Origin of the sequence: Salegentibacter salarius, assembly GCF_900168265.1 — a bacterium.
Classification (GTDB): domain Bacteria; phylum Bacteroidota; class Bacteroidia; order Flavobacteriales; family Flavobacteriaceae; genus Salegentibacter; species Salegentibacter salarius.
Window position 1 is genome coordinate 1 of the sequence record NZ_FVZF01000019.1, and the last position, 57671, is coordinate 57671.

Consider the following 57671-nt stretch of genomic DNA (forward strand, 5'->3'; position numbering starts at 1 on the left):
GTCGAAAACTCGAAGTGACAGAGGAATTCAAACAAAAGATCGCCGCGCTCGTTCCTCACTCGTGATGACGGTTGAAAGGTGGGTTTGTTGTTTGGGATTTATTGTTTCAGATTGCGGGTTTAAAAATTCCCTGATTTCTGCTTCTTATTTCTTTTCTCTCTTCTCTTACCTCTTCCCTATTCACTAAAAAACTACCATTAAACTGAAACGCCACGAATACACGAATATTTAGTTTCATCATTGCGGGGAGGCGAAAGCCGAGGTGGCAATCTGTTCTGGACCAGTTGTGGGACGTGGGTTGTCGGTTTGTTGTTTGGGATTTGTTGTTTCAGGTTGCGGGTTTAAAAATTCCCTGACTACTGACTCTTTATTCTTTTCTCTCTTCTCTTACCTCTTCACTATTAACTCTTCACTCTTCACTCTTCACTCTTCACTAAAAAACTACCGAATAAAAACCGGCTCGTTTTCCTTCTCAGTATGTTCTTCACTGAAACGGTAATCCATATAGTCGAAACCTTTGATATCTTCCAGCGTATTTACGTCTTTGTCTATAATATAACGAACCATAGCGCCACGGGCTTTTTTCGCGTAAAAACTGATGATCTTTAATTTGCCGTTTTTAAAATCTTTAAAAACCGGAGAGATCACCTCAGCTTTTAGTTTTTTGGTGTCTATAGCTTTAAAATATTCGTTGCTGGCCAGGTTGATAAAAAGTTCACCTTCTTCCATTTCCTCATTCAGGAGTTCGGTGACTTTTGGCTGCCAAACTTCATATAGATTATCCTTGCGTTCTATACCTACAGAAGTTCCCATTTCTAATCGATAAGGCTGCATAAGATCCAGCGGTTTTAGCACGCCGTAAAGTCCGGAGAGGATTCGCAAACTATTCTGTAGGCGATCCAGTTTTTCGGTGGGAACGGTATAGGCATCCAGGCCGGTGTAAACATCACCGGCAAAAGCATACATCGCGGGGCGGGAATTCTTTTTGTTGTGTTCTTCCTCAAAATCCTGGTAGCGGGTATAATTAAGATCGGCGAGCTTATCGCTGATGCTCATCAATTCAGAAATCTCATTCTTGGTCATTCTCGCCATCTTGCGATTGAGTTTGGCAGTAGTTTCCAAAAAAGCGGGCTGGGTGCCGCGGGTGGTAGGTAATTTAGATTCGTAATCCAGACTTTTGGCCGGAGAAACAACAATTTTCATAATCGGTGGTTTTTATTCCAAATATAAGTGAAAGCATAGAAAACAGGAAAGCCGTGTTTTATTAGTTTTTTATGGAAGAATAGTTAGGAGTTATTGCGGTTGATAAAATTTTGTTGCTTTACGGAAAACCCTTTTTGATTTCTGAATTAAATGTTAAATTGAGCCTTATAATTTTCAAGCCTAAAAAATAATCTTCTTTATTGAATTAATTTCTAGTAAAATCCCTTTCATGATAAAAGTTGCTTGTGCTATTATAGAACATGAAGGTAAAGTATTGTGCGCGCAAAGAAGCAGTAAAATGCATTTACCAAACAAATGGGAGTTTCCCGGTGGAAAAGTAAAAGAAGAAACTCTTGAAGAGTGTCTCACACGAGAAATTAAAGAAGAACTAGGAGTAGAAATTATAATTTTGGAACAATTACCCTCTAACGAACATAGCTATCCTGAAACAAAGAAAATTCAATTAATACCTTTTCGATGTTCTTTGCAGACCTTCAAAATTATGCTTTTAGAACATTCGCAAGCAGAATGGTTTCCTATTGAAAAATTAAAATCTTTAGATTGGGCTGAAGCAGATATTCCAATTGTTAATTATTATATCAAAAAGTATAAATGAGTTTTGAAACAGGTCTTTACGAGCAGCTAATAACTAAATTAGTTTCCAACAAACTCGAAAATGTAGATTTACAGAAGTTCCACGTTAGCGAAACACCTTTAGATAAGGAAGAAGCTTCTCAATATTTGAGTTCTTATTTGAGTGAAACCATCAAATTTGCGTTGGAGGAAATCAAAGATAAAGACCGTCCGTTAAAACAAATTGAATTATCGAATAAAATTATAAAGCTTTTAGTAGAAGAACTCAAGAGTACAGAATTGTCTGAAAATTTAATTGAAAGCGAAGGAAAGATTTTGCAAGCCGTTTTTTCAAAACTAGATTTTCCATATTCAAACTTAAAAGCCAGGCTGAAGGAAATTACTCCTTACACTCGATTAAGTCAAAGCGAACTATTTACCGGAAACAATGTTGGAATTTCCTTGGAGAGTGAAATTAAAAAAGAAATTCTTTCTGCAGATGAAATATGCTGGCTAGTTTCTTTTATTAAATTTTCTGGAATTCGAATATTTAAAAAGGAACTAGAAGAATTTACCAAAAGCGGTAAAAAATTAAAGATTATTACCACTTCTTATATGGGTGCCACAGATGTAAAAGCTGTCGAATACCTCTCATCGCTTCCAAATACTGAAATAAAAGTTTCCTATAATTCAGAACACGAAAGGCTGCACGCAAAAGCTTATCTATTCTTACGAAATTCAGGTTTTCATACCGGCTATATTGGTTCTTCTAATCTTTCTCGTTCAGCTTTAACTAATGGCCTGGAATGGAACCTTAAAGTTACCACCCAAGAAATAGGTCATATTATAGATAAGTTTCAAAAAACTTTTGAAACTTATTGGGAAGATCCTGAATTCGAATTTTATAAAAAAGGTACAGATAGAGAAAAGCTTAGCACTGCTCTTAAAAGACAGAGTTCATATAATACAAGTCAAATTACCACTTTCTTCGAACTAAAACCATATTCTTACCAAGAAGAAATTTTATCTAAATTACGGGCAGAAAGAGAAATTCACAATCGTAATAAAAATTTATTAGTTGCAGCTACGGGAACAGGAAAGACCGTTATTTCTGCTTTTGATTTTAAGAAATTTAAGAACAAGAATCCAAATTCAAAATTTTTATTCGTTGCGCATCGTAAAGAAATTTTGGTACAAGCTCGTGCTACTTTTCAGCACGTTCTACGCGATGCTAATTTCGGAGAACTTTGGGTAGATGGGAATGAACCAGAAAAGTATGATGAGCTATTCGCATCTGTTCAAACCCTTTACAGTAGGCTGAAAAACTTAGCCTTAGCCGAAGATTTTTTTGACTACATAATTGTCGATGAAGTTCATTACATCAAAGCTGACAGCTATCGTCCAATTTTAAAAAGATTTAATCCAAAAATTTTATTAGGTCTCACCGCAACTCCAGAAAGAATGGATGGTGGTGACATAGCAGAAGATTTTCACAATAGAATTGCCGCGGAAATAAGACTACCTGAAGCCTTAAACAGGAAACTTCTTAGTCCTTTCCAGTATTTTGCACTTTCCGATTCTGTTGATCTTTCTAGCGTTCAATGGCGAGGTAAATACGAAGTAAAGGAGCTTACTAAACTTTATACTGAAAACGATCGGCGTTTAGCGGACATTATAAAGAATTGTGAAGAATATTTAACTGACATTAATGATGTTCAAGCTCTTGGGTTTTGTGTAAGTCAGGAACACGCCAAATATATGGCTGAGAAATTTGTTCTTTCTGGTTTAAAAGCAGATTATCTAGTTAGCGGAAACAGCGGCTCAAGAGATTTGGTTAGAAACAAACTCATCAAAAAAGAAATTAATTATCTATTTGTGGTCGATATATTCAACGAAGGTGTTGATATCCCAAATATTGATACAGTTCTTTTCTTGAGGCCAACTGAGAGTTTGACAATTTTCTTACAACAGCTAGGGCGTGGATTACGCTTAGCTGAAGATAAGGATTGCTTAACGGTACTTGATTTTGTAGGAAATGCTAGGCCAGAGTATGATTTCGAACATAAATTTAGAGCGCTTGTTGGTAAAACTCATACTTCAATAATCACGGAGATCGAGGATGAATTTCCACATCTACCATTAGGATGTTCAATTGTACTAGAGAAAAAAGCTAAAGAAGTAATTCTGCGAAATATTAGGGAAGCTACAGAATTTAGAAGACCTCAACTTCTTCAGAAAATACAGAGTTTCAAACATCACTCCACACTTAGCCTGACACTACACAATTTTTTAGAATTTCACCATTTAGATATTCGTCAAGTTTATAAGAAAGGAAGTTGGAAAAGGTTATGTGCAGATGCTAAAGTAATTCCAGATTTTAATGAGCCTCAAGAGAAAGAATTAACTGCTTGCCTGCAAAGAAAACTTATTCACGCCAATTCTCTCACTTACCTGAAATTCATTAAAAAATTGATTTCTGAAAATATAAATCTTGATTTGTTAAAGAAAGAGGAAGAGGTTATGCTTCTAATGTTTCATTACGACGTTTGGAAAGAAACTGGAACTAATTTAGGCTTCTCAAATGTTAGAGAAAGTATTCGTTCTCTTCTGAAAAATAAGATTATGCTTCAGGAAATGCAGGAGTTCATAGAACATCAAATTGAAAAAATTGAGTTTATAGAAAAAGATATAGATTTGAAATTCGATTTCCCTTTAAAACTTCATAGTAGATATAATAGAGAAGAAATTTTAGTAGCATTAGGTTTGAGTAGCTTTAAGAAGAAATCGTCAAACCGTGAAGGAGTAGCTCAAAATAAAGATTTGAATATAGAAGCGCTCTTTGTAACACTTAAGAAAACTGAAAAAGAATATTCTCCTACCACAATGTATGAAGATTATGCATTGAATAAGAGATTATTTCACTGGCAATCCCAAAACAGTACTGCACCAGACTCTCCAAAAGGCGAATCCTATATTAAGCACCGGAATAAAGGAAAAAAAATACTCTTATTTGTTAGAGAACAAAACGTGGATGAATATGGATTTACCATGTCTTATACCTTTTTAGGTGAAGCAGATTTCGTGAAATCAAAAGGTGCTAAACCAATGAACGTTGAATGGAAACTTCATGAAGAAATGCCTTCTTATATTTTAAAAGAAAGTCAGAAATTGGCAGTAGGATAATATGTCAGAAGAAATTATTTATAAATATTCGAATTATATTAAAAAACTCAACCGTGGTTTTAGCAAAAATCTAGGTAGAGCTCCTCATAAACCAATCCTTCTTCTCTCCATAATTCAGTTAATTGCTAAAGGAGTGATTAAATCAAATAGAATATTTATTACCTCCGAAATTATTCTAGCTTTTAAGCAAAATTGGGAAGAACTTGTACACACTGGTCATTCACGAAATTTCTCTTTACCATTTTTTCATATGAGGTCAGAGCCCTTCTGGTATCTAGTTCCTAAACCGGGAAAAGATATCGTAACCACAAGTTCTAAAAGTATCAAAAGCTTTAATAGTTTAAATGAAACAATTGCCTTTGCTGAAATAGATAAGGATTTATTTTTCTTACTTCAACTTCCAGAAAACCAATTGTGGTTCGAGCAGCTTTTAATTAAATCTTTTTTCCCTGATTTCAGAAGTAATTATTCAAGACCAGATAATTATTATGAAGAAGATAAAATTAAAAACGAGATACTAAATGAGCCCAAAGAATACTATCAGAGCCATATTGGCCAATTAAAGGAAACTTTGGAAAAGAGCGATTTTGAAGAAGAAATTTTCGTGCGAGGTGGAATGTTTAAAAAAACTATCCCCAAAATTTACGATTATACCTGTTGTATTTCGGGTTTAAAGATAAATTCTTCTCAAAATGTTCAAATGGTAGATGCATGCCATATTTATCCTTTCAGTATTTCAAATGATGACACAGTAACGAATGGTATTGCATTATCACCAACACTTCATCGGGCCTTCGATCGTGGTCTAGTAACAATTAATTCAGATTTCTTAGTCAGAATTTCACCAACAATAGAGGAAGAAAACTCTAGCTTTCCTCTCTCAGCTTTTGAAGGAAAACAAATTTTATTACCAGAAAATGAAAATTGGTTTCCATCACTGGAAGCTTTAAAATGGCATAATATGGAAGTTTTTATGCTGTAATTTTAAAACTTTTATAAACCAATTTCCGTAAAAGCGTTCCTAAACCATCTATTGCTTTAAAATTCCTCGGTTTTTCAACAAAAACAACAAAGTTACAATACGTGAATGCACCTATAATTCACTTAATATCCTCTCTGAAAGTTTTTTAAATTATCTTTTCTTGTCTTTTATTTATTAGAACATCTATAAAGCATTTCGATTTGGATATGATGAAGCATATTTTGAAAACTAAATATCTAGAGAGTCCTAGTAGTACTTTTCTGATCGATTTAATAAAGCACCCTAGCGGCAAAGAATATCTAGAAATAACTCAAACAATTCAGAAACCAAATTTTCAGACACAACATATTAAAATTAATCCCGATATACTTCCAGAGTTAATAAATATACTTCAAGAATTAAGTAATAATTCCAGAGTAAAACCTAAAAAAATAAAACGATGGATATGGAAAGAAGAAATCCAACAAAAAATTGCAAAATCATACTTAATTGGGGTTTCTTCAAAAGATTTAGCAATGCAATATGGCACGAAGCCCGATACGATTGAAAAAATTTTAATTAATAAAAATATAACGCTAGCTTCTAATAAACCGCCTAAAAGATTTTGGCGTCTCAAAGGAAAAAAATAATTAATTATAATGATATTACGCAAGCTATAACTTCCTACCCTTTAAAAAATTAAGCAATCCGAAATTAGAATAATAACGAACAAACCTTCCTGCGTTAGGGATTGCAGTGGAAATCCTTTTTGCGAGGTACGAGCAAAAAGATTGCAACGTAAAGCCCGACCCGTTAGGGGAACGCCCAAATAATTATTATCCCTTTTTCTGCTATTCATTTTTATAAAACCACTTTTTTTTTACAAAAACCTTCACCAATGTTCAACCCATCAAAAGCTTCTGTTTTCTTAAATTTCGGCTAAAAATGAGCATCGCTGAAAAGTTTGAATTAGATGAGCGGCAGCAAGACCGCGTAATTGCCATGGCCTGGGAAGACCGCACGCCTTTTGAAGCTATTGAATACCAGTTTGGGCTGGCTGAAAAAGATGTGATAAAATTTATGCAGGAGCAAATGCACCCGCGTAACTGGAGAAAATGGCGCGCCAGGGTGCAGGGAAGAAAAACCAAGCACGCAAAACTACGGGATAACGAGATCTCGAGGTTTAAATCTACTGCGCAACGCCAAATTACCGGCAATAGAATTTCGAAGAAAAAATATTGAAATGCGTTAATTTCAACTGGTTTTTCCTTTTGCAGTTTCTTTTTCCGTATCTTATTGCTTCCTAAACTTTAAGCATATGGCAGGTTCTTCTAAATATCCAAAATTGGTAAAAGCCTTTAGCGGTAGTTTTCTATGGAGAAATTCCGGCGGAATTATCATAGACTATAACGGGCAGTTGCTTAATTCGGCGCATTATCAGTTTAAAAGTTCGGGTGGGAAATTCATTAAAATCAGGTTTAAACGCAAACTCTCTTCGGCTAAAAAATTACCACAATTTATGTGCTCCTGGAAAATGATGACCCAGGTGAATTGTTCGTTGAATTAAGTGTCTTTTCTATAATCCAATACGTTATTATGAACTTGATTCAAAATCTAACAAAATTCAATTCTAGTCAACTTAGACCCTGAAATAAATTCAGGGTGACGGTAGGGACGTAATCCTGAACTGGTTTCAGAGACTGCCTCGATTTGAATTCGGTTCACGTAAGCTACGTCATGCTGAACTTGTTTCAGCATCTAACACGATCTAAATTCTTACCAACCTATACTCTCGATTTCAAAACAACTTAGACCCCGAAATGAATTCGGGGTGACGACAGGAATGTCATGCTAAACTTGTTTCAGAAGCTAATATGATAAAACAAATTCCAAATTAGCAACTAAAATGTATTTTTGAACGATTTTGGCTGAACATATTTTTTAGCTACAAGTCTTCGTAAAGATCCTTCAAGTCTGGATTCATCGATTTTACCAGATTCCATTTCCATTCTTTATGCCAGTTTTTCAATTGTTTCTCCCTGGCGATGGCTTGATGAATTTCTGAAAACTCTTCGAAATAAATTAAAAATTTAAGATGATATTTTCTGGCAAACAATGACCCCATACCGCTTTTATGTTCAGTGATTCGTTTTTTCAAATCTGAAGTCACACCTATATAAATCATTGTTCTGGTAGAATTAGAGAGTATGTAGATGTAGCTATTCTGCATTTATAAATATAAAAAAAGTTTAATTCCTGTTAGACCCCGAAACAAGTTCGGGGTGACGGTAAGATCGTGATTGTGCCCCCAGAGAAAACAGCTGACCCGTTAAAATCCTGTTATTTCAAATTTTCTTAACGCCTTAAGCTTTTAATTACTCCCAACTTGCAATTCAACCAACAAAATAGAACTATGAATTTGAATGATAAAGTAGCCGTGATAACCGGCGCGAGTAGCGGAATTGGAAAATCTATTGCCGAAGAACTTTCGAAAAAAGGCTGTAAAGTGGCACTTGCCAGCCGAAGTGTAGATAAATTAAAAGAAATTGGAAAAGGACTTAGTCAGAGTTTTGAAGTAGAATTAGATGTTACCAGCGACAAAAGTGTTCATGAAGCTTTTGAGAAAATTTACGATCATTTTGGCCGCATAGATATTCTAGTGAATTCGGCCGGAGTAATGCCTCTCACCTATCTTAAAAATGAAAAGCTTGAAGACTGGCTGCAAACCATAGAGGTAAATGTAAAGGGAACGCTGCGCTGTATTCACGCCGTACTACCTGAAATGAAAAAACAAAACAGCGGCCATATTATTAATATTGCCTCTGTAGACGGAAAAGAGATCTTTGAAGGTGGTGCTGTTTACGGTGCTTCTAAAGCCGCAGTGATAGAACTTTCTAAAGCGATGCGTATGGAACTTTCTCCCGACTTTAATATTCGGGTAACTTCTATAGAACCCGGAACAGTAGAAACCAGCCTTAGAGAAGATATCTCTGACGAAGAATTATTAGAAGATAAAGATTACGGTGGTGATGAGCCTAAATTATCGCCTAAAAATATTGCAGATGCCGTGCTTTACGCTACCACACAACCAGATAGTGTGAATGTGAATGAGTTGTTTATAAAACCTTCGGGGAAGAGTTAAAGACCCCTCCGGCCTGCGGCCACCTCCCCTTGTAAATTAAGAAAGGAGCTTTGGATAATTTGGATCAGGGTAATGTTTCCAAACGTCTTCCTGACTAGATGCTTGGTGACGTAAACTTCATGACATGATCCCACGTCATCCTGAATTTATTTCAGGATCTAAGATGAGCTTAATTACACAGTATGGGAGACTTCTTAGCATGTTATACCCCCGACCAAAAGTCGGGGCAGGCTCTGAAACCAGTTCAGGCTGACGTAAACATCTAACTCACTACAACTCCTCATAAAGATCTTTCAGGTCTGGATTTATAGATTTTGCCAGGTCCCATTTCCATTCTTTATGCCAGTTTTTTAGTTGTTTCTCTCTGGCTATGGCTTGATGAATTTCTGAAAACTCCTCAAAATAAATTAAAAATTCAAGGTGATATTTTCTGGTAAATGATGAACCTGTTTCGGTTTTATGCTCTGTGATTCGTTTTTTTAAATCAGAAGTTACACCTATATAAATCATTGTTCTGGTAGAATTGGAAAGTAGGTATATATAGCTCTTCTGCATTCTTAAATATAAAGAAACTTGAGATAAACTTATACCCTGAAACAAGTTAGAGTGACGAATTCAACGTCATCCTGAATTCATTTCAGGATCTAGGATGATTTTGAGTTCTCCACGACTTAGACCCCGAAATAAATTCGGGGTGACGAAAAATATGTCGTCCTGAACCTGCCCGTCCGTTCAGGTGGATTATTTCAGGATCTAGGATGAGTTTAAATACGTTTGATTATGGAACTTCCTAACATGTTATACCCCCTACCAAAAGTCGGGGCAGGCTCTGAACTAAGTTCAGGGTGACGAATTCAACGTCATCCTGAATTCATTTCAGGATCTATGGTGATTGAAGTTCTGAACAAGTTAGACCCTGAAACAAGTTCAGGGTGACGAACACTTCATGAATTGAACCCTCGTCATCCTGAATTTATTTCAGGATCAATCATGATTTTGATTTCTCCATAACTTAGACCCCCGATGATAAATCGGGGCAGGCTCCGAAATAAATTCGGGGTGACGTTAAAAAAGTAAAGGAGATGGTTTACAAAACCTCTTTCTGGTTTTTGGCGTAGTTGCGCCATTTCTCGATACAAGCCTGAATATCTTCAGGTATTTCGGTATTGAAACTCATTGCCTCGCCGGTTTTTGGATGAATAAACCCAAGGGTTTTAGCGTGTAATGCCTGGCGTGGTAAAATTTTAAAACAATTATCTACAAATTGTTTGTATTTAGTAAAAGTAGTTCCTTTAAGAATCTTTTCTCCTCCATAGCGTTCGTCGTTAAACAACGTATGCCCAATATGTTTCATATGCACCCTAATCTGATGCGTTCTTCCGGTTTCCAATTTACAGGAAACCAGGGTTACATAACCAAAACGTTCTAAAACTTTGAAATGGGTAACCGCAGGTTTTCCTTTTTCGGCGTCGTCGTCTTCATAAACCGTGTTTTGTAAACGGTTTTTTGGATGGCGGCCAATATTACCTTCTACTGTGCCTTCATCTTCTTCTACATTTCCCCAAACCAATGCTACATATTCACGCTCGCTGGTTTTATCAAAAAACTGTTTGGAGAGATGCGCCATAGCTTCTTCGGTCTTGGCGATCACTAAAAGTCCGCTGGTGTCTTTATCTATTCTGTGCACAAGCCCGGGGCGATCACTGGAGTTATTTGGGAGATTTTCAAAATGATAAACCAGCGCATTTATAAGCGTTCCGCTATAATTACCGTGGCCAGGATGCACTACCATTCCTGCAGGTTTATTCACCACCAACAAAGTATCGTCTTCGTAAACTATATCTAACGGAATATTCTCTGGTGTAAGTAAAAACTCATAAGGCGGATGCTCAAACATTACCTGCACCACATCGCCGGCCTTTACTTTGTAATTTTGTTTTACCTGCTCTTCGTTAACGTAGATATTACCGGTTTTCGCGGCTTTCTGGATTTTATTTCGGGTTGCGTTTTCAATAAAATTCATCAAGAATTTATCTACCCGCAAAGGTTTTTGACCGGGACCGGCCTCAAATTTATGATGTTCGTATAAAGTCTCGTCCTGTTGCTCTACTTCGTTTTGTTCTTCTTCTTTCATTAAAGTTCAATTTCTTCCTCTTCAGGAGTTGTGGTATCCTGCTCTTCTTCATCCATTTGATACCTACCGGAACCGTCTCCCAATACCAAATCTATGGTAGATGTTTTCATGAGTTCGTCTCCGGGTTCCAGTTTTTTACCTTTGTGTCTTAACTCTAAAACAGCATCTTCAGCAATATCGGGTTTATAACTTACGTCTCCAATTTCAAAGCCTAAAGACCGTAAAGTAGGTTCGGCCTGTCTTCGGGTTCTTCTAATAAGATCAGGGATCATTACTTTTCTATAACCTGAGGGATTTAAAGTGAGGTAGATCTTACGGTTCTCTTTTACGAATTGTCCCGGCTCCGGTACCTGTTCAATTACCGAATAACGAGGAAAGTCGGGATTAAAATTTGCTGAATCCAGAATCTCAAATCTTAAATCTAAGGCTGCAAGTTTATCGTCCACTTCATCCAAAGATTGCTTAGACAGGTCTGGAACAGCGATACGCTGATCTTGATTTGTAGAGTAATCCAGCCATCTTAATGCTAAGAAAGCAATTACTACCACTAAAATGGCAGCAATGATAAGCTGAATTAAAAATGTTTTACTGAAAATAAATTTAAAGAATCCCATACATTTGTTTCTAAGCAGCAAAGATATAAAACCCCTGCTTTTGGTGGCAGATTGTTTGTAGATTTGTTGTGTCGGCTTTGCCGGTTTATTGTTTATTGTTTAAAGTCTATGGTTTACGCGTTATCCGGAGATAATAAAAAACTCTTTGCAAAACCCGTAAATCTTCATTTTTTCATTGAATGTTGATTTATCCCAGGATAATTTAGCATATAGGTTTTAACGCATATTTCTGTTAAAATATTTTTATTAGACAATAAGCTTTATAATTATGTCGATATTATTGAAACAATAAACTAAAAACGCCAAACTCCCCAGATGAAAAAAAAAATTGCCATCGCCATGGGCGGATATTCCAGTGAATATAGAATCTCTATCAACAGTGGAAATATGGTTTACAAACATTTAAACAGGGATTTATACGAACCTTACCGGGTTCATATTTTACAGAAAGAATGGTTTGTAGTGACTGATGATGATACGCCTTACCCGATTAATAAAAATGATTTTACCGTAAAAATAGACGGAAAAACAATTTCTTTCGATTGTGTTTTTAATACTATTCACGGTACGCCGGGAGAAAACGGATTGCTACAGGCATACCTGGAATTAGTGGGAATTCCGCAGACTACCTGTGGTTACTACCAGGCGGCATTAACTTTTAATAAGCGAGATCTTATAAGCGTTCTAAAGCCTTACGGAATAAAAACCGCGGTGAATTATTTTCTGAATAAAGAGGATAAAGTAAATGCTGAAGAAATAGTTGCCAAAGTTGGTTTGCCGTGTTTTGTAAAGGCTAATCGCGCCGGGAGCAGTTTTGGGATCACCAAAGTCAAGACGGAAGAAGAACTTATTCCTGCCACAAAAACCGCCTTTAAGGAAGACGACGAAGTGATTATTGAATCTTTTCTTGATGGCACCGAAGTTTCTGTTGGCGTGATCACTTATAAAGGAAAGGTAAAAGCGCTCCCGGTTACCGAGATTATTTCTGAAAATGAATTCTTTGATTACGAGGCCAAATATTTGGGAAAATCACAGGAGATCACACCGGCGAATATTTCTACGGAAAAAACCAGGCAGGTACAGGAGATCGCTAAACTGATCTATAAGAAACTAAAAATGCGAGGTTTTACCCGCTCTGAATTTATCTTTCATAACGGCGAACCCCATTTTATTGAAATGAATACCACCCCGGGATTAAGCCAGGCAAGTATTTTACCTCAACAGGCTGAAGCAGCCGGTATCACTTTAACCGAACTTTATGGCAGCGCGATTGAGACGGCATTGAAAGTCCCCTAGCCCCCGAAGGGGGAATTCGAAAGGTTCTATAATTGAAAATTATAGGAATTTAATTCGGTGATTTTAAGCCATAGGTTTTCTGATTATACGTAAACGTCATCCTGTCCCGAAGCTTCAGGATTATTTCAGAGCCTGCCCCGATTTTTATCGGGGATCTAAGCATCAAAACAAGTTAGAAGCTGAAACAAGTTCAGCTTGACGCAAAACATATTTTCAGTAAACATCATAGAGATTACTTCACTCCATTCATAATGACGTTCCCAGCTGAGACCTTCTTATTGTATCCCTTGACTAATAGGCTATTTTGATTTTCACCCACATTTATTATTACTATATTTCTTTCAAATTTTGAAATGACTAAATTTAATTTCCCGCCGGAGTTTATACTGAGGAATCGAAGTGCGGGAAAGACAAAAAAGTTTATGGTTTCCCGTCTTAACGGGAAAGACTAAGATATTTATTATGAGAAAAGCAGTATTTCCGGGATCTTTTGATCCTATTACTTTAGGCCATACCGATATTATTAAAAGAGCGCTTCCGCTTTTTGACGAAATTATCCTGGCTATTGGCACCAATTCTAATAAAAACTATATGTTTTCATTGGAGGAACGACTGCGATTTTTAAAGGAAAGTTTTAAAGAGGAGCCTAAAATAACAGTAACCACCTACAAAGGTCTAACGGTAGATTTTTGCAAAGAACAAAATGCCGGATTTTTATTACGCGGATTGCGAAATGCGCAAGATTTGGAGTTTGAAAAAGCTATTGGCCAGACCAATTATAAAATGAGCGGGATAGACACCTTGTTTTTTATCACTTCTTCCGGGAAAAGTCATATTTCTTCTACGGTGGTTCGGGATGTGATTCGAAATAACGGGAATTATGAGTTTATGGTTCCAGATGTGGTAAGGAAAAATTAACGCACTGAGCTTCAATTATCAAACTTTATTTTCAGTAAATTTGCTTTTAGACTTATATAAAAATGGATATTCAAACCACTAAGCTTAAATTACTTAAGACCATTTTGGAAAATGAAAATTCAGAATTCATCCAAAAAGTTGCCGATTTTGTCCAAAAGGAGAAGCCGGATTTTTGGGAGGAATTAAACGAAAAGGAACAGGTAGAAATTAAGCAGGGAATTGAAGAGTTAGAAAAAGGAAAAAGAGTTTCCTATGAATCTTTCCTAAAGAAAATTTCCTGATGAAAGTTTATCTTTCTGAGCTTGCTGAATCAAAGTTATTAGGTTTATCTGAATACTTAATAGAGAAATAGAATAGGCGAACCAGGGATAAATTCTTCGTAAAATTAACTAACAAAATAAATCAAATTTCATCCCAACCTTATAGTTGCCCAAAGTCAGAAAAGTTTAATGGACTATACAAATGCGTAGTCACAAATCAAACTACTCTTTATTATCGAATTCAATCAGATGAGATTGAAATCATAACTGTTTTTGACACCAGACAGGATCCAGGGAAATTAAAAAAGGATTTATAAGGACAAGAGAACTCTCTTCCTTGCTAGAAAATGTTATCCGGCGTATCGAGAACAAATGACAGATGTAACTTTAAAGCACTTCTCGATACATCCCGATACATCGGAACACTCGAAGTGACTACAGCACATTTTTAAGAAAAGATCGCCGCGCTCATTTAGTCAGTTACGACGTCGAATCTATTCTTCTAAAAAATATAATTCAGCTGAAGACCTCCATAGTAATTTCTAGGATTTCCGGGGTAATAATAACGTGGCGCAGCGCCTCCAAATCCAACGGCATTGGTTACTATACTTGCGGCATAATTTTCATCTAAGGCATTGTTTACTCCGCCGTATAAATTCAAGTTTATATCCTGAAATACATTAAAAGTATAACCTGCTTTAAAATTCAACAAACTGTATTGATCGGTATAACCCGAGTTAGCATCATCAAGCGGAATTTCCCCCACATTTCTAAAGTTTCCGAAGAATTCAATACCTGACTCGCTTTGGATATCTAAGCCCAGGTTTACCGTGTATTTAGGAACTCCTGGAAGCTCATTTCCGGAAAAATCTTCATCATTATTTACAAACTCATCAAATTCAAAAAAGTTTAAGGCGCCGTTTACATAAGGTTTAATTGAAATACCGGGTCCTACTAAAAAACGGTAGTTGGTAAGAAACTCAATGCCGTTATGATTGGTTTTCCCGGCGTTGATTCCCACATATTGATCTTCTGCCACACGTTGCGCAACCAATAAATTCTCTATTTGAATTGAATACACCGAAATTTCGGTATATAATTTATTCTGCAACCAGTTTCCTTTAAATCCTGCTTCATAATTAACACCGGTTTCCGGCTCAAGATTGGTGTTTATTTGCCCTTCAGGGGTTAAAGTTTCAGCAACCGTGGGTGTTGAAAATCCGTGGCTTATGGAAGCAAAAATATTCTTTCCGGCACCAATTTCATAACTCGTTCCAATTCGAGGCGAAAACACCGTATCAAAACTATAATCTCCGGTCTGGTCTACTTCGTCTTGAGTATAAAGATCGGTTAAACTGTAATTTGTGGTGTTTATATTAAAGCCTGCCTCCAGGTTCCATTTTTCGGTAAAATCAAGATTAACCTGAGCAAAGAAATTAGCATAATTCCTATCCTGCTCATTATTGCTTAACCGCTCACCCAAGACACTTCCTTCACCCGGAAAATCTTCATATAGATTCTGAAAAGTTCCGGTTTCATACCATTCGTTATAGTATTCGGCTCCAAAACTAATTTCAGAAGGCAATTCGAAGATCTGAGTGTTTAAGTTAAACTTTGTACGAACTCCGGCAGAAACTCGTTCTTCCTTTAAAATATCAAAAGGTCTCGGCTCGTAAGCATCTCTAAAACTTAAAAAGATACTCGTGACGTTGCTGAAATTCTCAAAAAGAGAATGCGTGTAAGAACCACCTAACATACCTTTATCATAAGATTCATAACTCTGGGCTTGCCCCCAGGTAAATGCTGCCTTTTCAGGATTATTTCTAAGGTCCTCTTCATTTAAAGAACTTGGAATAAAGGCTTTTAATCGCGTGAAGTTGGCTAAATAAGACAAACTACCATTTTCGCTGGTTTTAAGACTCCCGTTTACCAAAGCCGATTTTCTGTCATAATTTCCGTTGTCACGGTAACCATCGCTAGTTAGGTTTGTAAAGGTGGCAAAAAGCGAAGAATTCTTAGTGGTATTAGAAGCTTGATAAATCTGTTTTTTAGTATTAAAACTTCCGAACTGAGTTTTTGCAGATAGTCGGGCTTCTTCCCTTTCGGGTTGTTTAGAATATAAATTGATAGAACCGCCTAAACCGGCTCCGTAGACACTGGAAGTGGGACCTTTTATTACTTCAATTCTATCCAGGCTTTCCTGATCAAAATCGTCTAAAGTTAATTCCCCTTCGGCGGTAGTTAATGGAATTCCGTCAAAATAAGCCTGAATTCTATTGGTGCTGTATTGTGAACGCGCACCGATACCGCGAATATTGATCTTATTGGTGTTTAAAGCGCCCTGGTTTACATACATCCCCGGAACATTATTAAAAGTTTCCAGCACATTCGTAGCATCGGTTCTTTTAAAATCGGTTTCTGTAACCAGGTTTACCGAAGCCGGCACTTTTCTAAGTGTCTTGGGAATTACGGTACTGCGCACCACTACTTCTGAAAGATTTTCTGAAGTTGGACTTAAATAAATCTCCTGGAGTGACTCAGAAGCACGCAGATTAACTTCCAAAGTTTCGTAACCTAATGCCGAAATTTGAAAGCTACCCGGCAAGTCTTCGGCCTCTAAACTAAAAATGCCATTTTCATTTGAAACCGCAACTATGTCTGAAGCCCCGGAGATGCTTGCACCTGCAACTTCTTCAGTAGAATTTACTTTTAATATTTTAAATTGATTTTCCTGTGAAAACAGGTTTCCTGCAAGGAATAAGCACAAAAGTGCCAGTATTTTTTTTTCCAATATTTTATAATTTTATTCGGCTGAAACTTTCCAAATTATATTCGCATCGTCATCATTTACCAGTAATGCTCCATCTGGCGTTACGCTTACCCCTACCGGTCTACCATGTACTTTACTTTCGGCTTCATCGGCAATAAAATCGGTAAGAAAATCTTCGGGTTGTCCCGGTTTTCCGTTTTCATCAAAAGGCACAAAAAGAATTTTATACCCAGAAAAGTTCGCTCTATTCCAGGAACCGTGCTGCCCTACAAAAGCGCCATTTTTATACTTTTCGGGAAATTTATTTTTAGTGTAAAATGCCAGTCCTAAAGAAGCGGTATGCGGGCCCACCGGCACATCTGGCACAATAGCTTTTTCTACCAATTCTGTATGCGGATCTTCGGCCCAACGAGGATCCTGAATTTGACCATAATAAGAATATGGCCAGCCATACCAACCGCCTTCCTGTACGCTGGTAATATAATCTGGCACTAAATTATTTCCAATTTTATCACGTTCGTTTACGGCTGTCCATAACTCGCCCGTGATGGGATTCCAGTCCATTCCCACTGGATTTCTTAACCCGGCAGCGTATAATTTCTCTCCGCTTCCATCAGGATTAATTTCCAGGATTGCAGCTCGTCTTTCTTCTTTCTCCATTCCATATTCTCCAACATTACTGGCAGAACCTACAGAAACATAAATTTTACTTCCATCTTTATTTGCGAGTAAATTACGGGTCCAGTGATTATTATATCCACCGGCAGGTAAACTAAGAATTTTCTCTCCTTCAGCTTCTATTTTTGTACCACCTTCCTTATACGGATATCGGTAAAGTCCGTCAGTATTGGCAACATAAAAATAATTATCTAACACTAACATTCCGTAAGGTTGATTTAAATCTTCCATAAATACCTCTTGATAATCTGGCGTACCGTCTCCATCCTTATCCCGAATTAAAGTAATTCTATCTGCACTATTTTTTGTATTAGATTCTACCACAAAAATATCATCGTTAGGCGCAATATAAGTGCGTCGCGGATGCTGTAAATTTTCTGCGAACTTGGTCACCTTAAAACCGGCAGGAGCATTCGGCTTCTTATCTCCCCAGCCAATAACCTCACTTTCTTTAGTAACAGATTCAGAGGAAAAAGGCGGCACCAGTTTAAGTTTACCAATCTCAGTCTCTACAATGTCTGCAGGACGTTTAGAGAGTTCATCTTTTTTTTCTTCGCTTAAATTTGTATTTACTTGAGCTTCCGCTTCAACAGCCAGTGTTAAACAAAAACCGAGACTCAGAATAGTGGTTAGCTTTTTCATAATCTATATTTTAGCCTAAAATTACTTTTAAATATTTCGGCTAAAAAGTTTTTAAAGCGGATTAGGTTTACTTTAACAAGCGCTATTTAAGTCAGGTTGTTTGGTGGCTAGGCGGGTTTTGGTTAAGTTTATACTTTCAATTGCTTAGGATACTATGAAAAAATATCTCGTACTGAGTTTGGGGCTACTTTCGCTGATTTCCTGCGATTTAGAGAAATATCAACTGGTCACCGAATATGATTTGGAGACCCGTTTTGAGAAAAGTGGTGGTAAAGAAACCGGCACTTATGAAGAAGTTATAGACTTTTATACCCAATTAGCCGAAAGTTCCAGTAAAGTAAGCCTGGAAGAATTTGGAAAAACCGATAGTGGCAAACCTCTTCATCTTGCCATTTACAGTCCTTCAGAAGAATTTAATTTTGAAGATTTAAGACAGAAAAATAGTATTATTCTCATCAATAATGGTATTCATCCCGGGGAAAGTGATGGCATAGATGCCACCATGATGCTTTTTAGAGACCTGGCCGGCGATTCTATTACAGCGCCAAAAAATACAGTTTTAGCCACCATTCCTGTTTATAACGTTGGTGGTGCTTTAAACCGAAATTCCACCAGCCGAACTAATCAAAACGGTCCAGCCGAATACGGGTTTAGAGGAAATGCGAGGAACTATGATCTTAATCGGGATTTTATAAAAGCAGATACGCGAAACACCAGAAGCTTTTACGAAATTTTTCATCATGTGAAACCAGATATATTTATAGATAATCATGTAAGTAATGGCGCTGATTATCAATATACGCTCACCCATCTGTTTACCCAGCACAATAAATTGGGCGGCGAGCTCGGTAATTATTTAGATGAGCAAATTATGCCGGCGCTGGAAGATTCGCTCGCTAAAAAAGATTGGGACATCACGCCTTATGTGAATGTTTTTAATGAAGTGCCCGAAGAGGGGTTTTCCCAATTTAACGACTTGCCCAGGTATTCTACCGGGTACACCACGCTATGGAACACCATAGGAATGATGGTTGAAACCCATATGCTAAAACCTTACCCGAAGCGTGTAAAAGGCACCTATGAGTTGATGCGCAGTATGATTGGTATTGCTGAAAAAGACAGGGAACGAATGAAAGATATTCGCAACAGGGCTTCAAGAAAATACCTGACAGATCGCTGGTACCCTATTAATTACAAACCCGATATGGAAAACCCAAGTCAGCGAAATTTTAAAGGTTACGAAGGTGAAATGATTGCCAGTGAGGTTACCGGGGGCGAACGCTTAAAATATGATAGCAGCAAACCATTTAATAAAGAAATAGACTACTATAATAATTTTGTAGCCGAAGATACTATTGAAATTCCACGTGCGTACATTGTACCCCAGGGCTGGTGGCAGGTCACAAATCTTTTAAAGCTAAACAAGATAAAATTAGAACCCTTAGCCCGCGATACAACATTATATGTTGAAACTTACAGAATAGAAGATTTTAATACCGGCGAGCAGGCTTACGAAGGTCATTACAAGCACAGCGAAACCAGGGTTTCCAAAACAATGGATTCAGTTGAGTTTAGAAAAGGAGATTTTGTAGTAAAAACTTTTCAGGAAGGTGCGCGCTATTTAATTGAAACTTTAGAACCTGAAGCACCAGATTCTTTCTTCAACTGGAATTTCTTTGACACTGTTCTTCAGCAGAAAGAAGGCTTTTCCCCTTATGTTTTCGAAGATATCGCTAAAAAAATGCTTGATGAAAATCCCGAGCTAAAAGAGCGCTTTGAAGAAAAGAAAAATAGTGATACTGAATTTTCTAATAACTGGTATGCTCAATTAGACTGGCTGCACAAGCAATCTAAACATTACGAAGCGGCACATTTACGCTACCCTATCTTTAGAATGCCCCGCTAAATATTTTTCTGAAAAAAGAAGTTTAATATTCGCATAAGATTTTTGAAGCGCCTTCTGGCTTTTCTTTAAATCTTTCCATTTGGCTTTTTCAATACCCTCTTTGGTTTCCGGGCGCAATTCACCTTCATAGGAAGTACGCATCTCGTACCAATGAGTTACCTTAAGTCGGTAACGCCCTTTTCGTTTAAAAATATGATAAGTTTTTTGTAAGAATTTAGTCACTTTTAAACCTTCAACCCCTGTTTCTTCTTCTACTTCTCTTATTGCAGAAGCTTCAATAGTTTCGTTCTTTTCGGTTTTACCTTTGGGAAGATCCCAGCGCTTTTTTCGGTAAATAAAAAGAATTTCATCTTTATCATTTAAAACCATTCCGCCCGCTGCAGTTACTACCCGCAACTTCTTAAAAAGATGTTTCAGCAGCTTTTCTTCTTTTTCGTGATAAAGATTCACATAGAGCAGTTCACCTTTACTAATTTTTTTAATTATTCGCTTAATTCTAACTTTTTTAATAGGTAGCGATACATAATTTTCACCTAAATCTTTCTTAGTAGAGAGAATTAAGGGAACATCATTTACAAAAACTTTATACATTTGCAGTATGATTTTAAATAAAGAAACAGCCAGAACAACCGCTGAACTGCTATTGCAAATTAAAGCAATAAAATTAGATGCACAAGAACCTTTTACCTGGGCCAGTGGTTGGAAATCGCCAATCTATTGCGATAACCGAATAGTTCTCTCCTATCCTCCAATTAGGAACCATATACGAGAACAGTTTGCAAGACAAGTTGAAGAACTTTATGGAAAACCCGATGTTATTGCAGCGGTAGCCACCGGTGCCATTGGAATTGGGATGCTGGTAGCCGAAATTTTGAGCCTTCCGTTTATCTATGTGAGACCGGAAGCCAAGAGCCACGGACGAAAAAATCAAATAGAAGGAAATTTATCTGAAGGGCAAACCGTAGTGGTAATTGAAGATTTAATTAGCACCGGAAATAGCAGCCTAAATGCGGTAAAAGCATTAAAGGAAGCCAAAGCCAATGTAAAAGGAATGCTGGCCATCTTTACGTATGGGTTTAAAACTGCCGATGAAAATTTTGCAAAAGCAGGAATAGAACTTCACACCCTTAGCGATTACGATTTCCTTTTGGAAACCGCCCAAAAAACAAATTATATAAATGCTACTGAAGCCGGAATACTTAGAGAATGGCGTCAGGATCCAGCAAACTGGAAAAAATAAAGCAGCCTCATGCTGCGCTAAAATTAATAACAGACAGGCAAAAAATTATTAGCCTGTGAGAAATTCCCGGGTCAGGGATATATTTATAAAAAAGATGCATATAGAAAGCCAAAAAGTAACTGCTGATAAAAGTCAGCAGGAAATGTTCGATTTTTTAACGAATGCAGAAAATTACGAACAATTAATGCCCGAGAGCAAAGAGAAGTTTGAAGTTAGAGACGAAAAAACCTTTGTTTTTGGCCTTAAAGGAATGCCGGTTATAAAATTACAAATTCGGGAAACCATAGAACCAGAACTGGTTGTTTTAGGTTCTACTTCAGATAAACTTGACTTTACGCTAAAAGCCCATATTTCAGCTTTAAATGAAAATCAAAGTGAAGTACAAATGGAATTCAATGGTGAATTTAACGCGATGATGGCGATGATGGTAAAAAAACCACTAAGCAAATTTATAAATACGCTAGCCGAAAATATTGGTAAGTTATAAGAAAGAATAGCTTATAAAATTACTCCTTAAACCTGAACTTGTTTCAGGTTTTTTTATTGATTATTTGCGCCAGGCTGCTAATTGGCTTAATCACGGTTTTTAATACATCAATTTGATCTCTTTTAGATCGAAAGTTTTAAAGATTGAATCTTCGATCTCTATATTCAATCTTCCAGAGGTAGTAACTCCACGTATAATCCCGGTAAGAAAGGTGGCATCTGGCAGCTGAAAAGTAGAAACCTGATCTTTTCTAAACAGATTTTTTGCATATTCTTCTAAAATTGAAGTTTCAGCTTCTGCCATAATTTCGGTTAGCTTTTCTTCAAATTCATCGGTAATTCTTTTAAGCAATTCATCCAGGTTAAAATCCCTGCCGGTAGCCAGTTTAAGCGAAGACGCCTGGGGAAGCCCCGGAAAATTAGTTTGATTTACATTAAGCCCCACTCCGATGACCGAAGCGGCAATTTCATTGTTTTTTAGAATATTTTCGATAAGAATTCCGCTTATTTTATAGCGTGCTGACATTATGTCGTTAGGCCATTTTACTTTTAAACCGGGAACATTAAATTTCTTCAGGATTTTAATGATTGCCAGGGAAACCGTGGCGCTCATCAAAAACTGATGGTTCACATTCACCCTTATTTTAGGATATAGTACGCTAAAAGTTAGGTTTTCACCTGCTTTAGATTCCCAGCCTGCCCCTCTTTGGCCCCGACCTTTTGTTTGCTCACGAGCTACTACACACACCGGTTCAAATGAAGTATTTCCGCGATAGAGTTCCCGGGCAAACTCGTTAGTAGAATTGGTGGCATTAACTTTGATTATACGCATAATAGTAGTTAGAAATAAAACAGGCGTTAAATGTTATGTAAACAACGCCTATTAACAGCTAAAAAGTAATAACTTTGCGAAAATAATTAATTTTAATGGCAAAAAAAGCACCGAACAACGATCAACTTATTGCACATATAATTAAAGGAATTGAAGAAGTAAAAGGTAACGATATTGATATTCTTGACCTTAGGCAAATAGAAAACACCGTTTGTGATTATTTTATTATTTGCAACGGTACTTCCAATACACAGGTAAACGCCATAGTGAATTCCATCCAAAAAACTGTAAGTAAAGCCCTTAAAGACAAACCCTGGCACGTAGAAGGTGGAGAAAACGCCGAATGGGTGCTTTTAGATTATGTAAACGTGGTTGTACACGTTTTCCAAAAGCATATCAGAGAGTTTTACGATATTGAAAGTCTTTGGGGTGATGCCAAAATCACCTCCATAGAAACCAATTATTAATTATCTAATTTAGAATTACCAAGAATGGCGAAACAGCAACCCAAAAAAAACGCAGATCCCAAGAAGCCTAAGTTTAGTGCTTATTGGATCTATGCCGCTATAATTATCTTCTTTTTAGGACTTAACTTTTTTAGCGGAGGCGGTTTTAGCGAACCAGCTAAAACCAATCCGGCAGAATTCCTTAATTTTCTTAGGGATGGCGACGTAAAAAAAGTTGAAATTGTAAACCGCAAACAAGCGAAAGTTTACCTTACCGATGAAGCCGCTCAAAAAGAGATTCATAAAAATGCCAACGATCCAGAATTATTCAATACTGGAGGTGAAACTCCTGCCTATAGTTTTGAGTTTGGTGACTTGCAGAACCTTGAAGACGACATTAAGGAGATCAAGAATGAAAATAATCTTGACACCACCGTTGTTTACGATACACAAAGCAATGTTTGGGGTGAAGTATTCTGGGCATTATTACCTTTTATCCTAATTATTGGAGTTTGGATTTTTATAATGAAAAAAATGAGCTCTGGTGCCGGTGGCGGTGCAGGAGGTCAGATTTTCAACATAGGAAAATCTAAAGCCAAATTATTTGACCAGAATACTGATGTTAAGACTTCTTTTAAAGATGTTGCCGGATTAGAAGGCGCAAAGGAAGAGGTACAGGAGATAGTAGATTTCCTTAAACATCCAGATAAATATACTTCCCTTGGTGGTAAAATTCCAAAAGGAGCTCTTCTTGTAGGACCTCCCGGAACCGGAAAAACCTTATTGGCTAAAGCTGTAGCAGGAGAAGCTAAAGTACCTTTCTTCTCACTTTCAGGATCAGATTTCGTAGAGATGTTCGTGGGAGTTGGTGCATCAAGGGTACGTGACCTATTTAAACAAGCTAAAGAGAAATCACCTTCAATAATTTTTATTGATGAGATTGATGCTATTGGACGTGCCCGTGGGAAAAGCAATTTTTCAGGTTCAAACGATGAACGTGAAAACACTTTAAACCAGTTATTAACCGAAATGGATGGTTTTGGCACTAATACTAATGTAATTGTAGTAGCCGCAACTAACCGTGCCGATGTACTGGATAAAGCATTGATGCGTGCCGGAAGATTTGACCGACAAATCTATGTTGACCTGCCAGATCTTAACGAAAGAAAAGAAATTTTTGAAGTTCACCTTAAACCTCTTAAAAAAGTAGCAGATGAACTTGATACTGAATTTTTAGCAAAACAAACTCCTGGATTCTCTGGAGCTGACATTGCGAATGTTTGTAACGAAGCTGCCCTAATCGCCGCCCGTAAAGGGAATAAAGCTGTTGGGAAACAAGATTTCCTTGACGCGGTAGACCGTATTGTAGGTGGCCTTGAGAAAAAGAATAAGATCATTACACCAGACGAAAAGAAAGCAATTGCTTATCACGAAGCCGGTCACGCGACTGTAAGCTGGATGTTAGAGCACGCTGCGCCGCTGGTAAAGGTAACAATTGTTCCTCGTGGGCAATCACTGGGAGCTGCCTGGTATTTGCCAGAAGAACGTCTTATTGTACGACCAGAACAAATGCTTGACGAAATGTGTGCTGCCCTTGGTGGTCGTGCCGCAGAGAAGGTGGTATTTAATAAAATCTCAACCGGGGCATTAAGCGATCTTGAGAAGGTTACTAAACAGGCAAAAGCCATGGTGACTATCTACGGATTGAATGATAAAATTGGGAATCTTACCTATTACGATTCTTCAGGCCAGGGTGAATATAATTTCACCAAACCTTATAGTGAAAGTACTTCAGAACTTATTGATAAAGAAATTTCCAATTTAATTGAAAATCAATATCAAAGAGCTTTAGACTTACTTAACGAGCATAAGGATAAATTAGGCCAATTAGCTGATATTCTTCTGGACAAAGAGGTGATCTTCAAGGATGACCTTGAACGCATCTTCGGAAAAAGACCTTATGATAAAGAAAAGGACAAAACCGAAGTTCTTGGAAAGAAAGAAACTCCTAAAGTAGAAGAAAAAGCTTCTGAAACCGAAAAGCAGAATCCTGCACCGGGAGATGATAGCGACAAGAATACATTAACTGAAAACAATTCAGTTAATAAATAGTTCACAACCATAGTTTAAAAAATCTTAATTTACCTAAGTGTTAAATTAAGATTTTTTACCTTTGGTTAAAATGACGTTGAGAACCACACCCAATACTCTATGAGTCTATTTAGAAGATTTCTTAACCCTAAATCTAAATCAGACAAGAAGCAGGAATCTCCTGGAAAAGCTGAGCGGGGTAAATATATGCCTGAGGTAAAACTACCCACTGATGAGCGCTTTATGCTCAATTTTAAAAATAATGGTGGTAAATTTCTTTATTGTGAAGACGACAAGGAACTTCAGGAAGCTTTTGATAACATCTTACTGGAAAACGATTGGTATGAAAAAGAATGTTTCTGTTTAGATACTAATCTTCAGGATAAATTTAAAGGTTTTAATCTAAACTTCACAAGATCTGGATCGGCTCCATTCTTTCTATCCACTTGTGAATATTTGGTAGCAAATGATGGTTCTATTCTAATATCATCTAACCAGATTAAAGAATGCAAACTCAATGATTTACCGGATAATTTCGTCATTATTTCTTCAACCAGCCAATTAATAGATACCATTGGCGAAGGCCTTCGCGGCATTAAATTCAGGAACAAACAGCGAATTCCTTCTAATATTACTACCATCAAAAATTTTGAAACTCAAAAAGAAGGAGATTTTATGAGCTATGGAAGTAGCGCAAAAAACCTATATTTGCTCCTGCTGGAAGATTTATAAAATATGAGGGAAGCCATTATTAGAACTATTTCAGGATTGTTGTATGTATCCATATTGGTTGCTTCCATACTTTCTTCAGAGTTTATTTTTATTAGCTTATTTTACCTACTGGGACTTGTTTGTCTTATAGAAATGCAAAAGTTGCTACACCTAAAAAGTTACGCGCTTTACGGGGTCCAGGCTTTATTATTTTATCTTTTCAGTTATCTTAAATTCAATCAGGACGCTACAATACTCCTGCTTTTCATAACAATTTTCGTCAATTTATTCCTCGTAAAAGATTTACTCGTTGTTAGAAAAATACCTATTTTTGAAAAGAAGAAATATATCATTATTATTTTCTACCTCATCTCTTCGGTCATTTTTCTTACCCTAATCCCCACAATAGAAGGCGTTTTTATTCCGAAGCTGGTAGTAGGTATCTTTATCCTGATTTGGACTAACGATACATTTGCTTATATTGTAGGGAAGAATTTTGGAAGCAAAAAGCTCTTTGAAAGAATTTCTCCCAACAAAACTATAGAAGGTTTTCTGGGTGGAGTGGTTTTTAGTGGAATAGCCAGTTTTTTTATTTTTTACTACACCCAATTTCTCACTTTTCCCATCTGGCTTGGGTTAGCTATAATACTTAGTATTTTTGGAACCCTGGGTGATCTTATTCAGTCAAAATTTAAACGTCAGGCCGGTGTAAAAGACAGCGGTACATTAATGCCGGGTCACGGTGGATTGTTTGATAGATTGGATAGTATTATTTTTTCGAGTCCATTTGTCTATGCTTATCTATATATTCTAGATTATGTTTCATAAAGAAGGTTACAAAATAATGGCGATAGCGGCTGTGCTGCTTATCGCAATAAATGCAGTATCATATTCGTTTATAAATACCTACTGGATAAAATTTGCCATCCTGGTAGTGACCATCATATTATTTTTGCTCATTGTACAGTTCTTTAGAAATCCTAAAAGGAAAACTGTTTTAAATGATGCTAATGTGGTAGCGCCGGTTGACGGAAAAGTTGTAGCCATTGAAGAGGTTGAAGAAAAAGAATATTTTAAAGATAAACGTATTCAAATCTCTATTTTCATGTCTCCAATAAATGTGCACGTAACAAGGCATCCTATTGGCGGAAAGGTAAAATACAGTAAATACCATCCCGGTAAATTTCTGGTGGCCTGGCATCCAAAATCCAGTGAGGAAAACGAAAGAACTACCGTTGTGGTAGAAAACAAAGTAGCCGGTGAAGTTTTATACCGTCAAATTGCAGGAGCAATGGCAAAAAGAATTGTAAACTATGCTGAAGTTGACGACGAAGTTATTCAGGGTAGTGATAGCGGATTTATAAAATTCGGATCTCGGGTAGATGTTTTTCTACCTTTAAATACGCCGGTTTTGGTGAAGTTAGATCAAAAAGTAAAAGGTGGGCTAAGTGTTATAGCCAATATTGAAGAATAGTACGTTATGCCTGATACAACAGAGGAAAAATTCTTAAGAGCTTATGACATGGCCAGCAAAACAGATCAAAAATTTGCGCCAGATGTTATGCTTCATTTCTACGCTTACTACAAGAAAGCCACGCAGGTAAACGGTTTTTATGCTCCGCCAACTAACGAAGGAGATATTAGAAACGCCTTTAAAATAAATGCTTTATTACAGGTAAAGAACCTTAGCAAGCAGGAAGCTCGCGAAAAATATGTAGAACTTGTAGAAGAACATATTGGCGAAGTAACCTAATAATTACCTCGCCAAAATCTCTCCCTCTTAATTATTTATTTCAAACTTTTTAAACTGGCTTTAATAGCTTCAATTTTAGCCTCTGCATCAGCTTTTTTAGCTTTTTCTATTGCCACTACTTTTTCCGGAGCATTATTCACAAAACGCTCGTTAGAAAGTTTCTTCTCTACAGATTTCAGGAAACCTTCATTATACTTTAATTCCTCTTCTAGTTTTTCAATTTCAGCTTCCACATCTATGGAACCGGCAATTGGAATAAAATATTCGTTAGATTTTACACGAAAAGAAAGCGCTCCTTCAACCTGTTTTTCTACATATCCGAAATCATTAATATTTCCCATTTTTAAAATAACAGGATCAAATAATTCCGAAGCTTTTTCATTATTCATCACCATAAGGTCGATGGTGTTTTTAAACGAAATATTCTTCTCTTTCCTTATTTTCCTAATTCCAGCAATAACTTCTGAAGCCAAACCAAATTCACTTATTATTTCCTCATTGAATTCTTTAAGCTCAGGCCATTTAGCCACGATTAATGCTTCCGAAGGTGTTCTTTCGGTAATCTCTTGCCAGATCTCTTCGGTTACAAAAGGCATAAATGGATGAAGAATCTTTAGATTATCCTCTAAGATTTCAATTACAGCCTTGTAGGTTTTGGCATCCATAGGCTGCCCGTAAGCGGGTTTCACCATTTCGAGAAACCAGGAACAGTAATCGTCCCAAACCAGCTTATAAGTACTCATTAAAGCATCACTCATTCGGTATTTAGAGTAATGATCTTCAATTTCAGCAAGAGTTTTTCTAAATCTCGCCGTATACCAGTCTATAGCGATTTTAGAAGTTTCGTCTTGTTCTTTTTCTTCGGAAACTTCCCAACCTTTAACTAGTCTGAAAGCGTTCCAAATTTTATTTGAAAAAGCACTCCCCTGCTTACAGAGGTCTTCCTCGAACATTAAATCGTTTCCAGCGGGAGAACTTAATAACATTCCTACCCTAACGCCATCGGCGCCATACTGCTCAATTAACCCAAGAGGATCTGGTGAGTTCCCCAGGGATTTAGACATTTTCCTACGCTGCTTATCACGAACAATACCGGTGAGATATACATTTTTAAAAGGTCTTTCACCTCGATATTCATACCCGGCCATAATCATACGTGCTACCCAGAAAAATAAAATTTCGGGGGCGGTAACAAGATCGTTGGTAGGATAATAATATTTAATTTCTTCATTTTCCGGCTCCAGGATACCGTTGAAAACACTCATTGGCCATAACCACGACGAAAACCAGGTGTCCAGCGCATCTTTATCCTGAATTAATTCTTCAGCCTTAAGACTTTCATTACCGGATTTCTTACGGGCTTTTTCCAATGCTTCTTCTGCAGTTTCAGCAACTACAAAATCCTCTTTTCCGCTTCCGAAGAAATAAGCAGGAATCTGCTGTCCCCAAAGTAGCTGACGCGAAATATTCCAGTCGCGCACATTTTCCATCCAGTGCTTATAGGTATTCAGAAATTTATCTGGCACCAGGTTTATTTCGTCACCAACCACCGCATCAATTGCCGGTTTAGCCAGCTCTTTCATCTTTAAAAACCATTGATCGCTAAGTTTTGGTTCTATAACCGCACCTGTGCGCTCACTGGTTCCTACCTTATTAATGTGCTCTTCAGTTTTGGTAAGCACACCCATTTCTTTTAATTCTTCTACAATTTCTTTCCTGGCCTGAAACCTGTCTTTACCTTCATAGTGCATTCCATGGGCATTAAGGCTGGCATCATCATTAAGGATATCAATTACCTCCAGGTTATGCTTATCTCCAAGCATTTTATCGTTCTCATCATGAGCCGGGGTTACTTTTAAACAACCGGTACCAAACTCCACATCTACATATTCGTCTTCGATAATTGGAATCACGCGATTGCAAATAGGCACAATTGCATTCTTACCTTTTAAATGCGTAAAACGCTCATCATTGGGATTAATACAAATTGCCGTATCTCCCAGAATAGTTTCGGGACGTGTAGTTGCGATGGTTAAAACCTCATCACTACCTTCTATCTTATAATTCAGGTAATAAAGATTTCCTTGTTTTTCCAGGTGAATCACTTCTTCGTCTGAAAGGGTTGTTTTAGCTACCGGATCCCAGTTTACCATTCGGTAACCACGATAGATAAGACCTTTTTCATAAAGATCCACAAAAACCTTAATTACTGAAGCTGACATGTTTTCATCCATGGTAAACTTAGTACGTTCCCAATCGCAGGAAGCTCCAAGCTTTTTCAATTGTTCCAGGATAATACCACCGTGCTTATGTGTCCAATCCCAGGCGTGCTGTAGAAATTCCTCACGGCTAAGATCGTTTTTATCGATCCCTTCAGCCTTTAATTTTGCTACTACTTTTGCTTCAGTTGCAATAGAAGCGTGATCGGTTCCCGGCACCCAACAAGCATTATAACCTTTTAACCTGGCTCTTCTCACCAGGACATCCTGGATAGTATTATTCAACATATGCCCCATATGCAAAACGCCGGTAACATTCGGCGGCGGGATTACAATGGTGTAAGGCTCTCTCTCGTCTACTTCTGAATGAAAATACTTGTTTTCCATCCAGTAGTTATACCATTTATCTTCTACTTTTTTTGAATCGTATTGGGAAGCAATCGCCATATTGGTCTGGTTTTTGAAAATAATGGCAAAAGTAAATATAACTTAAGGATTAAAAAAGAAGTTGATTTGAATATAATTTTGAGTACACATCATTTCAGCTTATCTTTACCTTTCGTTTATTAAAAACCAGAAATTATGAAAAAGTTAATTGCTATTGCCATTTTTGTTGTTGCCGGTATAGGCACTGCAATGGCACAGGAAACAGCCAAAATAGAATTCAAATCTGAAACTATTGATTATGGCGAAATAAAAAAGGGAAGTGACGGCCTACGTATTTTTGAATTTACCAATACGGGCAACGTACCATTGGTTATTGCCAATGTAACATCAAGCTGTGGTTGTACTATTCCTAAAAAGCCGGAAGATCCAATTCAACCGGGTGAAACTGGTGAAATTCAGGTAAAATACAACACTAAGCTTGTAGGACCAATTAGAAAGACGGTAACCGTATATTCTAACGCCGATGAATCTACAAAATCACTAAAAATTAAAGGTAGAGTTATTGAAGAAGATAACAGCAGCCGTTAATTCTTAGGATTTAGAATTAGAAAGCCGTTTGAAAAGCTTATTACCGTCAAGCTGAACTTGTTTCAGTTTCTAACATCATTAGATCCTGAAATAAATTCAGGAGGACGTAGATAAAAACATTTCAAACGGCTTTTTTTATGCCTGAAAATTGAAAAATTAACTTTAAAAGTTCATCTTTAATTTAGTTGAATAATAACACTATTTAGCCTTAAAATCTTACAGGAATTTTGCATTTTTGCAATGTATTAAAATCAATCTCATGCCAAATATTTCGAATAAAGGGCGCAATATGCCCGAATCTCCAATAAGAAAACTAGTTCCTTTTGCTGAAGCAGCAGTAAAAAAAGGAAAAAAAATCTACCAATTAAATATTGGGCAACCAGATATTGAAACCCCAAAAGCGGCTTTAGACGCTGTTAAGAATAACAACATAGAAGTACTTTCTTACAGCCACTCTGCAGGTTTTGAATCGTATAGAACCAAATTAGCCCAATATTATCGCAAAAATGATATCCCGGTAGATGCCGAAGATATTATTATTACTACCGGAGGTTCTGAAGCTTTGATGTTTGCCATGGGAAGCATTACCGATCCCGGCGATGAAGTGATTATCCCCGAACCTTTTTATGCAAATTACAATGGTTTTGCAACGGCTTCTGGAGTGGAAATCGTTCCAATTAAAGGATCTATTGAAGATAATTTTTCGCTTCCGCCAATTTCAGAATTTGAAAAATTAATTACCGATAAAACCAGGGCTATTTTACTTTGCAACCCTGGAAATCCAACCGGCTATCTTTATACGCGTGAAGAAATTCAGCAGCTTGCCGACTTAGCGCTAAAACACGATCTATTTATCGTGGCAGATGAAGTTTATCGTGAATTTGCATACGATGGTGTAAAACATCATTCTATCATGAGCATTCCGGGACTGGAACAAAACGCCATTATGGTAGATTCTGTTTCTAAGCGTTATAGTATGTGTGGCGCGAGAATTGGCTGTCTGGTTTCAAAAAACCTGGAAGTAATGACTGCTGCAATGAAATTTGCTCAGGCAAGATTGAGTCCGCCTACATTTGCTCAAATAGCTGCAGAAGCTGCATTAGATACACCAGATGAGTACTTTGATGAAGTAAATAAAGAATATACCGAAAGAAGAAACCTTTTAATTGAAGGTTTAGATAAAATTCCTGGTGTTAAAGTAGCAAAACCTAAAGGAGCTTTCTATTGTATCGCTGAACTACCGGTAGAAAATGCCGATAAATTTGCACAGTGGTTACTGGAAAGTTTCGAATTCAATAAAGAAACTGTGATGGTAGCTCCGGCAGCCGGCTTCTACTCTATCCCTAACACCGGGATGAATCAGGTGCGAATTGCATATGTTTTGAAGAAAGAAAACCTGGAGAGAGCTATTGAAATTCTTAAGATAGCTCTGGAAGAATACAACAAATAGCCTATTTATGCAGGTTGCTGAAAATTTTTCACTGAAACAATACAATACTTTTGGAGTAGATGTAATGGCCCGTAAATTCATCTCTGTGCACAGCACTGTTGAATTGCGTGATGTTTTACAGCAAGCCTATGCTTCAGAAATATTTGTACTTGGGGGCGGCAGCAATATGTTACTCACCAAAGATATAGACAAAACGGTTATTCATATTGGCTTAAAAGGAATTGAACTTATTTCTGAAAGCCGTGATGATGTAGTTTTAAAAGTTGGTGCCGGCGAAAACTGGCACCAATTTGTTTTATATTGTATTGAAAAGGGCTTCGGCGGGCTTGAAAACCTTTCCTTAATCCCCGGCAATGTTGGCACAGCACCGGTTCAAAATATAGGTGCCTATGGCGTTGAACTAAAAGACAGTTTTGAATCTTGCGAAGCTATGCGCATTCAAACGCTGGAAGTGGACACCTTTAGCGCCGAACAATGCGAATTTGATTACAGAAATTCTGTTTTTAAGAATAAACTGAAAGGAGAATATATTATTACCTCTGTAAATTTTAGGCTCTGTAAAAAAGATCACCAGTTAAGCACTTCCTATGGTGCGATCCAGGAAGAACTGGATAAACATAATATTGAAAAGCCAACGATTAAAAATGTTTCTGATGCGGTTATAAGTATCCGTCAACAGAAATTACCAGATCCAAGGGAACTGGGAAACAGCGGTAGTTTTTTTAAAAATCCGGTTATTAAGGAAACTGAATTCAAAAAACTACAAAAACAATTTCCTGAAATGCCTTTTTACGCTTTGCACGCCAATCAGATTAAAATCCCGGCGGGCTGGCTTATAGACCAGGCCGGTTTAAAAGGTTACCGACAAGGAGACGCGGGAGTGCATAAAAATCAGGCATTGGTTCTCGTGAATTATGGAAATGCAACCGGGCAAGAGATTTTAGCGCTTTCCAAAGAAATTCAGGATAAGATCTATAAGAAATACGGTATTCAACTCGAGCCAGAGGTAAATGTTATTTAATTCCTATAAGAAATTATTTAACTTTTAAACTTAAAAAAATATTATAATTGGCTTAATATTAGCATTATAACCCATAAAATATTCTTATATTTATAAAATCAATATCGGGGTGCTTAGGCTGAGAAATACCCGCAAAAACCTGATCTGGATAATCCCAGCGTAGGAAATATTGAATCTTAAAGACTTCATTGTCTTTTTAAGAGAGAGCTTCATTTTCTTTAGAGAGAATGAAGCTTTTTTTGTTTGAATTTTGGCATAAAAAAACCCGTCAGTTCTCTGACGGGTTTCTTATAATTTATAATAATGTTGTTTTATGAAGCTTTCTTCATCACTACACCATCAATAAGGTGTACCATACCATTAGAAGCTTCAATATCTGTAGCGATAATGGTCGCTGTATTACCATTTCCGTCTTTAAGAACAATGTTCTCACCGTCCATCATAGCGGTAAGCTCTGCACCTTCCATAGTAGCGAAAGTTACTTCACCATCTCCGTCTTCTATCATTTGACTTAGATCTGAAGCGGTAATTTCTTTATCTACTACGTGATATTTCAATACCCCGGCCAATCGATCTTTATTTTCACTCTTCATCAATTCGTCTAATGTAGCTTTATCAACTTTTTCAAATGCGCTGTTTGTAGGTGCAAAAACAGTAAAAGGACCTTCATCTTCAGTAAAAGTAGTGGCTAATTCTGCATTTTTTAGTGCGCTAACCAAAGTACTTAAAGAATCGGTCGCCATTGCTTTAGCTGCAATACTGTTAGATTCCATTTCCATACGCTCTTTCTCAGCTTCCATTTCAGCCTGACGCTCTGCTTCTTCCTGCTCCATTTGAGCTTTTTCTTCTTCTTTCTTCTTATTATCCTCACAAGAAGTAAAACTGAATGCAAAAGCTGCCAGTAGTATTAATAAAAATTTAGATTTCATAAATTTAGTTTTTAGTGGTTTAAGCTAACTAATTTATTACCTAAACTTGACAAATACAGTGCTTTGCGATTAAATTTAAGTTAAAGTGTGTAAAGCTTATGCTAATATGCATTTGGATTTTCCCAAACGTCAATTTATTGTTATTTTTGCAGTACTATTTCTGGAATGCGTTTCAGGAATATTTTTAAAACTTTAGAAAAAGCAAAGCTATGCAATTATTATTAATAACAATTCTACTTTTAGGACTGGCCTTTGCCGGAATCGCCATTAAAATATGGGGAAAGAAAGACGGTAAATTTGCAGGAACCTGCGCCAGCCAAAGTCCGTTTTTAAATAAAGAAGGTGAAGCCTGCAGTTTCTGCGGAAAAATGCCCGATGAAATGTCTGATTGCTCTGGAGAAAAGAAGGCTAATTAGATTCAATGGTAACAATTCTACTGGGATTCTTTTTTCTCTTTTCAATAATTATCCTGGGCTTTTACCTGGCTTTCTTCGCGTTTACAAGAGATAAAAGCATAAATCCCGGTGAAGCAAATTTGCCTGTTTCGGTTATTGTTTGCGCTAAAAACGAAGCCGAAAATCTTAAAAATTTCCTCCCTCCTATCTTAGATCAGGATTATCCCAATTTTGAAGTAATCATTATTAATGATGCTTCCCTAGATAATACTTTGGAAGTTATTGAAGAATTTCAAGCCCTAGATGGCAGGGTAAAATTAGTAGATGTTCAGAATAATGAAGCATTCTGGGCCAATAAAAAGTATGCACTTACTCTTGGGATTAAAAAAGCCCAAAATCCTTATTTAATTTTTACTGACGCCGATTGTGCACCGCAAAGCCGAAACTGGATAAGGCACATGGCTACCGGCTTTCAGCAAGAGAAAAGTATAGTTTTAGGTTATGGTGGGTATTTTAAAAATAGCAAGTCATTACTTAATAAGCTTATTCGCTTTGAGACCTTACTTACTGCTATTCAGTATTTTTCTTACGCGAAATTAGGAAATCCCTATATGGGCGTAGGAAGAAATCTTGCTTACACTTCCAAACAATTCTATGATCAAAGGGGATTTGCAAATCATTTACACCTGCGTTCTGGTGATGACGACCTTTTTGTAAATGAGGGCGCGAACTTCGAAAACACCTTTATTTGCCATCATCCCGAAGCCAGCACACGAAGTGTTCCTAAAGCAGATTTGAAATCCTGGTTGCATCAAAAGCGAAGGCACGCATCTGTGGCAGGCTTTTATAAAACAAAAGACAAAGTATTACTGGGCTTATTTTATGCCTCTCGCTTCTTTTTCTGGATTTTGCTGGCAATTTTATTAATTCTTCAGGTTCAATGGCAACTGGTTTTAGGCTGCGCAGGCCTTGTTTTACTGTTACAGGCCATCGTTTATGCAAAGTCGGCACAAAAACTTCAGGAGACCGATGTGGTTTGGTTATTTCCGTTTTTAGAGGTATTTTTAATCTTCACCCAATTTGGCATATTTATAGCGAACAGCATTTCAAAACCCAGGCATTGGAAATAAATCAGGAATTGCTTCTTACCAAAATTAAAGCTGCCAAGAACGGGAGTCAGTCGGCATTTAATTATCTGCTTGACACTTTTTGGGACAGCGTATATGGTTTTCAGCTTAAAAAAACCGGCAACGCTTACGAATCTGAAGATATTACCATTCAAACTTTTTCTAAAGCATTTAAAAGAATTGAAACTTTTGATGAAGATTATTCTTTTAGCACCTGGCTTATCGCTATTTCCAAGAATATTCACGTAGATATGATTAGGAAGCAAAAGTCTTCTATCAGGTCTCAAACTACTTCAGATCAAAATGAAAAAGTACATCGTATTGCCGATGAAACCCCTACTATTGAAGACAAATTGATTAGCGAGCAGCATTTAGCCCAATTGCTAACCGATATCAAACAACTAAAGCCACATTACCAGGAAGTAATTAATCTCAGGTATTTTCAGGAGAAATCTTATAAAGAAATTGCAGAAAATCTGGATGAACCCATGAATAATGTAAAAGTGAAACTCCTGAGAGCCAAAAAATTACTCGCTCAAATTATTGAAGACCGGAAATCGGTGTAAGTTTTCACCGACTTAACAGTCTAATTTATGCAGTTAATTAGATTATTGTATCTTTGAAACCTAGAATTTTGCTATGAGTACAGACACTATAAGCCCAGTTAAAGAAAAGCCGAAAGCCAAACCAAAATGGTTAAGGGTAAAACTTCCAACCGGTAAAAAATACACCGAACTTCGCAGCCTGGTAGACAAATATGATTTGCATACCATTTGTACTTCGGGTAGTTGCCCAAATATGGGTGAATGTTGGAGTGAAGGTACTGCTACCTTTATGATCTTGGGGAATGTTTGTACCCGTTCCTGCGGATTTTGCGGTGTAAAAACCGGCCGTCCGGAAACGGTAGATTGGGACGAGCCTGAAAAAGTAGCGCGTTCTATTAAAATTATGGGCATTAAGCACGCCGTGGTAACCAGTGTAGACCGCGACGACCTTAAAGATATGGGATCTATTATTTGGGCTGAAACCGTAAAGGCAATTCGCCGAATGAATCCTGAAACCACTTTAGAAACTCTTGTTCCCGATTTCCAGGGAAATGAGCGTAACATAGACCGTATTGTAGAAGTAATGCCAGAAGTTGTTTCTCATAATATGGAAACTGTAAGAAGGCTAACCCGCGAGGTTAGAATTCAGGCGAAATACGATCGTAGTCTTGAAGTGCTTCGCTACCTGAAGCAACAAGGCGTAAATAGAACCAAATCTGGAATTATGCTTGGCCTTGGTGAGCAGGAAGATGAAGTGATCCAAACTCTTCACGATCTTAGAAGTGTAGATGTAGATGTGGTGACTATTGGTCAATACTTACAGCCTAGTAAAAAACACCTGCCGGTTAAGCAATTTATTACCCCAGATCAGTTTAAGAAATATGAAGCTATTGGCCTGGATCTAGGCTTTCGCCACGTAGAAAGTAGCGCCCTGGTTCGTTCTTCATATAAAGCTCACAAACATATCGACTAAGTTTTTCCCTGAATTAAATGAGTAAAAGCATCAATATTGCCATAAACGGTTTTGGCCGTATTGGGCGTAGCCTTTTCAGGCTTTTAATCGAAAATAAAAGCATCAACGTAGTTGCAATTAACGACCTCGCCGATGCTAAAACCCTCGCGCATTTATTAAAATACGATAGTATTCACGGGGTTTCCCCGGCTAAAATTTCTTCAGAAGCAAATACTATTATAGTCAACGGAAAATCAATTCCGTTATTAAATGCTTCCCTTCCCAGCGAAATTCATTGGAATAACTATAAGGTTGATACCGTAGTAGAATCTACCGGGAAATTTAAAACTTCAAAAGAACTTCAACACCATATTATCAATGGCGCAAAAAAGGTGATTTTATCTGTTCCGCCGGAAGATGAGGAAATAAAAATGGTGGTTTTAGGGGTGAATGAGCATATTCTGGACGGCAGTGAAAAGATAATTTCAAATGCCAGCTGCACCACCAACAATGCAGCGCCTATGCTTAAGTTAATTCACGAGAATTTTAAAGTAGAACAGGCCTATATCACCACGATACATTCATATTCTTCAGATCAAAGTTTACACGATAAACCTCATCGCGACCTTAGGAGAAGCCGGGCGGCTGCACAATCTATAATCCCTACTACAACTGGGGCAGCAAAAGCCTTAACCGGCATTTTCCCCGATATTAGTAATGTTATTGGTGGTTGCGGAATTAGAGTTCCCGTCCCAAATGGTTCTCTAACCGATATGACCCTAAATGTAGGTAAAGAAACAAGCATTGAGGCTATAAATGCGCTTTTTAAGCAAGCTGCAAATACTTCTTTAAAGGGGATTCTTAGTTACACCGAAGATCCTATTGTTTCTATAGACATAAATAACAATCCACATTCCTGCATTTTTGATGCGCAAATGACTTCGGTAATCAGTGGGAAATTAGTTAAAATTATTGGCTGGTATGATAATGAAATCGGTTATTCCAGTCGACTTATCGATTTAATTTCAATGGTTAATGATAAATAACTATATTTATCTCAATTAAGCGTTTGCTGAATTTCCGGAATGAAGAACTTTACCTTTATAATCATTGTCGCATTTTGGTGCAATCTTTCCTTTGCAATTCAGCAAGATGATGCCGAAGACCTTCAAATAGCCAATGAGAAAATTCAACAATTACTAAACGACGCTGAAGTTTCAGTAAATACGCTCGATTTTGACAATGCCATAGAGCAATTAAACTCTTCCCTAGAACTTTCAAAATCTATTGATGATAAACGCTTCATCGCTTTATCAAGCAGTATCCTGGCAAAACTTTATTATATAAGACACGAATTTAATAAAGCTATCACTGAATTAAACAGGGCAATCTCTATCCAACGGGAAATTGGGGATGAAAAAGGACTTGCCTATAGCTATGTAAATTTTGCTAAAATTTTTATGGCTCAGAATAATAAAATAAGGGCCGATCGCTATCTCAATCTTGCTGAAGAATTATATTTAAAACTGGATGACCAGGAATATCTTGGTATAGTTTCGTTAAACCGCGCCATCGTGATTTCAAGAACGCAGGGAGATATGACTGAAGCGCTGAGTTTATTACAAAAGGCAAAAAACCAACTCGCCGACTCTAAAAACATGTACGAAATTTCAAGGCTTTATTATTATACTGCCCGAGTACATATTTCTCTCGAAAATTACGAGCTGGCTAAGGAAAACTGTAACAAAGTATTGGAGATTGCTCAGGCTCAAAATTTTGGTGGGATGATTATGAGCACCTATAGGCAACTCAGCAAAATTTATGAAGCTACAGGTGATTATGAGACTTCTTTAGAATATCTTCAAAAAAGCTATGCCCGTAATGACTCTATAATTGCAATGAACAAAGAAGTTCTTGCAGAGCAAGCGAATGCTAAATATGGAGTAGATGCGCTGCAGAGTAGTTTAAATGAACTTAGTATTCAAAACGCCGAGCAGGAAAGCAAGCTAAAAGTTAATAAACTTACCACTATACTTAGTGTGGCACTTATTACTATTCTTTCGCTACTCACCCTTTCTTTATATAAGAACAATAATTTAAGAGCCAGGGCCAACGAATTGCTTCAAAAGAAAAACACTGAGCTTACCAAAGCTAAAGAGAATGCCGAAAAAGCTTCGCTGGCTAAAGCACAATTTCTATCCACAATTACTCATGAGTTAAGAACACCATTATATGCGGTAACCGGTCTCACGCATTTATTATTAGAAGAAAGCCCTACCGAAAATCAAAAAGAGCATCTTAATTCACTTAAATTTTCGGGGGAATATCTGCTCTCTCTTATTAATAATATCCTGGATCTCAATAAGCTTGAAGCCAACAAGGTGGAAATTATGGAAGCTTCTTTTGATCTTAAAAAGCGCATTTCAGATGTATTGGTTGCTCTTAAAAATTCTGCCGACGAAAAGAATACCAAGATTCATTTTAATTATGATGATTCGATCCCGGAGGAATTAAAAGGAGATCCGCTAAAAATTTCCCAGATACTCATAAATCTAATCGGTAACTCCATAAAATTCACCGAAGACGGTGATATATGGATCAATGTCTCTAAAAACAGCCGGGAAGGAAACAATGTTTTACTGGATTTTGAGATCAAAGATAATGGAGAGGGAATTTCGAAGGAAAAGCAAAAAGCAATTTTCGAGAATTTCACCCAGGGCTCTACACAAATTAACCGCAAATTTGGAGGTACCGGGCTCGGACTTTCTATCGTGAAAAATCTACTCAGTTTACTGGGCAGTGAAATTAATTTAGAAAGTGACTTAGGAAAAGGATCAACCTTTACTTTTCAGCTTAAATTTGAAGCAAAAGAGGTTGACAATAGCATTAATAATACACCTCCCAAAGCAGCAGAACCTGTTGAAGATAAATTAGAAGGAAAAAATATACTTATTGTTGAAGACAATAAGATCAACCAAATGATTACGCGTAAAATCCTGGAAAAACACGGGGTTAAATGCGAAGTGGCCGATAACGGAACCATCGCCGTAGAAAAAACGCAAGAAAAGGAGTATGATCTTATTCTTATGGATATTCACATGCCAGGAATAAGCGGTATAGAAGCTACAAAAGAGATTCGAAAATTCAATTCTGAAATTCCTATAATTGCCCTTACAGCGGTTACTTTAGATGATAATCTGGATGAATTCTATTTGAATGGTTTCAGCGATATTATTCCAAAGCCTTATAAAACCGAGGAATTCTTCCTGAAAATTAACAGGCAATTAGCTTTTAAAGAAAGTACGGTTTAATCCTTTGGCACACACTTTGTAAATCTCAGGTTAATTGAATTATATATCAAAAAACACATATATAGTTTGAATTAGCCAAAAGAAAAATGAGGTGTAAATCACCTCATTTTTTATGCACAAATTTTAATATTTCTTTTATAAATTCTTCCTCTTTATTTAAAAATGCCGTCTTTACTGGTAAATAAAACAATTGTCCTTTTTTAAAATTTTTATGTAGTCTAACGTAATCCTTTTCGGTTGTTAGAATTAGCGGCTCTTTATTTAATTGTGCTATTTCTGCTTCGGTGAAATTGTGGTGATCTTTAAAAAGCCTGTGATTAAAATCAAATCCTTTTTGATTTAAATAATTTACAAGCGGTTTGGGGTTAGCAATTCCCGTAACTAACGTAAATTTTTTATCCTTTAGACTACTTAATTTCGCCTTTGTTTCTTCAGAAATTATTTCTTCGTCATAATCGATAAAGCTAAAATAAAGTTGCTGGTAGTTCTGCAATCTAAGTTTAACTCTAATCGTTTCCATTTCCTGCTCCGTAAGTTTTGGTGGGCATTTGGTAACGACAACTATTTTAGCCCGCTCTGCTCCCACCGTGGGTTCACGCAAATACCCTGTGGGCAACATAAAATCGTTCACGTATAGATCATTATAAGCCGTAAGTAAGATGTTTAGTCCTGCTTTAACCTTTCTATGCTGAAAGGCATCATCTAGCAGGATAATTTCAGGATTTTCCTGCAGAAGTTTTGAAATTCCATTTTGCCTATCGGCATCTACAGCAACCATTGCCTTATCAAACTTTCTTTTAAACTGTAGCGGCTCATCCCCTACCTCAGCAGCGGTTTCATCTCCGCTTAATAGTTTATAGCCTTTAGTGCTTCGCTTATAACCCCTACTTAAAGTTGCCACCTTATATTGCGGTAGCAGGAATTTCAGCAAGTATTCTATCATTGGAGATTTCCCGGTTCCTCCAGCATTAAGGTTTCCCACGCAGATAACAGGAAGATCATAGGATTTAGATTTCAGAATTCCGGCATTATAAAACAAATTTCTACTCCAGGTTACAAAACCATACAATAACGCGAAAGGAATCAGCATTTTTCGTAAAATCTTCATACAGGGCGGGCTATAATAATTATATTTGAAGTTAGCTGAATTAACATTTACTACGAAATTAATAAAAAGCAACCTGCTACGTTTATAAAACTCAAAACAAATGCTTGTAAAAGAAGTTATAGATATAATTGAAGAATTTGCTCCGCCCGCATACGCTGAAGATTTCGATAATGTGGGGCTTTTGGTAGGTGATAAAAACACCACGGTAACTGGCGCACTTATCACTTTAGACACTTTAGAAGGCGTGGTAGACGAAGCAATAGATAAAAATTGCAACCTTATTATTAGCTTTCACCCTATTATCTTTTCTGGCCTTAAAAAACTCACCGGGAAAGATTACGTGGAAAAAACAGTAATAAAAGCGATTAAAAACGATATTGCTATTTATGCCATTCACACCGCGCTGGACAATCAATACAAAGGAGTAAATGATATGATAAGCGAAAAGATAGGTCTTAAAAACAGACAGATCTTAATTCCGCGTAAAGACAGCATAAAAAAACTTACCACTTTCGTCCCAAGCGAACAGGCTGCAGAAGTTAGAAAAGCCCTTTTTAATGTAGGTGGTGGCAGTATTGGAAATTACGATAATTGCAGTTTTAATTTAAAAGGAGAAGGTAGTTTCAAACCCAATGAGGAAGCAAATCCGGTAATTGGAACACGAGGCGAAGTTCATTTAGAAGAGGAAACCCAGCTGGGACTTATTTATCCTTCTCATTTAGAAAGAAAGTTGCTTCAGGCACTTTTCAACTATCATCCTTATGAAGAGGTAGCTTATGAAGTAAGTGCTCTGGAAAACGAAAACCAGCATTTAGGGATGGGAATGATTGGCGAATTAGAAACTCCGGAAGATGAAAAAAGCTTTTTAAAACGAATTAAAAATCAATTTAATTGCGGCTGTATAAGACATTCTGAATTCCGGGGAAAACCTATTGAAAAAGTGGCGGTTTTAGGCGGTAGCGGTAGTTTTGCCATTAATCCGGCAAAGGCAGCCGGTGCAGATATTTACCTTACTGCCGATCTAAAATACCACGACTTTTATAAGGGCGATAAAAACTTCATTTTAGCCGATATAGGTCATTATGAAAGTGAGCAATTCACAAAAGATTTATTACATTCTTATCTTACAAAAAAAATTAGTAATTTTGCACTTATTTTAGCAGAGACAAACACCAATCCAATCAAGTATATATAACTATGGCAAAAAAGAACGATGTTACTGTAGAAGACAAGTTAAGAGCGTTGTACGACCTTCAACTGGTTGATTCCAGAATTGACGAAATAAGGAACGTACGCGGTGAGCTTCCACTGGAAGTGGAAGATTTGGAGGATGAAGTAGCCGGATTGAGCAAGCGTTTGGAGAAAATGGATGCCGATATTGAGGTAATCGAGAACGACATAAAGAGTAAGAAGAACCTTATTGATGAGTCTAAATCGACCATGAAAAAATATGCTGAGCAGCAAAAAAACGTGCGTAATAACCGCGAATTTAATGCGCTTAGCAAAGAAGTTGAATTCCAGGAACTGGAAATAGAACTTGCCGAGAAACACATCAAGGAATACCGAGCTCAAATTGAGCAGAAAAAAGAGGTGATCGAACAAACTAAAGAACGTCTTGAAGAAAGGAAAAAACACCTGGAACACAAAAAAGGCGAACTAAACGAAATCCTTGCCGAAACCGAAAAAGAAGAACAGGCACTTATTAAGAAATCTGCTGAATTCGAAAAGAATATCGAGGAGCGTTTAGTAAATGCTTACAAGAGAATTAGAACCAACGTTAAAAACGGACTGGCTATTGTACCCGTAGAACGAGGTGCTTCCGGAGGTTCGTATTTCACTATTCCGCCACAGGTAATTATGGAAATTGCCGGTAGAAAAAAGATCATTACCGATGAGCATAGTGGACGAATTCTTGTAGATGAAGAACTTGCTAAAGAAGAGCAGGAGAAAATGCAAAATCTTTTCGCTAAGGTTTAAAACCTAGATTAGAGAATCATATAAAAACCGTCTAAAAATTACTTTTTAGGCGGTTTTTTCTTTTTGTATGGTTTCAGAAAATAAAAAAAGAGACTACCACTTGCGACAGTCTCTTCCTCTATTTTATAAAATTTATTGGTCAAAAATTAGTCGTGGCATTCTATTGCGCAGGCTTCAATGGAAGTAAACCATCCTTTTCCATTTGTTAATGCAACGGTAGGGACTCCATTTGTATTAGAACAAGCTTCAGATGCAGCTCTACATTGTTGTACGGCAGCTTGCTGAGAAAGTTCAATCATAGCTCCAATTACAGGAGAAGGCTCTTCTAACATAGGATCTCCGTGCCATTTGTTTGATGATGCATTAGCCTTGCCCGGCTTATATAATACTGAAGAAAGCGTTTGGCCAGTACTTAACTTTACATCGAACTCCACGAATCCACTTTTCAGTTCTTCAAAGCCTGAAAACACCATAAATTCTCCTGTTTCAGGATTAGTTATGGTTAGACCTTCTATGGTGTGTTTGTTGTCTTCCGGAAGCTCGTATGAAAATTCATTTAGGAAGATAAAATTAAAATCCCTGTGGTTATCCAGAAATTTAGCCGTTTCACCGGTCGTTTTGAAAATGTAGGTGGCCGATGCAATTTTAAGAACACCATCGTTTTCTAATGCCAGCTCCTGTTCAAGTTCTGAAGCGGCTACAGAAGTTTCTCCAGAATCTGAACTGCAGGATTGAAGGATGATGCTTAATAGGAATATACTTGTAAGTAATTGTATTGATCTTTTCATTTCGATTTGGTTGATTTGTTATATAAATTTCGATTTTTAAACAAGCAGGTTTGCTTTCGGTTACTATCTTATTTTATGTCGATTTTCACTTTCACATCTTCGACTTTGGAGGGTGAGCCCATTTATCACCAATAAAAGTTATTAATATGAAGTTCTACAATTTGATTTCATTAACTATTTGGACCTAAACTAATTAAATCTTATGTAAATCTAATAAAATTTGTTAATTCTTATAAAAATCATCCAATAAATTAAAAACTTATTTTAAAACCAATTTTAAATCTGCTGGCTAAATCCTAAGCATTTCTTCCACAACTAATATTTGTTTGAACAATCAGTATTATTACAGCCTGGATTTTACTCAATTTTACTTCTAATTTCAACAGGCAGTATTGATTAACAAGCTTTTCACAGTTTTAATTTAATTTAGGCCTACCTTTATTCCTACTAACCAAGCCTTATAATTATGAAATTTTATGCAAGCCTGTTTTGCCTATTTTTAATTTTGGTTTCCTGTAAGAACGAAGAAAGCAATCAAAATGAAGAACTTAATTCCAAAACAGAAAAAAGTGTAAACAACAACATTCCTGAAGTTGAACCTAAAAGATCTAATGCTGAAGGCATTTCTAGCACAAGTGATGAGAATGGCAGTGAGTCAACTGATGGTAATTCAGAAAATAATACTGAAGTTTCAGAAGCGAATATTTCAGGCAATACTTATATAAAAATTGATGAAAGTGATGCTAATTGCAATTGCTACTGTTTAGAACTTGATATGAACAAAAGCACCGAGCTCTGCCTTTCAGAAAATGAAATATACATTAACGCAAGATATGCTCAAGCTGGAGATGATGTAAATATGTATTACGCGAGTCCATCAAATAAAAACACCAATGAAGATCTTCCCTGGAAAGAGTTTGACACCAATACGCCTATTGCAGTTTTAAGCGCAGGCAAAAACGGGAATATGGTATTAGACTGGAAAGGTTTTTCAATAGATGGAGAGCTCGCAGTAGATTATGCCATTTATGGCAAAAAAACATTAGAAGGAACTTATAAAAAACAATAATTAAATGAAACGATTTTTCTTACCTACGTTTATATTCTTATTAATTTCCTGCGGAAATAATGCCCAGGAAAAAACCGTAACCAAACCAGAAATTGCGAATGCAGAGCCGGTTGAAGTTCCCGCCGAGAACGGCTATGAAAGAGCTTATTTTGCCAGTGGATGCTTTTGGTGTGTAGAAGCTGTTTATGAAAGCATAGAAGGCGTAAAAGATGCTGTTTCAGGCTATGCCGGTGGTCATACTAAAAACCCAACTTACGAATCCAGTAATACCGGAAGAACCGGCCACGCTGAAGCCGTAGAAGTTATTTACGATCCAGAAGTAGTAAGTTTTAAAACTTTGGTAGAAGTTTACTTTGGCTCACAAAATCCTACGCAAGTAAACGGCCAGGGGCCTGATATTGGTTCTCAATATAGATCTCTTATATTCTTTCAAAATAAAGAGCAAAAAGAGGTTATAAACGAAGTTAAAGCAGAAGTAGCCAGGGATTACGAAGAACCCATTGCTGCTGAAATCTTACCCTTCCAAAAATTTTGGGTAGCTGAAGATTATCATCAGAATTACGAAAAGAACAATCCAAATAACCCTTATATCCAAAAGGTTTCTATTCCAAGATTAAATCGCTTCAAGGAAAAGTTTCCTGAAATTCTTAAAGAAGATTCGCACTAAAAGTCAGCGGATTTTATTCTCAAAAATTATTTATTATTAGCAATGTTCGGCTTTATTTAATAAGGCCGAATATGTATTTTTACGGCTAAAATCAGGTTAAGATTCTTACAGAAATCCAGCCTGAAAAATTTCGCTACAAGTATTATACAATTAAAAAACTCGCTTTGCGAGTACAACAAAACTTACAATGAGCATTACTATAGAAAACATTCTCTTAATTGGCTCTCTTTTGTTGTTTATAAGCATTCTGGCAGGGAAAACTTCCTATCGTTTTGGGGTACCAACTTTGGTGCTTTTCCTCGCGGTAGGTATACTTTCAGGCTCAGAGGGTATTGGTGGTATTTACTTTAACGATCCGCAACTTGCTCAATTTATAGGAATTGTTTCTCTTAATTTCATCTTATTCTCCGGTGGACTCGATACCAGTTGGAAAACAATAAAACCGGTAATGTGGCAGGGGATTTCTCTTTCCATTCTTGGGGTTTTATTTACAGCGGTAAGTGTAGGTACTTTTGTATGGTTTATTACCGATTTTACAATTTATGAAGGCTTACTGCTAGGAGCCATTGTCTCTTCTACAGATGCTGCGGCGGTATTTTCAATTTTAAGGTCAAAGAACCTCGCATTAAAATCTAATTTGAGGCCTACCCTGGAGTTGGAGAGTGGTAGTAACGACCCGATGGCCTATTTTCTTACCATTGCATTTTTAGGCCTGGTAGTGAATCAGGATCAAAGTATCTACAGTATTATTCCATTGTTTTTGCAGCAAATTCTCATTGGCGCAGCACTCGGGTTTATCTTCGGTAAATTAAGCCGAATTGTAATTAATAAGATAAAACTCGATTTTGAAGGTTTATATCCGGTATTGGCCATTGCCTTAATGTTCATTGTGTTTTCTGCAACCGATAATCTTGGCGGGAATGGATTTTTAGCGGTTTACTTAAGCGGAGTTTACCTGGGTAACCATAACATTATCCACAAAAAGACCATTATGCGAATGTTTGATGGACTTGCCTGGCTAATGCAAATTGTACTTTTCCTTACTTTAGGATTATTGGTTTACCCATCGCATATTGTTCCGGTGATTGGTGTGGGAATTTTCATCTCGGTTTTCCTTATTTTCGTTGCACGACCTCTGGGTGTATTCCTGAGCTTGATTTTCTTTAAAATGAAGATGCGCCGGCGTTGGTATATTTCGTGGGTTGGATTGCGCGGTGCAGTTCCTATTGTATTTGCAACCTATCCTCTGCTTGCAGGAATTGAAAAAGCAGATATGATCTTCAATATTGTGTTTTTTGTATCGCTAACTTCAGTATTAATTCAGGGCACTACTTTATCTGTTGTGGCGAGATGGTTGCACGTAGCTTTACCCATGAAGGCAAAACAGAAATCCCCGGTAGATGCTTTTATGGCCGATGATGCTAAATCATTTTTAAGAGAAATAAACATTCCCGAACACAATCACTCTGTAGGAAAAAGAATAGTAGATCTAAAGTTCCCTAAAAGAGCTATTATCGCAATGATCTCAAGGGACGATCAATTTATTACACCTAACGGAAATACGGTAGTGGAAGCCAACGATATGCTGGTAGTGTTAACCGAAGACCAGCAAACAATGGTAAGTGTTTATGACTCCCTGAATATTCAAGCTGAAGTTCAGGAAAATTTAGACTGAAAAAGCCGGTTTATTATTCAGTAATTTAAGGATCTTATTTTCAACTTCAGAAGAGTCCCATTTCTTTTCAATTCCAGGAATTTCCATTATGTGATCCATAATTTTTCGCTGATAATCTCCAATGGCCAAAGCTTCGGCATAAGGTTTATCAGAAAAAGTTACTCTAGAGTACAGAGGCACCCAGGTATTAGGATGTTTGTTAGAGAACCAGTTTTCAATTTTCTTCCGCAGTAAAAAATCGGGATCTGCAGTTTTGCTGCTCATTTCTACGAAATTTCGATAGCTTAGTTCGGCGATAGCATCGGTATTGGGTTTTCTGGATTTTTGATATTCTTCAAAAATACGTTCCCAGTCATCTCCGTGTTCTTTCATCTTCTGATTTAAAACCAAAATATCTTCAAAACCGGCGTTCATTCCCTGCCCGTAAAATGGTACAATAGCGTGCGCTGAATCTCCAACCAAAGTCACTTTTTCCCAATAAGACCACGGAAAACATTTAATGGTCACCATACTACTGGTAGGATTTTTAAAGAAATCACGCTTCAGGTTTTCAATCTCGTGGCTTATATCCGGAAAGTGTTTTTCGAAAAATAAATCGGCGTCTTTCTCGGTTTTTATACTTTCAAAAGAGTTTTCACCTTCAAAAGGCATAAACAAAGTACAGGTAAAACTGCCATCTAAATTAGGCATGGCAATAAGCATGAATTCCCCGCGAGGCCAAATGTGAAAAGAGGCATTATCCATTTTATGGCTACCATCTTCATTGGGTGCGATGTTTAGTTCTTTATAGCCTACGTTTATAAAATGCTGCGAGTAATTAAACCTGCTCTGTCTTTGCATTTTATGCCTAACCCTGGAGAAGGCACCATCGGCTCCAAAAATCAAGTCAAACTGATATTCTTTCCACTTCCCTTTTTCGCTTTCTCCGGAATACAATTTAGCTTCAGCCATATCTATATCCCAAACCTTCTCTTCAAACCTAAACTTAGCACCGGCTTCTTCAGCCAGGGTGATCATTTTTCGGTTTAAAACACCACGGGAAATTGAGAAAATTGCTTCCTCTTCTTTTCCGTATTTCTGATAATAAAGCGGTTTATCGTTTACGTGCATCGCCCTCTTATCTAAAGGAAGTGCCAGTTTTTTTATTTCATCTTCAATGCCCACAGCCCTTAATGACTTCCAGCCGCGATTAGACATAGCAAGATTTATTGAACGCCCGGAAAACTCAACTTTTCTAACGTCCTTTCTTCGATCAAAAACCTCAACCTCGTGCCCGGCTTTTCTAAGGTAAATAGCGAGTAAAGACCCAACCAATCCTGAGCCAACAATGGCGATTTTTTTTGGTGTTTGCATAAAGTGCCTACTGTGCATTTTCCTGAAATAAGTATAATAGCTTTCAGAAAATACGATTTAGGCTACGAAAATACTTATTTCTACTGACTTTAGGCAGCCGGGAGAGGCTTAAGCAAATTCTATTTACCATTTAATTAACAGCACTTACGCTATGCTTGTCTTAAATTTAATTTTAAAACAAAGAAATTATGGATCAAGATCAAGCTTTACTAAAATCGATTAGCATTGGCGACCTGGAATTAAAAAACCGGGTAATTATGGCGCCTATGACGCGTAATCGTGCCGATAATAAAGAAAAGGAACCTACTGATCTACACACGGAATATTATACGCAACGAGCAAGCGCCGGATTAATAATTACCGAAGGTTCACAAATTTCTAAAGCCGCCGAAGGATATATAAACACGCCGGGGATTTACACCGAGGCCCAGGTAAAAGGATGGAAAAAGGTTACCCAGTCGGTTCACGAAAATGACGGCAAAATATTCTTGCAGCTTTGGCACTGCGGTAGAATTTCCCATCCTAAGTTTCACGATGGCGAAAAACCTTTAGCGCCAAGCGCGGTAAACCCAAATACCCAGGCCTACACGCCAGATGGTTTTGAAGATACCGTAGAACCCCAGGCTATGAGTATTGCCGATATTAAACAAACAGTTCTGGATTTTAAGCACGCTGCCGAAAATGCTAAAAATGCAGATTTTGACGGTGTTGAAATACATTCATCTAACGGATATCTTATACACCAGTTTTTTAATGAAAATGCAAATATTAGGACCGATGATTACGGCGGAAATATTCAAAACCGGGCACGTTTCTTTTTTGAGGTTCTTGAAGCTTTAAGTGAAGTATGGCCCGAAAACAGGATTGGAGTAAGGATGAACCCTTCATTAAATGGTGCTTTTGGCATTACCGCTACCGAAGAAACAATTCCCACCTTTGATTATATAATTGAAAAATTGAACGCCTACGATCTTGCCTATTTGCACTTATCTGAACCTTTTACCGATGTAAGCAACATAGATTACCTGGAACCAAATATTGCCAAACACTACCGCCCTATTTATAAGGGGAAACTAATAATTAATGCCGGGTTTGATCAGGAATCCGGAAATAAGATTATTAATGAGGGGAATGCCGATATGGTTTCTTTTGCAAAACTCTTTATTTCTAATCCAGATCTGCCGGAGCGTTTTGCGAAAAATGCGCCAATAGCCCAGTGGGATGAAAATACGTTTTACACGCCTGGCCCTAAAGGCTATACAGATTATCCAAAATATAACGCTGAAAAATCTGAAGCCTAAAATTCATAATTTTAGATTAAAAGTCCTTAAAAGCAGGTTAATTGCGGGAAACGTCTAACCAGAAAAAAGTAAATTTAATATTCAACCTATAAAACTTAAGATATGGATGAGTCGAAAATTGAACAGATGAGGTCTACTTTAAATAAACTGGAAGACATTAAAAACAGCCAGGAAAGTATTATTGATAAAATTAATCATGTAATCACCGATCTGTTCCAACACCCCGACAAAGAATTAGAAAAAGCAATGAATGCTGCCCACCAAAAATCTTCAGATAATGTAGATGCAGTTCGTGAAGCAATGGAAGAATACGAAATGAGAATCAATAAACTGGAAAACCAGGGCTAATCAATTTATAAAGAAAAGCTAATCATTAAAACCTTAAGGTGACTAAAACTTAAATTTGTTGGTAGAAAATAATTTTCGCCAAGACATTTTTAAGTTTTAGTCACCTTTTTTATTTTAAGTATATGGAACACATTACTTCAGAAGAAATTACCGGAATGGAAAAATTATTTCGTTTAAACCTTATTAATAGCGTTACCGGTTATAAATCTGCCAATTTAATCGCAACAAAATCTAAGGAAAACGGAGTGAATGTTGCCGTATTCAGTTCGGTTACCCATCTTGGGAGCAACCCGGCTTTGCTTGGTTTTATTACCCGCCCAACCAAAGAAGTACCCAGAAACACCTATAAAAATATTAAGGAAAATCAATATTTTACGGTAAATCATATTCAAAAAGATATGATTGAAAGTGCGCACCAAACCGCTGCAAAGTATGATGAAGAAATTTCTGAGTTTCAAAAAACCGGCCTGGAAGAAGAATACCTCGACAATTTTTTTGCGCCTTACGTTAAGCAATCTAACGTAAAACTAGGTTGCAAATTCGTAAATGAATATTACATCAAAGAAAATGATACAGTTATGGTAATTGGTGCCATAGAACACATTTATTTTGATGAAAGCATACAAGCACCAGATGGTTGGTTACGACTGGATGATGCAGAAACTGTAGCTATAAACGGATTAGATGGTTATGCGCTCCCTAATCTTTTAGATCGCTTTCATTATGCCAGGCCGGGCCAGGAAATTAAATCTTTTTTTAAGAAAGATGATTAATTGATGAAAACGGTAAAGAAATCTGATTTGCCAGAGAAAATATGTCCTGTCTGCCAAAAGCCCTTTAAGTGGCGAAAGAAATGGGAGAAAAATTGGGAAGAAGTAGTTTATTGTAGTGAAAAATGCAGAAGAAATAAGTAATGAGCACAGGATTAATTTGGTTTCAGAATAATTTGCGCATCAAAGATAATTCAGCTTTAGCCGAAGCCTGCAAAGAAAATGATCAGGTTATGGCCATTTACTTTTTTGATCCCAAACAATTTGAGTTCACTGAATTCGGATTTAAAAAGACAGGAAAATTTCGGGCTAAATTCTTAATAGAAACGATTACCGAACTAAAAGAAAATCTTGTCTCCTTAAATATTCCATTATTCATTTATCAGGAAAAAACTGAACATTACCTCCCCCAATTTCTTCAGGAATATAATATTTCCAATGTTTATCTTCAAAAAGAATGGACCAGCGAAGAGCAAAAAATAATCACTAAAGTAAAAGAAGAAGTTTCGGAAGCTATTCAGTTTAAAGCTTTTTACGATCAATTCTTATTTCACCCTGAAGATATTCCTTACTCTAATTTTAATGAAGTTCCGAAAGTATTTACAGAATTCAGAAAAAAGTGTGAAGCAAAGGTTTCTGTCAGAAAATGCTCTTTAACACCTCAGCCGCTAAACACCGAAAATTTTGATCTAAAAAACAATACTGAAATTCCTAACCTAAAAGATTTAGGATTTGAAGAATTTGCGCAGGATTCAAGAACCGCTTTTCCCTTTAAAGGCGGAGAAAATCAGGCGAAGAAGAGAATTCAACAATACTTCTGGGAAACAAAAAACCTTGCAAAATACAAGCAAACCCGAAACGGGTTAATTGGTGAAGCTTACAGCTCTAAACTTTCGGCGTGGCTTGCTAATGGCAGTATTTCGGCTAAACAGGTTTATTGGGAAGTTAAAAAATTTGAAAAAGAGATCACCAAAAATCAGGATACCTATTGGCTAATTTTCGAACTAATTTGGCGAGATTATTTTAAATTCATCTCTCTTAAACACGGCAATAAAATCTTTAAAATTGGCGGAATTCTCGAAAAAGACCTGGAATGGAATAAAGATGAAAAGGCCAGGGAAAATTGGATAACTGGAGAAACTAAAGAGCCTTTTGTAAACGCAAATATGAAAGAAATAGCCGCCACAGGATTTATGAGCAATCGCGGCAGGCAAAATGTTGCCAGTTACTGGGCCAAAGAATTAAAACAGGATTGGCGTATTGGCGCAGCTTATTTTGAAAGTTTGCTTATAGATTATGATATACACAGTAATTGGGGAAACTGGATGTATAACAGCGGCGTTGGTAATGACCCTCGCGATAGGAAGTTTAATATAAAACGCCAGGCCGAACGTTATGATCCAGATCAAAAATTTCAGGAATTATGGCTGAAAGATTAAAAACGCTAAGGTTGCTCCTGGGCGACCAGCTTAATCATCAACACAGTTGGTTTAAGGAAGAACAGGAAAACCTGCATTACGTTTTTATGGAAATGCGGCAGGAAACCGACTATGTAAAGCACCATATTCAAAAGGTAATTGGATTCTTTAGTGCAATGCGAGAGTTTGCTGAATATTTAAAGGAACGGGAGCACGAAGTTATTTACCTTAAGATCAACGATAAAAAGAACAAACAAACTTTACCCGAAAACCTAAAGCAGGTAATTTCAGAATATAGAATTGAAAAATTTGAATATCAGTTGCCCGATGAATACCGGCTTGATGTTCAATTAAAAGATTTCTGTAGTGAATTAACTATTGAAACCGAAGCATACGACACCGAGCATTTTCTTACCTCCAGGGAAGATCTTACCAATTTTTACAAAGGGAAAAAGGAAATGACCATGGAATATTTTTACCGCGATATGCGTAAAAAATATGATGTTTTAATGGTAAACTCTAAAGATCCGGAAGGTGGGAAATGGAATTTTGATAAATCTAACCGCAAAAAATGGAACGGCAAGCCCGAAATTCCACACGAACGTGGATTTAGAAAAGATGTTTCCGCATTGCTCCAGGAAGTAGGGAAAGCAGGCATTAAAACTTTTGGAAGCCTTGATGCCGAAAAATTCAACTGGCCAACCAGCCGGGAAGATTCGCTTTCGGTTTTAAATTATTTTTCTAAAAACCTGTTGGTTCATTTTGGAGATTTCCAGGATGCTTTACATACTAAACAGGCCTACCTATTTCATTCCCGACTCTCGTTCGCTTTAAACAGCAAGATGCTACATCCTAAAGAAGTCATAGATTCGGTAATTGGTTATTGGCGGGAAAATAAAGATGAAATAGACATTTCCCAGGTAGAAGGTTTTGTACGTCAAATTTTGGGTTGGCGAGAATATATGCGTGGAATATACTGGAAAGAAATGCCGGGTTATGGAAAAAGCAATAAGTTGGATAATCAGAATAAATTACCGGAATTTTACTGGACTGCTAATACAAAAATGAATTGCCTCAAGCATAGTATTCAGCAAAGCCTGGACAATGCCTACGCACATCACATTCAGCGTTTAATGATAACCGGTAATTACGCGCTACTCACCCAAACCCATCCAAATGAAGTTGACGCCTGGTATCTTGGAATTTATATAGATGCGATTGAATGGGTTGAAATAACCAATACGCGCGGAATGAGCCAGTTTGCCGATGGCGGTATTGTTGCCACCAAACCTTATGTTTCCAGCGGTTCCTATATTAATAAAATGAGCAATTATTGTAAAGGATGCGAGTACGATGTAAAGAAAAAAACCGGTGAGAACTCCTGCCCTTTCAATAGTTTATACTGGAATTTTTTAGATGATAAACGCGAATTTTTTAAAGACAATCGCAGAATGGCCATGATGCTCAATATGCTGGATAAAAAGTCTGAGGATGAATTATTTAGAATAAAAGAACGAGCAAATGCAATAATTCAGAATCCTGAAAATTTTTAACATTCGAGTTAAACACTAGTTAAAAGCTATTACTCCAACTCAGTTATTCTATAAATTCGTTTAGAACTAAGAATCAAATTTACTTAGCAAATAGTAGAAGTCTAAAAATCAAATTATTATGCTTCTCACTTCTTTAAAAATGAGAATTTATTTATTAACTTGTATAAACAATTAACCAAAGTAGCTTAGCTACACAAAACCAACCAATATGAGAGATTTAATTTGGCTTATCGTAGTATTACTAGTAATAGGATGGCTTGTTGGCTATTTTGCATTTCCAGATCTGGGAAGCATTATCCACATTCTAATTGTAGTAGCCGTAATCCTAATTTTGTATAAATTATTAACCGGACGCCGTCTGTAATTATTAATTTAATCGAATCATTAAACCCTTTGAAATTCTCAAAGGGTTTTTTATTTGCAAAATCTTATCTTCGATCTTAAACAAAAAATTATGTGGAATCTTAACAATAAATATGCGTTAGTAACCGGCGGTACCAAAGGAATTGGAAAAGCCGCGGTACTAGAATTTCTGGAGCTGGGAGCCGAAGTTTTGTTTACTTCCAGAACTCAAAAGGATATAGATCTTTTGCTAGAGGACTTGCAAAAAGAGGGCAAAAAGGTACATGGCCTGGTCGCCGATGTAACTATCGCTGAAGACAGGCAAAAGGTTTTTGATTATATTGAAAAGCACTGGAGCAAACTGGATATCCTGGTGAATAACGCAGGAATCAATATTCGCAAAAAGGCCAACGATTATAGCGATGAAGAATTTAGAAAAGTAATGGAAATAAATCTTAATGCTCCTTTTCAATTAAGCCGAAAACTTCATTCACTACTTCAAAAAAGCGGCAATGCAAAGATCGTGAATGTGGCGTCTTCTGCAGCGCTACAAGATGTTGGTACGGGCACACCTTATGCAATGTCTAAGGCCGGATTACTTCAACAAACCAGAAGTCTTGCCGTAGAGTGGGCTAAAGATGGTATTCGGGTGAACGCGGTTTCGCCCTGGTTTACCGTTACACCGCTAACTAAGGGACTTTTAAGTGAAAATGAAAGGATGGATCCCATTATTAAAAGAACGCCATTAAATCGCGTGGCCGAAGCCAGTGAAATGGCATCCATAATCGCTTTCCTGGCTATGGATAAATCCTCTTATATCACCGGACAAAATATTGTAGCCGATGGTGGAATGAGCGTGAATGCTCTTTAAAAGCAGTTTTTGTATCTTTATAGGAAATCAATCACTATGAAAAAACTAATACTTTTTACTTTTCTTTTTGCCGCTATGTTTAGCTGTAAAAATAAGGAAACTAAAATTGGTCAGGAAACTGCCGCTGAACCCGAAAAAAGCATTCAGCAGCAAATTGCCGTGGCTCACGGATTAAATAATTTTGACGATGTTCAAGAAATTCAATTTACCTTTAATGTTAAGGTTCAGGATTCTTTAAGAACCAGCCGAGCCTGGACCTGGAAACCACAAACCGATGAAATTAGGCTTACCGAAGGTGATATTAGTCAAACCTATACTAAAACCGATAGCATTTCTGAAGAAGATAAGGAAATAGACCAAAAATTTATTAATGATTCTTATTGGCTTTTATTCCCTTTCCAAATGGTTTGGAGTGATGCAAACATTTCGGAAGAAAAAACCGGAATTGCTCCAATTAGCAAGGAAGAAATGAACTACTTAGAAGTTTCCTATAAAGGTGAAGGCGGTTATACTCCCGGTGACACCTATGTGGTTTATTATAAAGATGATCTTCTTTTGGAAGAATGGATTTATAAATCTGCTGATGGAAAAAGAGAAATGCCTACTACCTGGCAAGATTTTGAAGATATCCAGGGTTTAAAAATCTCTAAAACCCATAAATCTCCTGACGGAAGTTTTGAATTGTTCTTTACTGACATAAAGGTGAAATAATTTTAAAGTTTCTAAAAAATCAAGAAGCCACGAATTCAATCTTTGACGAATTCGTGGCTTTTTGATTCTCGATAAGATCTATAAGCAATCGCTTAAACATCTTCTGAAGTTACTAATATTTTAAACCGGTGAGAATTTCTTTAGCTCCTTCGGCAGGTTTCCAATCAGAATTTGGTTCAAAGTAATTCCAAAGCAAGGCTGAAATTTTTCTTTGCAACTCCCAGGCTTCATTGCCATCTTCCCAGGATTCATCTTCATTGTTCTTTGTAGCTAAATAACATACATAATCACCGGAAGGTGCATTTACCATAAAAAGCTCAGACCTGGATTTATTTACCATTCCCTGTTTAGCAGCAGCCTGCACATAAGGCGGTATTTGTGATAAAGCATAATCCTGATAAAACGAGTTCCCTAGCAACCTGTACATTTCATCACTGGCTGCAGGACTAATTAAATCACGATTTCGTATTTCAACTAAAATTGAAGCCATTTCACGTGGAGTGGTTTGTCCCCAACCGTATTTCTCCCAATCCTTTTCCCGGCCATCAGTTCTGGAATTTACGCGGGTGTATTCCAGGCCAAGTTCAGCCATTAATTCATTAATAGCTTCTCCGCCTCCGGCCAGTTCCTGGTTCCATAAAGAAGTAACATTATCACTATAACTAATCATAAGGGCAACCAGCGTTCTCAAATCGGTTTTGGTGCTGTCTTGGTAAAACTGCATCAGCCCGGAACCACCGTAAATACGATCTGTAGAATAAACCAACGTATCATTGTAGTTTAAATCTCCCTTATCAATATTGTCAAAAATCTTTACCAGAATAGGCACTTTCACGATACTTGCCGTTGGGAAGATGGTATCGGCATTTATAGCTACTACCTTGTCGGTTTCCAGGTTTTTCACATAAATACCTACATCACCTTTAAAATCATCAATTAGCGCTTCCAATTTCTGTT

58 protein-coding genes, 1 pseudogene and 1 riboswitch (1 of these 60 running past the window's edge) are annotated in these 57671 nt (G+C 37.0%); of the genes and pseudogenes, 44 read left to right on the top strand and 15 right to left on the bottom strand.

Annotated elements, in window-relative coordinates; translation table 11 throughout:
• The coding region (locus tag B5440_RS15735) for a hypothetical protein (protein ID WP_234996381.1) at window positions 1-187 on the top strand (187 nt) is incomplete at its 5' end.
• 254 nt (window positions 188-441) lie between these two features.
• Here the strand turns inward: B5440_RS15735 and yaaA are convergent.
• On the bottom strand, window positions 442-1203 hold the full coding sequence (gene yaaA, locus B5440_RS10850; protein ID WP_070053641.1) for a peroxide stress protein YaaA: 762 nt from the start codon (window positions 1201-1203) through the stop codon (window positions 442-444).
• A gap of 229 nt (window positions 1204-1432) precedes the next feature.
• On the opposite strand from yaaA, the gene B5440_RS10855 reads away from it, so the two are divergent.
• The 6 genes from B5440_RS10855 to B5440_RS10880 all read left to right on the top strand — a co-directional run bounded on the left by B5440_RS10855 (window position 1433) and on the right by B5440_RS10880 (window position 7487).
• On the top strand, window positions 1433-1819 hold the full coding sequence (locus B5440_RS10855) for a (deoxy)nucleoside triphosphate pyrophosphohydrolase (RefSeq protein WP_070053642.1): 387 nt from the start codon (window positions 1433-1435) through the stop codon (window positions 1817-1819).
• Complete coding sequence (locus B5440_RS10860) at window positions 1816-4959, top strand: DUF3427 domain-containing protein (RefSeq protein WP_070053643.1); 3144 nt, start codon at window positions 1816-1818, stop codon at window positions 4957-4959. Before B5440_RS10855 ends, B5440_RS10860 begins: the two co-directional genes overlap by 4 nt.
• 1 nt (window position 4960) lies before the next feature.
• Window positions 4961-5941, top strand: coding sequence for an HNH endonuclease (locus B5440_RS10865; RefSeq protein ID WP_070053644.1), 981 nt, complete (start codon window positions 4961-4963; stop codon window positions 5939-5941).
• A gap of 206 nt (window positions 5942-6147) precedes the next feature.
• Complete coding sequence (locus B5440_RS10870) at window positions 6148-6570, top strand: hypothetical protein (RefSeq protein WP_141728116.1); 423 nt, start codon at window positions 6148-6150, stop codon at window positions 6568-6570.
• Window positions 6571-6865: 295 nt separating this feature from the next.
• On the top strand, window positions 6866-7162 hold the full coding sequence (locus tag B5440_RS10875; protein ID WP_070053646.1) for a TIGR03643 family protein: 297 nt from the start codon (window positions 6866-6868) through the stop codon (window positions 7160-7162).
• Window positions 7163-7238: 76 nt separating this feature from the next.
• Window positions 7239-7487, top strand: a complete 249-nt coding sequence (locus tag B5440_RS10880; protein WP_070053647.1) for a hypothetical protein — start codon at window positions 7239-7241, stop codon at window positions 7485-7487.
• A 378-nt stretch (window positions 7488-7865) separates the two neighbouring features.
• Here B5440_RS10880 and B5440_RS10885 read toward each other — a convergent pair whose 3' ends face one another.
• The gene (locus tag B5440_RS10885) at window positions 7866-8150 is read right to left on the bottom strand and encodes a GIY-YIG nuclease family protein (RefSeq protein ID WP_070053648.1); all 285 of its coding nucleotides are present in this window, start codon (window positions 8148-8150) and stop codon (window positions 7866-7868) included.
• 183 nt (window positions 8151-8333) lie between these two features.
• Here B5440_RS10885 and B5440_RS10890 point away from each other — a divergent pair, with 183 nt between their 5' ends.
• Entirely contained in the window at window positions 8334-9062 is a 729-nt protein-coding gene (locus tag B5440_RS10890; protein ID WP_070053649.1) for an SDR family oxidoreductase, read from the top strand.
• 270 nt (window positions 9063-9332) lie between these two features.
• Here B5440_RS10890 and B5440_RS10895 read toward each other — a convergent pair whose 3' ends face one another.
• From B5440_RS10895 to B5440_RS10905, 3 genes are all read right to left on the bottom strand, one after another.
• Window positions 9333-9617: a GIY-YIG nuclease family protein gene (locus B5440_RS10895; protein ID WP_070053650.1), complete on the bottom strand. Its 285-nt coding sequence runs from the start codon at window positions 9615-9617 to the stop codon at window positions 9333-9335.
• 532 nt (window positions 9618-10149) lie between these two features.
• The gene (locus tag B5440_RS10900) at window positions 10150-11196 is read right to left on the bottom strand and encodes an RluA family pseudouridine synthase (RefSeq protein ID WP_070053651.1); all 1047 of its coding nucleotides are present in this window, start codon (window positions 11194-11196) and stop codon (window positions 10150-10152) included.
• Complete coding sequence (locus tag B5440_RS10905) at window positions 11196-11810, bottom strand: PASTA domain-containing protein (protein WP_070053652.1); 615 nt, start codon at window positions 11808-11810, stop codon at window positions 11196-11198. The genes B5440_RS10900 and B5440_RS10905 overlap by 1 nt, the downstream gene beginning before the upstream one ends.
• Before the next feature lie 315 nt (window positions 11811-12125).
• Between B5440_RS10905 and B5440_RS10910 the strand changes: the two genes are divergently transcribed.
• The 4 genes and pseudogenes from B5440_RS10910 to B5440_RS15900 form a co-directional block, all read left to right on the top strand.
• Window positions 12126-13106, top strand: coding sequence for a D-alanine--D-alanine ligase (locus B5440_RS10910; protein WP_070053653.1), 981 nt, complete (start codon window positions 12126-12128; stop codon window positions 13104-13106).
• Window positions 13107-13568: 462 nt separating this feature from the next.
• Entirely contained in the window at window positions 13569-14024 is a 456-nt protein-coding gene (coaD, locus tag B5440_RS10915; RefSeq protein ID WP_070053654.1) for a pantetheine-phosphate adenylyltransferase, read from the top strand.
• A 62-nt stretch (window positions 14025-14086) separates the two neighbouring features.
• Entirely contained in the window at window positions 14087-14305 is a 219-nt protein-coding gene (locus B5440_RS10920; RefSeq protein ID WP_070053655.1) for a hypothetical protein, read from the top strand.
• A 95-nt stretch (window positions 14306-14400) separates the two neighbouring features.
• A pseudogene (locus B5440_RS15900) lies at window positions 14401-14601 on the top strand (type II toxin-antitoxin system RelE/ParE family toxin); the annotation flags it as partial.
• A 185-nt stretch (window positions 14602-14786) separates the two neighbouring features.
• On the opposite strand, the gene B5440_RS10930 reads toward B5440_RS15900, so the two are convergent.
• Together B5440_RS10930 and B5440_RS10935 are read right to left on the bottom strand one after the other, a co-directional pair.
• Complete coding sequence (locus B5440_RS10930) at window positions 14787-17075, bottom strand: TonB-dependent receptor (RefSeq protein WP_232756002.1); 2289 nt, start codon at window positions 17073-17075, stop codon at window positions 14787-14789.
• A gap of 12 nt (window positions 17076-17087) precedes the next feature.
• Window positions 17088-18374, bottom strand: coding sequence for a PQQ-dependent sugar dehydrogenase (locus B5440_RS10935; protein ID WP_070053656.1), 1287 nt, complete (start codon window positions 18372-18374; stop codon window positions 17088-17090).
• A gap of 154 nt (window positions 18375-18528) precedes the next feature.
• Here B5440_RS10935 and B5440_RS10940 point away from each other — a divergent pair, with 154 nt between their 5' ends.
• Window positions 18529-20280 (top strand): M14 family metallopeptidase, encoded by a 1752-nt coding sequence (locus B5440_RS10940; RefSeq protein WP_070053657.1) that lies wholly within the window; start codon window positions 18529-18531, stop codon window positions 20278-20280.
• Here the strand turns inward: B5440_RS10940 and B5440_RS10945 are convergent.
• Window positions 20248-20871 (bottom strand): NUDIX hydrolase, encoded by a 624-nt coding sequence (locus B5440_RS10945; protein ID WP_070053658.1) that lies wholly within the window; start codon window positions 20869-20871, stop codon window positions 20248-20250. The two genes, B5440_RS10940 and B5440_RS10945, sit on opposite strands and share 33 nt — an antisense overlap.
• A gap of 7 nt (window positions 20872-20878) precedes the next feature.
• On the opposite strand from B5440_RS10945, the gene pyrE reads away from it, so the two are divergent.
• Window positions 20879-21520, top strand: coding sequence for an orotate phosphoribosyltransferase (gene pyrE, locus B5440_RS10950; protein WP_070053659.1), 642 nt, complete (start codon window positions 20879-20881; stop codon window positions 21518-21520).
• Window positions 21521-21614: 94 nt separating this feature from the next.
• Window positions 21615-22007: an SRPBCC family protein gene (locus tag B5440_RS10955; protein WP_070053660.1), complete on the top strand. Its 393-nt coding sequence runs from the start codon at window positions 21615-21617 to the stop codon at window positions 22005-22007.
• 99 nt (window positions 22008-22106) lie between these two features.
• Here B5440_RS10955 and B5440_RS10960 read toward each other — a convergent pair whose 3' ends face one another.
• Window positions 22107-22838 carry a biotin--[acetyl-CoA-carboxylase] ligase gene (locus tag B5440_RS10960; RefSeq protein WP_070053661.1) on the bottom strand — a complete coding sequence of 244 codons (732 nt, stop codon included), beginning with the start codon at window positions 22836-22838 and terminating at the stop codon, window positions 22107-22109.
• Window positions 22839-22933: 95 nt separating this feature from the next.
• On the opposite strand from B5440_RS10960, the gene rsfS reads away from it, so the two are divergent.
• The 6 genes from rsfS (at window position 22934) to B5440_RS10990 (ending at window position 27839) form a co-directional block, all read left to right on the top strand.
• Window positions 22934-23305 (top strand): ribosome silencing factor, encoded by a 372-nt coding sequence (gene rsfS, locus B5440_RS10965; RefSeq protein WP_057480220.1) that lies wholly within the window; start codon window positions 22934-22936, stop codon window positions 23303-23305.
• 24 nt (window positions 23306-23329) lie between these two features.
• Window positions 23330-25396, top strand: a complete 2067-nt coding sequence (gene ftsH / locus B5440_RS10970; protein ID WP_070053662.1) for an ATP-dependent zinc metalloprotease FtsH — start codon at window positions 23330-23332, stop codon at window positions 25394-25396.
• A gap of 99 nt (window positions 25397-25495) precedes the next feature.
• Window positions 25496-26107 carry an LUD domain-containing protein gene (locus tag B5440_RS10975; protein ID WP_070053663.1) on the top strand — a complete coding sequence of 204 codons (612 nt, stop codon included), beginning with the start codon at window positions 25496-25498 and terminating at the stop codon, window positions 26105-26107.
• A 3-nt stretch (window positions 26108-26110) separates the two neighbouring features.
• On the top strand, window positions 26111-26914 hold the full coding sequence (locus B5440_RS10980; RefSeq protein WP_070053664.1) for a phosphatidate cytidylyltransferase: 804 nt from the start codon (window positions 26111-26113) through the stop codon (window positions 26912-26914).
• On the top strand, window positions 26904-27560 hold the full coding sequence (locus B5440_RS10985; protein WP_070053665.1) for a phosphatidylserine decarboxylase family protein: 657 nt from the start codon (window positions 26904-26906) through the stop codon (window positions 27558-27560). The genes B5440_RS10980 and B5440_RS10985 overlap by 11 nt, the downstream gene beginning before the upstream one ends.
• Before the next feature lie 6 nt (window positions 27561-27566).
• On the top strand, window positions 27567-27839 hold the full coding sequence (locus B5440_RS10990; protein WP_070053666.1) for an acyl-CoA-binding protein: 273 nt from the start codon (window positions 27567-27569) through the stop codon (window positions 27837-27839).
• A 35-nt stretch (window positions 27840-27874) separates the two neighbouring features.
• Here B5440_RS10990 and B5440_RS10995 read toward each other — a convergent pair whose 3' ends face one another.
• The gene (locus tag B5440_RS10995) at window positions 27875-30505 is read right to left on the bottom strand and encodes a valine--tRNA ligase (RefSeq protein ID WP_070053667.1); all 2631 of its coding nucleotides are present in this window, start codon (window positions 30503-30505) and stop codon (window positions 27875-27877) included.
• 135 nt (window positions 30506-30640) lie between these two features.
• On the opposite strand from B5440_RS10995, the gene B5440_RS11000 reads away from it, so the two are divergent.
• The 3 genes from B5440_RS11000 (at window position 30641) to murB (ending at window position 33504) form a co-directional block, all read left to right on the top strand.
• On the top strand, window positions 30641-31033 hold the full coding sequence (locus B5440_RS11000) for a DUF1573 domain-containing protein (RefSeq protein ID WP_070053668.1): 393 nt from the start codon (window positions 30641-30643) through the stop codon (window positions 31031-31033).
• A 259-nt stretch (window positions 31034-31292) separates the two neighbouring features.
• Complete coding sequence (locus tag B5440_RS11005) at window positions 31293-32483, top strand: pyridoxal phosphate-dependent aminotransferase (protein WP_070053669.1); 1191 nt, start codon at window positions 31293-31295, stop codon at window positions 32481-32483.
• Between the two features lie 7 nt (window positions 32484-32490).
• Window positions 32491-33504: a UDP-N-acetylmuramate dehydrogenase gene (gene murB / locus B5440_RS11010; RefSeq protein ID WP_070053670.1), complete on the top strand. Its 1014-nt coding sequence runs from the start codon at window positions 32491-32493 to the stop codon at window positions 33502-33504.
• Window positions 33505-33599: 95 nt separating this feature from the next.
• Window positions 33600-33687, top strand: a riboswitch (TPP riboswitch).
• A 128-nt stretch (window positions 33688-33815) separates the two neighbouring features.
• Here the strand turns inward: murB and B5440_RS11015 are convergent.
• Complete coding sequence (locus tag B5440_RS11015) at window positions 33816-34433, bottom strand: fasciclin domain-containing protein (RefSeq protein ID WP_070053671.1); 618 nt, start codon at window positions 34431-34433, stop codon at window positions 33816-33818.
• A gap of 209 nt (window positions 34434-34642) precedes the next feature.
• On the opposite strand from B5440_RS11015, the gene B5440_RS11020 reads away from it, so the two are divergent.
• From B5440_RS11020 to B5440_RS11045, 6 genes are all read left to right on the top strand, one after another.
• The gene (locus B5440_RS11020) at window positions 34643-34849 is read left to right on the top strand and encodes a membrane or secreted protein (RefSeq protein WP_070053672.1); all 207 of its coding nucleotides are present in this window, start codon (window positions 34643-34645) and stop codon (window positions 34847-34849) included.
• A 5-nt stretch (window positions 34850-34854) separates the two neighbouring features.
• The gene (locus B5440_RS11025) at window positions 34855-35958 is read left to right on the top strand and encodes a glycosyltransferase (protein WP_070053673.1); all 1104 of its coding nucleotides are present in this window, start codon (window positions 34855-34857) and stop codon (window positions 35956-35958) included.
• Window positions 35949-36521, top strand: a complete 573-nt coding sequence (locus B5440_RS11030) for an RNA polymerase sigma factor (protein WP_070053674.1) — start codon at window positions 35949-35951, stop codon at window positions 36519-36521. Before B5440_RS11025 ends, B5440_RS11030 begins: the two co-directional genes overlap by 10 nt.
• Before the next feature lie 73 nt (window positions 36522-36594).
• The gene (lipA, locus tag B5440_RS11035) at window positions 36595-37473 is read left to right on the top strand and encodes a lipoyl synthase (RefSeq protein WP_037315251.1); all 879 of its coding nucleotides are present in this window, start codon (window positions 36595-36597) and stop codon (window positions 37471-37473) included.
• Between the two features lie 17 nt (window positions 37474-37490).
• Window positions 37491-38498: a type I glyceraldehyde-3-phosphate dehydrogenase gene (gene gap, locus B5440_RS11040; protein ID WP_070053675.1), complete on the top strand. Its 1008-nt coding sequence runs from the start codon at window positions 37491-37493 to the stop codon at window positions 38496-38498.
• Window positions 38499-38537: 39 nt separating this feature from the next.
• Window positions 38538-40763 carry a tetratricopeptide repeat-containing hybrid sensor histidine kinase/response regulator gene (locus B5440_RS11045; protein WP_070053676.1) on the top strand — a complete coding sequence of 742 codons (2226 nt, stop codon included), beginning with the start codon at window positions 38538-38540 and terminating at the stop codon, window positions 40761-40763.
• A 103-nt stretch (window positions 40764-40866) separates the two neighbouring features.
• On the opposite strand, the gene lpxK is transcribed toward B5440_RS11045, so the two are convergent.
• Window positions 40867-41871, bottom strand: a complete 1005-nt coding sequence (gene lpxK, locus B5440_RS11050) for a tetraacyldisaccharide 4'-kinase (protein ID WP_070053705.1) — start codon at window positions 41869-41871, stop codon at window positions 40867-40869.
• Between the two features lie 100 nt (window positions 41872-41971).
• Between lpxK and B5440_RS11055 the strand changes: the two genes are divergently transcribed.
• Together B5440_RS11055 and B5440_RS11060 are read left to right on the top strand one after the other, a co-directional pair.
• Window positions 41972-43066, top strand: a complete 1095-nt coding sequence (locus tag B5440_RS11055; RefSeq protein ID WP_070053677.1) for a Nif3-like dinuclear metal center hexameric protein — start codon at window positions 41972-41974, stop codon at window positions 43064-43066.
• 2 nt (window positions 43067-43068) lie between these two features.
• Window positions 43069-43848, top strand: coding sequence for a zinc ribbon domain-containing protein (locus B5440_RS11060; protein ID WP_057480236.1), 780 nt, complete (start codon window positions 43069-43071; stop codon window positions 43846-43848).
• A gap of 146 nt (window positions 43849-43994) precedes the next feature.
• Here the strand turns inward: B5440_RS11060 and B5440_RS11065 are convergent, their stop codons facing one another.
• Window positions 43995-44636: a hypothetical protein gene (locus B5440_RS11065; RefSeq protein ID WP_070053678.1), complete on the bottom strand. Its 642-nt coding sequence runs from the start codon at window positions 44634-44636 to the stop codon at window positions 43995-43997.
• A gap of 466 nt (window positions 44637-45102) precedes the next feature.
• Between B5440_RS11065 and B5440_RS11070 the strand changes: the two genes are divergently transcribed.
• From B5440_RS11070 to B5440_RS11080, 3 genes are all read left to right on the top strand, one after another.
• Window positions 45103-45705: a hypothetical protein gene (locus B5440_RS11070; protein WP_070053679.1), complete on the top strand. Its 603-nt coding sequence runs from the start codon at window positions 45103-45105 to the stop codon at window positions 45703-45705.
• A 4-nt stretch (window positions 45706-45709) separates the two neighbouring features.
• Entirely contained in the window at window positions 45710-46372 is a 663-nt protein-coding gene (gene msrA / locus B5440_RS11075; RefSeq protein ID WP_070053680.1) for a peptide-methionine (S)-S-oxide reductase MsrA, read from the top strand.
• 187 nt (window positions 46373-46559) lie between these two features.
• Window positions 46560-48047: a potassium/proton antiporter gene (locus B5440_RS11080; RefSeq protein ID WP_070053681.1), complete on the top strand. Its 1488-nt coding sequence runs from the start codon at window positions 46560-46562 to the stop codon at window positions 48045-48047.
• Here B5440_RS11080 and B5440_RS11085 read toward each other — a convergent pair.
• The gene (locus B5440_RS11085; protein ID WP_070053706.1) at window positions 48039-49400 is read right to left on the bottom strand and encodes an FAD-dependent oxidoreductase; all 1362 of its coding nucleotides are present in this window, start codon (window positions 49398-49400) and stop codon (window positions 48039-48041) included. The genes B5440_RS11080 and B5440_RS11085 overlap by 9 nt on opposite strands.
• Before the next feature lie 188 nt (window positions 49401-49588).
• Between B5440_RS11085 and B5440_RS11090 the strand changes: the two genes are divergently transcribed.
• The 9 genes from B5440_RS11090 to B5440_RS11125 all read left to right on the top strand — a co-directional run bounded on the left by B5440_RS11090 (window position 49589) and on the right by B5440_RS11125 (window position 56714).
• On the top strand, window positions 49589-50701 hold the full coding sequence (locus tag B5440_RS11090; RefSeq protein ID WP_070053682.1) for an alkene reductase: 1113 nt from the start codon (window positions 49589-49591) through the stop codon (window positions 50699-50701).
• Window positions 50702-50803: 102 nt separating this feature from the next.
• A complete protein-coding gene (locus tag B5440_RS11095; RefSeq protein ID WP_070053683.1) occupies window positions 50804-51049 on the top strand; it encodes a hypothetical protein in 246 nt (81 codons plus the stop codon).
• Window positions 51050-51171: 122 nt separating this feature from the next.
• Window positions 51172-51822, top strand: a complete 651-nt coding sequence (locus B5440_RS11100; RefSeq protein WP_070053684.1) for a flavin reductase family protein — start codon at window positions 51172-51174, stop codon at window positions 51820-51822.
• 3 nt (window positions 51823-51825) lie between these two features.
• On the top strand, window positions 51826-51963 hold the full coding sequence (locus B5440_RS11105) for a DUF2256 domain-containing protein (RefSeq protein ID WP_079711124.1): 138 nt from the start codon (window positions 51826-51828) through the stop codon (window positions 51961-51963).
• Window positions 51963-53258 carry a DASH family cryptochrome gene (locus tag B5440_RS11110; RefSeq protein ID WP_070053685.1) on the top strand — a complete coding sequence of 432 codons (1296 nt, stop codon included), beginning with the start codon at window positions 51963-51965 and terminating at the stop codon, window positions 53256-53258. Before B5440_RS11105 ends, B5440_RS11110 begins: the two co-directional genes overlap by 1 nt.
• The gene (locus B5440_RS11115; RefSeq protein ID WP_070053686.1) at window positions 53243-54790 is read left to right on the top strand and encodes a cryptochrome/photolyase family protein; all 1548 of its coding nucleotides are present in this window, start codon (window positions 53243-53245) and stop codon (window positions 54788-54790) included. The genes B5440_RS11110 and B5440_RS11115 overlap by 16 nt, the downstream gene beginning before the upstream one ends.
• A 208-nt stretch (window positions 54791-54998) precedes the next feature.
• Window positions 54999-55154, top strand: a complete 156-nt coding sequence (locus B5440_RS15490; protein WP_103294398.1) for a lmo0937 family membrane protein — start codon at window positions 54999-55001, stop codon at window positions 55152-55154.
• 90 nt (window positions 55155-55244) lie between these two features.
• Window positions 55245-56003 (top strand): SDR family oxidoreductase, encoded by a 759-nt coding sequence (locus B5440_RS11120; protein ID WP_070053687.1) that lies wholly within the window; start codon window positions 55245-55247, stop codon window positions 56001-56003.
• 36 nt (window positions 56004-56039) lie between these two features.
• Window positions 56040-56714, top strand: coding sequence for a hypothetical protein (locus tag B5440_RS11125; protein WP_070053688.1), 675 nt, complete (start codon window positions 56040-56042; stop codon window positions 56712-56714).
• Window positions 56715-56826: 112 nt separating this feature from the next.
• Here B5440_RS11125 and B5440_RS11130 read toward each other — a convergent pair whose 3' ends face one another.
• Window positions 56827-57671, bottom strand: partial view of a serine hydrolase gene (locus tag B5440_RS11130; protein WP_070053689.1) — the 3' portion only. It continues 82 nt past the right edge of the window; 845 of the gene's 927 nt are visible here — the last part of the coding sequence; its start codon lies beyond the right edge, outside the window; the stop codon is at window positions 56827-56829.

Coding starts and splice junctions, on each gene's coding strand:
- B5440_RS11110 (WP_070053685.1), top strand. CDS start 51,963: ATGAGCACAGGATTAATTTGGTTTCAGAATAATTTGCGCATCAAAGAT.
- B5440_RS10905 (WP_070053652.1), bottom strand. CDS start 11,810: ATGGGATTCTTTAAATTTATTTTCAGTAAAACATTTTTAATTCAGCTT.
- B5440_RS10995 (WP_070053667.1), bottom strand. CDS start 30,505: ATGGCGATTGCTTCCCAATACGATTCAAAAAAAGTAGAAGATAAATGG.
- B5440_RS11025 (WP_070053673.1), top strand. CDS start 34,855: ATGGTAACAATTCTACTGGGATTCTTTTTTCTCTTTTCAATAATTATC.
- B5440_RS10940 (WP_070053657.1), top strand. CDS start 18,529: ATGAAAAAATATCTCGTACTGAGTTTGGGGCTACTTTCGCTGATTTCC.
- B5440_RS10855 (WP_070053642.1), top strand. CDS start 1,433: ATGATAAAAGTTGCTTGTGCTATTATAGAACATGAAGGTAAAGTATTG.
- B5440_RS11045 (WP_070053676.1), top strand. CDS start 38,538: ATGAAGAACTTTACCTTTATAATCATTGTCGCATTTTGGTGCAATCTT.
- B5440_RS11100 (WP_070053684.1), top strand. CDS start 51,172: ATGGAACACATTACTTCAGAAGAAATTACCGGAATGGAAAAATTATTT.
- B5440_RS11055 (WP_070053677.1), top strand. CDS start 41,972: ATGCTTGTAAAAGAAGTTATAGATATAATTGAAGAATTTGCTCCGCCC.
- B5440_RS10870 (WP_141728116.1), top strand. CDS start 6,148: ATGATGAAGCATATTTTGAAAACTAAATATCTAGAGAGTCCTAGTAGT.
- B5440_RS10920 (WP_070053655.1), top strand. CDS start 14,087: ATGGATATTCAAACCACTAAGCTTAAATTACTTAAGACCATTTTGGAA.
- B5440_RS11120 (WP_070053687.1), top strand. CDS start 55,245: ATGTGGAATCTTAACAATAAATATGCGTTAGTAACCGGCGGTACCAAA.
- B5440_RS10860 (WP_070053643.1), top strand. CDS start 1,816: ATGAGTTTTGAAACAGGTCTTTACGAGCAGCTAATAACTAAATTAGTT.
- B5440_RS10985 (WP_070053665.1), top strand. CDS start 26,904: ATGTTTCATAAAGAAGGTTACAAAATAATGGCGATAGCGGCTGTGCTG.
- B5440_RS11060 (WP_057480236.1), top strand. CDS start 43,069: ATGGCAAAAAAGAACGATGTTACTGTAGAAGACAAGTTAAGAGCGTTG.
- B5440_RS11000 (WP_070053668.1), top strand. CDS start 30,641: ATGAAAAAGTTAATTGCTATTGCCATTTTTGTTGTTGCCGGTATAGGC.
- pyrE (WP_070053659.1), top strand. CDS start 20,879: ATGATTTTAAATAAAGAAACAGCCAGAACAACCGCTGAACTGCTATTG.
- B5440_RS11080 (WP_070053681.1), top strand. CDS start 46,560: ATGAGCATTACTATAGAAAACATTCTCTTAATTGGCTCTCTTTTGTTG.
- B5440_RS10945 (WP_070053658.1), bottom strand. CDS start 20,871: ATGTATAAAGTTTTTGTAAATGATGTTCCCTTAATTCTCTCTACTAAG.
- B5440_RS10890 (WP_070053649.1), top strand. CDS start 8,334: ATGAATTTGAATGATAAAGTAGCCGTGATAACCGGCGCGAGTAGCGGA.
- B5440_RS11020 (WP_070053672.1), top strand. CDS start 34,643: ATGCAATTATTATTAATAACAATTCTACTTTTAGGACTGGCCTTTGCC.
- B5440_RS10875 (WP_070053646.1), top strand. CDS start 6,866: ATGAGCATCGCTGAAAAGTTTGAATTAGATGAGCGGCAGCAAGACCGC.
- B5440_RS10935 (WP_070053656.1), bottom strand. CDS start 18,374: ATGAAAAAGCTAACCACTATTCTGAGTCTCGGTTTTTGTTTAACACTG.
- lpxK (WP_070053705.1), bottom strand. CDS start 41,871: ATGAAGATTTTACGAAAAATGCTGATTCCTTTCGCGTTATTGTATGGT.
- B5440_RS10955 (WP_070053660.1), top strand. CDS start 21,615: ATGCATATAGAAAGCCAAAAAGTAACTGCTGATAAAAGTCAGCAGGAA.
- B5440_RS11065 (WP_070053678.1), bottom strand. CDS start 44,636: ATGAAAAGATCAATACAATTACTTACAAGTATATTCCTATTAAGCATC.
- B5440_RS11085 (WP_070053706.1), bottom strand. CDS start 49,400: ATGCAAACACCAAAAAAAATCGCCATTGTTGGCTCAGGATTGGTTGGG.
- B5440_RS15490 (WP_103294398.1), top strand. CDS start 54,999: ATGAGAGATTTAATTTGGCTTATCGTAGTATTACTAGTAATAGGATGG.
- B5440_RS11125 (WP_070053688.1), top strand. CDS start 56,040: ATGAAAAAACTAATACTTTTTACTTTTCTTTTTGCCGCTATGTTTAGC.
- msrA (WP_070053680.1), top strand. CDS start 45,710: ATGAAACGATTTTTCTTACCTACGTTTATATTCTTATTAATTTCCTGC.
- B5440_RS11105 (WP_079711124.1), top strand. CDS start 51,826: ATGAAAACGGTAAAGAAATCTGATTTGCCAGAGAAAATATGTCCTGTC.
- B5440_RS10910 (WP_070053653.1), top strand. CDS start 12,126: ATGAAAAAAAAAATTGCCATCGCCATGGGCGGATATTCCAGTGAATAT.
- B5440_RS11115 (WP_070053686.1), top strand. CDS start 53,243: ATGGCTGAAAGATTAAAAACGCTAAGGTTGCTCCTGGGCGACCAGCTT.
- B5440_RS10865 (WP_070053644.1), top strand. CDS start 4,961: ATGTCAGAAGAAATTATTTATAAATATTCGAATTATATTAAAAAACTC.
- B5440_RS10895 (WP_070053650.1), bottom strand. CDS start 9,617: ATGCAGAAGAGCTATATATACCTACTTTCCAATTCTACCAGAACAATG.
- B5440_RS10960 (WP_070053661.1), bottom strand. CDS start 22,838: ATGCGTATAATCAAAGTTAATGCCACCAATTCTACTAACGAGTTTGCC.
- B5440_RS11005 (WP_070053669.1), top strand. CDS start 31,293: ATGCCAAATATTTCGAATAAAGGGCGCAATATGCCCGAATCTCCAATA.
- lipA (WP_037315251.1), top strand. CDS start 36,595: ATGAGTACAGACACTATAAGCCCAGTTAAAGAAAAGCCGAAAGCCAAA.
- B5440_RS10900 (WP_070053651.1), bottom strand. CDS start 11,196: ATGAAAGAAGAAGAACAAAACGAAGTAGAGCAACAGGACGAGACTTTA.
- B5440_RS11090 (WP_070053682.1), top strand. CDS start 49,589: ATGGATCAAGATCAAGCTTTACTAAAATCGATTAGCATTGGCGACCTG.
- B5440_RS10975 (WP_070053663.1), top strand. CDS start 25,496: ATGAGTCTATTTAGAAGATTTCTTAACCCTAAATCTAAATCAGACAAG.
- B5440_RS10880 (WP_070053647.1), top strand. CDS start 7,239: ATGGCAGGTTCTTCTAAATATCCAAAATTGGTAAAAGCCTTTAGCGGT.
- ftsH (WP_070053662.1), top strand. CDS start 23,330: ATGGCGAAACAGCAACCCAAAAAAAACGCAGATCCCAAGAAGCCTAAG.
- murB (WP_070053670.1), top strand. CDS start 32,491: ATGCAGGTTGCTGAAAATTTTTCACTGAAACAATACAATACTTTTGGA.
- coaD (WP_070053654.1), top strand. CDS start 13,569: ATGAGAAAAGCAGTATTTCCGGGATCTTTTGATCCTATTACTTTAGGC.
- B5440_RS11070 (WP_070053679.1), top strand. CDS start 45,103: ATGAAATTTTATGCAAGCCTGTTTTGCCTATTTTTAATTTTGGTTTCC.
- B5440_RS10980 (WP_070053664.1), top strand. CDS start 26,111: ATGAGGGAAGCCATTATTAGAACTATTTCAGGATTGTTGTATGTATCC.
- rsfS (WP_057480220.1), top strand. CDS start 22,934: ATGGCAAAAAAAGCACCGAACAACGATCAACTTATTGCACATATAATT.
- B5440_RS10990 (WP_070053666.1), top strand. CDS start 27,567: ATGCCTGATACAACAGAGGAAAAATTCTTAAGAGCTTATGACATGGCC.
- yaaA (WP_070053641.1), bottom strand. CDS start 1,203: ATGAAAATTGTTGTTTCTCCGGCCAAAAGTCTGGATTACGAATCTAAA.
- B5440_RS11015 (WP_070053671.1), bottom strand. CDS start 34,433: ATGAAATCTAAATTTTTATTAATACTACTGGCAGCTTTTGCATTCAGT.
- B5440_RS10885 (WP_070053648.1), bottom strand. CDS start 8,150: ATGCAGAATAGCTACATCTACATACTCTCTAATTCTACCAGAACAATG.
- B5440_RS11095 (WP_070053683.1), top strand. CDS start 50,804: ATGGATGAGTCGAAAATTGAACAGATGAGGTCTACTTTAAATAAACTG.
- gap (WP_070053675.1), top strand. CDS start 37,491: ATGAGTAAAAGCATCAATATTGCCATAAACGGTTTTGGCCGTATTGGG.